The sequence below is a fragment of the Enterobacter cloacae complex sp. S1 genome, assembly GCF_014930525.1.
GTDB classification, from domain to species: domain Bacteria; phylum Pseudomonadota; class Gammaproteobacteria; order Enterobacterales; family Enterobacteriaceae; genus Enterobacter; species Enterobacter hormaechei_C.
Genome location: NZ_JADBRE010000003.1, coordinates 1 through 56226, shown reverse-complemented (window position 1 = coordinate 56226; position 56226 = coordinate 1). Strand labels below are relative to the sequence as shown.

The following is a 56226-nucleotide window of genomic DNA, read 5'->3' as shown; positions in this document are numbered from 1 at the left end:
CTGGCAACAGAGATGATGGGCGAGCAGGATGGTTATCTTGCAGAGTCCATCAACAAGGATATCGAAGAGTGTAACGCCATCATCGAGCAGTTTATCGACTACCTGCGCACCGGGCAGGAGATGCCGATGGAGATGGCGGATCTGAACGCGGTTCTGGGCGAAGTGGTTGCCGCCGAAAGCGGCTACGAACGTGAAATTGCGACCGACCTTCAGGCAGGTGAGATTCAGGTACGTATGCATCCGCTCTCCATTAAACGCGCGGTGGCGAATATGGTGGTTAACGCGGCGCGCTACGGCAACGGCTGGATCAAAGTCAGCAGTGGTACGGAACTCAACCGCGCCTGGTTCCAGGTGGAAGACGATGGTCCGGGCATCAAGCCTGAGCAGCGTAAGCACCTGTTCCAGCCGTTCGTGCGCGGCGACAGCGCGCGCAGCACCAGCGGAACCGGCTTAGGCCTGGCGATTGTGCAGCGTATTGTTGATAACCATAACGGACTGCTGGAAATTGGCACCAGCGAGCGGGGCGGTTTGAGCATTCGTGCGTGGTTACCGGTGCCGGTTTTACGGGGGCAGGTGAAAGAGAGTTAAAAAAGGGGGGGCCTGATGCCCTCACCCCGGCCCTCTCCCACGGGGAGAGGGAGAAAACATTAAAAAAGGCAACTTTCGTTGCCTTTTTGCTTTTACCTTGGTCCCGCACTCACCAGCGCAGCACCCGCCGGGGTGTCGGTATACTTCTCGAAGTTTTCGATAAACAGTTTCGCCAGCGATTCAGCCTTCTCACGCCACTGTTCCGGTGAACCGTAGGTGTTACGCGGATCCAGGATACGCGTATCCACGCCCGGCAGCGCTGTTGGGATCGCCAGATCGAACATCGGCAGCGTAAAGGTCTCAGCGTTATCCAGCGAACCATCCAGAATCGCGTCGATGATGGCGCGTGTATCTTTGATGGAGATACGTTTGCCCGTACCGTTCCAGCCGGTGTTCACCAGGTACGCCTGGGCGCCGGATGCCTGCATGCGTTTCACCAGCACTTCCGCGTACTGCGTTGGGTGCAGCGACAGGAACGCCGCGCCGAAGCAGGCGGAGAAGGTTGGGGTTGGCTCGGTCACACCGCGCTCGGTACCCGCCAGTTTAGCGGTAAAGCCGGAGAGGAAATGGTACTGCGTCTGGCTGGCGGTCAGGCGGGAAACCGGTGGCAGCACGCCGAACGCATCCGCGGTCAGGAAAATCACCTTCGTGGCATGACCCGCCTTCGATACCGGCTTGACGATGTTCTCGATGTGGTAGATCGGGTAAGAGACGCGGGTGTTTTCCGTTTTCGAGGCATCGTCGAAGTCGATAGAACCATCGGCACGCACGGTGACGTTTTCCAGCAGCGCATCGCGGCGAATCGCGTGGTAGATATCCGGCTCTGCCTCTTCCGACAGGCGAATGGTCTTCGCGTAGCAGCCGCCTTCAAAGTTAAACACGCCGTCATCATCCCAGCCGTGTTCATCGTCGCCAATCAGACGACGTTTTGGATCGGTGGACAGCGTTGTTTTACCGGTGCCGGAAAGGCCGAAGAACACTGCTACATCGCCTTTTTCCCCGACGTTCGCCGAGCAGTGCATGGAGGCGATACCGCGCAGCGGCAGCAGGTAGTTCATGACTGAGAACATCCCTTTCTTCATTTCGCCGCCGTACCAGGTACCGCCGATCAACTGGATACGCTCGGTCAGGTTGAAGGCGATGAAGTTTTCGGAGTTCAGACCCTGCTCTTTCCACTGCGGGTTGGTGCATTTCGCGCCGTTCATCACGATAAAGTCAGGGGTGAAGTCTTGCAGTTCTTCATCGGTCGGACGAATGAACATGTTCTTCACGAAATGCGCCTGCCAGGCCACTTCAGTAATGAACCGTACGGAGAGACGGGTGTCGGCGTTAGCGCCGCAGAACGCATCAATAATAAACAGACGCTTGCCGGAAAGCTGATGGGTGACAAGTCCTTTCAGATGCTGCCAGGTTTCCGGGGAGAGCGGTTTGTTATCGTTCTTCCCTTTGCCCTTATCAGCCCACCACAGCGTATCGCGGGTGGTGTCGTCTCGGACGATATACTTATCTTTAGGCGAACGACCGGTAAAAATACCCGTATCGACGGCGATAGCACCCAGGTTCGTCAACACACCGCGCTCGTATCCTTCCAGTGCCGGATTGAGCTCTTCCTGATACAGCGTATCGTAATCGGGGTTGTAGACCACTTCCTGGACGTCGTGAATACCATAAGCCTTGAGATCTTGCGGGGTTAAACCATTAACACGCATATCACTGCTCCTTAGCCAATATGTACTGCCTGAAATTGTAGGGTTTTTCTGGGGATGTTAACCGCGACGGGGCTCATAGATTTACGTATCTGGTCAAAACCCTTACTAACGGAAAACGCTGCGACTCCAGTCACAGGGCGGGCAGATTATCGCAGGAATCGCTTTTTGGATGGGGAAAATGTTCTTAAAAGGTTAATCTCTGGTGAATTTATCCAGAAGAATGTGAATGTAATCGCATACATGTAAGAAAATTACGTAAGGGTTACATTGGGAAAACGATTCAGCTTGGGTGGCGTTTTTTACCCCTCACCCAAAGGGGTGAGGGTGTTCAAGTTCCCTCTCCCCGTTGGGGAGAGGGTTAGGGTGAGGGGAAAGAGGTTTAGTGAACCTGCGGGTCCGCCGGAGAGGCGTTATTGCGGATCTCCGCGATATCCATGGAATTGAACACGTAGTGCGTACCGCAGTAATCACAGTGCATATCGATCTCACCGTCTTCCGCCATGATGCTGTCGATCTCTTCATCCGGCAGCGTTTTCAGGGCGCCAGCACAACGCTCGCGAGAGCAGGTGCACTTAAATTCCACATCCTGCGGATCGTAAACCGTCACTTCTTCTTCGTGGTACAGACGCCACAGCACGTCGGTCGCCGACAGGGTGAACAGCTCTTCCGCTTTGATGGTTTCCGTCAACGTTGCCAGATGCTCGAAATCATTGGTCTGCGCATCCTGCGCAGGCAGAACCTGAAGCAGCATACCACCGGCAGCAGGCTGACCATCCACTTCACCGGTGCGGATGAACAGGCGGGTTGGCAGCTGTTCGGAACGCATGAAGTAATCTTCCAGGCAGGCGGCAAGCGTGTCGCCTTCCAGACCGACAACGCCCTGATAGCGCTCACCCTCTTCAGGCGAGATCGTGATAACCAGGTAGCCATTTCCGACCAGCGTTTTCAGATCCGCATTTTCAGGGATATCGCCCTGAACGCGCGCCACGCCGCGCATCTGCTGCTGGTTATTGCCGTTGATCACCGCCAGCGACATCGGGCCATCACCCTGCAACTGAACGGTAATATCGCCAGCGAACTTCAGCGTGGCGGTCAGCAGGCTGGTGGCAACCAGCAGTTCGCCCAACAGGGTTTTCACCGGCAGCGGGTAGTTGTGGTTTTCCAGAATCTGTTTCCAGGTTTCGGATACGGTGACCAGCTCGCCGCGCACGGCGAATTGTTCAAACAGATAGCGGTGTAATTGGTCGTGTTGGGCCATTTTCATCTCTCGTGCAGGTGAGGGTTACTCGCTCTCACCGTGTTTAAATTTCATCAGATCGCGGCGCTCTTTTTTATCCGGTCGCCGGTCCGGGTGAGGCATGGTCAGCGCATTCATCTTGCGCGCCAGCGCGGTTTTCTCGCGCTTCTCTATGCTTTCGGCCGTCTCTTCATACAGCAAAACGGCTTCGGTTGCGGGCCGCCGCTGCTCGGTAATGGCTTTCACCACCACCGTTTTCTCATCGTTGCCCTGGCGAAGCGTTAGCGTGGCATTCAGTTCAACCAGCTTGCTCGGTTTGCTGCGCTGACCGTTGTAATGCACCTTTCCGCCATCAACCATTTCACGGGCAAGGGCGCGCGTTTTGTAAAAACGGGCGGCCCACAGCCATTTATCCAGTCTTACCCCATCAGCGGGTTTTTCTTTCATGGCGTCTCCTTCACGGTGAGTGAGGGGATCATCCGGCGATAGTCGTTCAGCCCCGGATGTCGCAGATAGCTTTTTTCAGCCAGGCCGGAATCCGGATTAGTCACGCCCAGACAATAGCGAATGCCAAAAGCGGCCGCAGAATCCAGAATCGGCTCGCTGTCGTCAATAAACAGCGTGCGTTCCGGCTGTAAACCGGTCTCTTCCACCACGGCATGCCACAACCGCTGATCCTCTTTCGGATAACCAAATGTGTGGGTGGAAAGCAATAAATCAAGGTGTGAAGCAAGACCGGTATGTTCCAGCTTCACGGCCAGGTTATGGGGATGCGCATTCGTCAGCAAAATGCGGCGCTTACCGCAGGCTTTCAGCGCATCCAGGAACGGGACCGTATCGTCGCGCAGTACAGCGCGTGCGCCCTGGGCGGTGGTCATGGCACAAATATCCAAACCGAGTCGCTCGCTCCAGTAGTCAAGACAGTACCAGTTTAGCGTATGCTGCACCGCGCTATATTGCGAACGAATGAATTCCTGCGCTTCCGCCGGGGAGATCCCCTGCTGTTCACCGTATGTTTCCGGGACCAGCTTTTGCCAGAAATAGTTATCAAAGGCGAGATCAAGCAGCGTGCCGTCCATATCAAGCAGGACGGTATCGACCGCCTGCCAGTCGATATTAAGATGCATAAGGGGGAACTCCAGCCAGAAGAAACGTGCGCGACAGGGTAGCACAACTTGTCGCGCAGGGACGTTATCCGATCAGGCTCTCGGAAGAGGAGATCAGTTTCGGGTTAAGGCAATTTTCGTAGTAGGCCTGGATTTCTGCCAGCCGCGTGCGGGAACGCTGATAGCGGCGTACGGCCTGATAACCGTTCCAGACAATGCACGCCAGCATTGCAATCAGCAGCAGGGATGTCCCTATATAGCGCCACAGGCCAGCGCTATCCGGCATACGGTGCAGGCCAATATGACGCGTGCCGTTGGCGTCGGTAAAGAGGGTGGTGACGATCCCTTCCGCGCTGAATGGCGTCTGCATCAGCATCTGCGCCAGACGCTGGAATTCGCTCCACTGCTCCTGGGCAGGATAGTCATACAGCGAAACCTGCGGATAGGGTTGATCCACCAGGTCGCTGCCTTCATCGCTGGCAATCACAAAACCGCCGGGCGCCGGGCTGTTAAGCGCCTGGGCGGCACGGGTGGTTTCACGCATCACGAAGGGGGCGGTAGAGGTCGCCACCAGGTTATCCAGCGACTCGGCGCTGACCGGACGCAGAAGCACGTTCACACCGTCCAGGCGTCCCGCTTCGGCGCGTTTCACCAGCGCGTCCCAGTCTTTGCTGTTGCCGAGGTTGACCAGCGCGTTCTTGAGCCGGATACAGTCATCCTGGGCGGAACAGAGATCCTCTGTTTTCAGGACGATTTCGCCAAAGTCATCCAGCAGTACCATGCCCGACTTCTGAATAGCCGAACGCAGGGCAGGGCTGACGCGAGAATCGTCATCCGGTTTGGGATGGAGCTGGCGATTAATCGTCTGGGTGAGCGCAGTGGCCTTATTGACCACATCCGATTCCGGCAGCGGCAGCGGAGAGGCGTCATTCCAGATGATCTGAGAGCAGTCGAACGGCGCGAACGGCGAGTTCTGGCGCGTGTTCCAGGCGCCCGGCGTGTGGATATTACACATCCCGGTGCCTTTGAGGCGCAACGTATCCCCCACGCGTACACCCGCTTCTTCGAGCTGCTGTACGCTGGTGGCTTCCACAGTTTGCGCCCCTTTGATCCACGACAGGGTAAATTTAATCGGCATATCCAGCGGCACGAAGAGCAGCAGCATGACGAAGATTAACGCGGCGCCACCGGCAATCACCGCGCTGCGGAGCCAGTGCTGAAGCGGGAAGTTTTTCACTTCGTCGTGCAGGGATAAGTAGCGCCCCTGGCGTACAACGTGGCGGTCGAGATAGATATCAATATCCGTTTTGTGGCCAAGGTCCTGCGCAATCCACGGCTGCCAGTGGCGCGGATAGATAAGATCGATGATCCCGAGCGAGATATTGTTGATATGTTCCTGATCGTTCTCACCGAACAGTCCCCAGCGTTTTGGGGTTCCGCGCAGGCAGTGAATTTCGCGTAATGACGTTTTTGCCGGCGGAGCAAATATACCCCACAGCCCGGCGGCCAGAAGCAGTACTGCGCCACCCGCGAGCCACGGAACAAACACGTCCGGCGTCAGCAGGCAGATGAAAAAGAGCAGGAACGAGGCGACAATCAACACCGCTTCGCGAATGCCATCCGGGCGGCTCAGGACGTACTCTTCATGCGTCTCCTGGCGGATGTTCAGTAGTTCAATCTGCTCTGTCTCTTCACCGCGAATAGAGGCCTGCGTTCCGCTTGCGCGTTCCAGCGCAAAGCGTGGCGCTTCCTGAACATATTCGCTCAGAGTATGACCATTGAGGGAGATAACCAGCGGCAGCGTATCGGTATGGATGAGCTCGACGCTGTTTTCGTCGTTAATATACTGCTCCCAGAAGGGAGGCAGGTGCACTTCAACAGAGTCGAGATAGTAACGCCACTTGTTGGGATCGTCGGTTGTAATACCGTAGCGGGTAATGGAGCGCGTTACGCACAGAACGGTGTCACTTTGGGCGTTCAGGTTGAGCGATACGGGGGCGGCGCTGGCACCGGTAGGGCCAGGCGAAAGCCGGGATCGGTTCAGCGTGTCGAGATACTGCTCAACGGTGCTGCGTTCCTCTGGCGAAAGCTTGCGCGTGTTTGCCCCGGCAAACGCGTTCAAAAAGGGCAGCCGATAACGGCGATGTACGCGGCGCCTGAATACCCACACCGCAATCGACGCGCAGGCCAGCACAGCAGCGAGAAAAATCAAAATGGTGCTCATGCTTTCCCCATCTTACTTATCTTCTTACAGGTGTTGTCAGTCGCACCTTTTGTACAATGAATGAGATTCTGTGGTCGGCTATCGGCAAGTATGGAGTCTAACTTGAGCATGTTGACGCGCATCCCAGTGACCGGTAATGATAACAAAGCCTGTTCCGGCGCGATATCAGCAAATTCCTGGAAACATTTCAACCTCTTGACATTTGTTTTGAAATGAGAATCACCTACAGTTACGTTGCATAAATGTAAATAAAGAGCAATTGACATTGCCGAAACCGTGCGGCGTATCGCACAATAAAGCCAGTTCACCCAGCAAAGACCCGTCAAGATGACCAAACCCTTACAAAAGCCCACCATTCTGAATGTTGAAACCGTCGCGAAATCGCGTCTGTTTAATGTCGAAAGCGTGGATCTGGAGTTCAGCAACGGTGTGCGTCGTGTTTATGAGCGTATGCGCCCCTCCTCGCGTGAAGCGGTGATGATTGTGCCCATCGTCGACGAGCACCTGATCCTCATTCGTGAATACGCCGTGGGCACAGAATCCTACGAGCTGGGTTTCTCCAAAGGACTGATCGATCCGGGCGAAACGGTGTTTGAAGCGGCAAACCGGGAGCTGAAAGAAGAGGTCGGTTTTGGCGCGAAAGAGCTGACGTTCCTGAAAAAGCTGAGCATGGCGCCGTCCTATTTCTCCAGCAAAATGAACATCGTTGTCGCGGAAGATCTCTATCCTGAATCGCTGGAAGGAGACGAGCCGGAACCGCTACCGCAGGTTCGCTGGCCGCTGGCTCATCTGATGGATTTGCTGGAAGATCCTGACTTTAACGAGGCGCGCAACGTGAGCGCACTGTTCCTGGTGCGGGAGTGGCTGAAGGGACAGGGGCGTTTGTAGCGCCACCATTAAAAACGGCAACCGAAGGTTGCCGTTTTGCATTGACGTTGTAGGCCGGGTCAGGCGTAGTCGCCACCCGGCTTTTTTATTGGCGTCAGAACAGCTCGTGCGTTTCGCCGTTATCAATCAATTCCGTACCCACCTCATGCACTGCCTGCGTGGTTGGCTGAGTGCCCTCGATGAAATACTCGGCACGGCTGTTACCGCCATTCGCGAGCTGTCCGGTACTGCGGTCGATATTCACCGTCACCACGCCCGGTGGAGGCGTTAGCGGCTGCTCTGGTACGCCCTCGAGAACGGCCTTCATGTATGCATCCCAGGCAGGTTGCGCACTCTTCGCGCCGCCTTCGTAACCGGAAATCTGATCTTTAATCGCGCCAGAGGCGGTCGTGCGCCCCAGATCGCGGCGGTGATCGTCAAAACCAATCCAGACGGAGGTGACAACCCCCGGGCCATAACCTGAGAACCAGGCATCTTTTGAACTGTTGGTTGTCCCGGTTTTGCCGCCGATGTCGTGGCGCTGCAAATCGCGGCCCGCTCGCCAGCCGGTGCCTTGCCAGCCCGGTTCACCAAAGATGTTGGTGTTCAGTGCGCTCTTAATCAGGAACGACAGCGGCGTGCTGATCACGTGCGGGGCATACTCCTGCGCGCCACTCTGGGCGACCAGCGCCTGATTGGCCTGTTCCAGCTGGGGCTGCGGCACCGCCAGATTCTGACGTTCCTGAGAGATCGCCACATCTTCCATATCCTTGTTTTCCAGGACATTGGATTTTGGCGTGTCGCCGTAAATCACCGGAATATCGCATTCAGGGCAGGCAATTTTCGGTTTCGCTTCAAACAGTACGCCGCCCTGATCGTTCTCTATTTTGCTGATGAAATACGGATCGACCAGGAAGCCGCCGTTCGCCATCACCGAGTAGCCTCGCGCGACCTGGAGCGGCGTAAAGGACGCGGAGCCGAGCGCCAGAGATTCAGTATGAACGATGTTTTGCGCCGGGAAGCCGAAGCGTTGCAGATACTCTGCCGCGTAATCAACGCCCATCGCACGCATCGCGCGAACCATGACCACGTTCTTCGACTGGCCAAGGCCCTGACGCAGACGGATAGGGCCAGCGTATTGCGCCGGAGAGTTCTTCGGCTGCCAGTCAGAGCCCGCACCGGCATCCCAGCGGGAAATTGGCACGTCGTTGAGAATGCTGGCGAGAGTCAGCCCCTTATCCATCGCCGCGGTATACAGGAACGGTTTGATGTTCGAACCAACCTGACGCAGCGCCTGGGTCGCGCGGTTAAATTTGCTCTGGTTGAAATCGAACCCGCCAACCAGCGCCATCACGGCACCGTTCTGCGGATTGATGGAGACCAGCGCAGAGTTTACGTCCGGCACCTGCGCCAGCCACCAGGCATCGCCTACCTGGCGCACCCAGATTTGTTGTCCGGTTTGTACGACATCGGTCACTTTACGTGGCGTAGGTCCCTGAAGGGTGTCAGAACGGTACGGACGCGCCCAGCGGATACCTTCCATGCGCAGCGAAACGGATGTGCCATCGGCCATCATCGCCACTGCTTCCTGTGGATCGGCCTGGGTGACTACCGCCGGACGCAGCGGGCCATAGGTCGGCAGCGCTTTCAGGGAATCAGTGATTTTTTTACTGTCCCATGCGCCTTCACCCACTTTCCACAGCACGTTGGACGGGCCGCGATAGCCGTGACGCATATCGTAATCCATCACGTTATTACGCACCGCCCGCTGGGCAGCCTGCTGCACCTTGCGGGTCACGGTGGTATAGACGCGATAACCATCTTCATACGCTTTATCACCGTAGCGACTCACCATCTCCTGGCGAACCATTTCAGTAAGATACGGTGCAGAGAAGGCGATTTCCGGCGCATGGTAATTGGCGTCAATAACGTCGCTGCGCGCCTTATCGTACTCAGACTGGCTGATATAGCCTTCGCTCAACATACGCGACAGCACCACGTTACGGCGCGCGGTGGCGCGGTCCAGCGAGTAGAGCGGGTTAAACGTGGATGGCGCTTTTGGCAGGCCGGCAATGGTCGCCATTTCGCTCAGCGTGAGCTGATCGATCGGCTTACCAAAATAGACCTGAGCCGCAGCCCCTACGCCATAGGCGCGGTAGCCCAGATAGATCTTGTTGAGGTAAAGCTCAAGGATCTCGTCTTTGCTCAGCAGTTGCTCAATGCGGATCGCGAGGAACACCTCTTTGATCTTACGCATCAGCGTCTTTTCCGGGCTGAGGAAGAAGTTACGCGCCAGCTGCTGGGTAATGGTACTTGCCCCCTGAGAGGCATGACCGGAGAACAGCGCCACGCTTGCCGCACGGAAAATACCGACCGGATCGACACCGTGGTGCTCGTAAAAACGGCTGTCCTCGGTGGCGATAAAAGCCTTCACCATCACGGGTGGAATTTGATTTAAGGTCAGAGGGATACGACGTTTCTCGCCGTATTGCGCCATCAGTTCACCATCGGCGCTATAGACCTGCATAGGGATCTGAAGCCGCACATCACGAAGCGTGGCGACATCAGGGAGTTGCGGCTCGACATATTTGTACAAACCAATAATCGAGCCTGCTCCCAGCAGAATGCAACAGACTGCAAGGATCAATAAATACTTTACGAACTTCACCGGAGATTTCCCATTTGGTTTAGCCTGGGCAGTTTCTAAACAATCGCGCGGTAGTATAAAGGCAAGCCTGATTCATTGATATAGCCGTCACTCCGACGGGCGATAAGGAGATCGTGAAGCATGGCTTTTAAAACGTGGCAAACAGGCGTTCATATTCAACAGGATAAGGTGGTTGCGGTAGCGCTGACCAGAGAGCGGGCCGGTTGGCGTTTACGGCGCTGGTGGGCGGTACCGCTGTCGGACGGCGTTATCGGGGAAGGCAAAATACTTAAGCCAGAACAGCTGGTTAACGCATTACGTGGCTGGCGGAAAACATTGCCGCACTCGCATCGAGTATTTCTCTCATTTCCGGCGACGCGCGTTCTGCAACGCGCGTTGCCCCGTCCATCCGTTACCTTGCGTGACAGCGAACAGCTCACCTGGGTAGGCGCCGCATTAGCGCGTGAGCTGGAGATGCCCGCCGATACGCTCTGCTTTGACTACGCGCAGGATACGTTCAGCAACACTTTTCAGGTTACCGCAGCGCAAAACAGAGAGGTCGATACCCTGTTGACGCTGGCGAACGCGCTGCGTTTGCGTCTGGCAGCAATTGCCCCGGATGCCGGCGCGCTGGCTAATCTTCTCTCTGCTGTTGCCCCCGCCCGGTGCGTCGCCTGGAGAGATCAACACCAGTGGCTATGGGCGATGCGTCACCAGTGGGGGCGGCGCTACACCACAGAAGCGGCGACGGTGAATGAACTGGCGGCGCTGCTTGCGCTTTCTCCTTCTGATATCGCCGTGTTTGATGCTGCGCGCGATCCCTGGGAAGCGGTGACGCTGTGCCAGCCGCCGTTGCCGGAATGCGGTGCTGATTACACCGTCGCCCTGGCGCTGGCCATGAGCGAGGCGCCGTAATGAGCATGCCCAATCTTTTACCCTGGCGTCGACAGCAACGTAATCAGCGCCTGCGTTTCTGGGGGCTGCTCTTTGCCGCCTCATTGCTGGTGATGCTGGCGGGAGGCGTAAGCCTGCGGGCGACGCAGTCTCTCGCGTTACAGGCGTTGCAGAGCGAACTGGCGGGGACACGTGCGGTGCAGAAAGTATTGAGAGCCCGTCAGCCGCAGTCAGCGGGGCAGAAAACCCCCTCGCCGCCGTCTGATCCGGCATGGCAACCTGCGCTGGAGTCCCTTGCCAGCGCAATGCCCCGGCAGGCGTGGCTGACGGCGCTGCGTTATCAGCCACCCTCGCTGACCCTGACCGGCTATACCACCTCACTGCCAGCGCTCTCCGCCATGACCGATGCCCTGAAAAGGGTGACGGGATTTAACCCCGGACCGGCAGGCGAACTGCAACAGGATAGCCAGGGGCGATGGATGTTCTCTTTTCAACTGCATAGCCGGAGGTAGCCGGTGGGTATCTGGTATCAACGCTGGACTGATGCACGTCCTTCCCGGCGCGTCCTTTGCTGGTTGATCGCGTCGGGGCTTGTTGCGTGGGCAATTTGGGGACTGCTGCTCAGGCCCGCAGCTCTGCGCTACACCGATATTCAGGCGCAGGCCATCAGTGCGAAGCGAATCAACGCCTCGCTGTGGCCAGAGGCCGGACGGCGAGTAGTGGTTACGCAAGTGACGCTCTCGCGGCCCTTTTCTCCCCTGGCTTTTCAACGTGAGGACGCAAGGCTGGTGTACTGGAAGCCGCAGCAGAGTGGGGGAGAGCTGGCGCTGGATGCCTCCTGGGGCGCGGTCCCGGCGCTCTTTTCCCGGCTGGCGCTTGAGAACGCGCGGGTGAGGGCGTTTTCCATCACCCCACAAGGCAAACAGTTACGCCTCAGCCTGCAACTGGAGATCGGTCATGCGCAGTAAAGCCCGTTTGCTGATCCTGCTTTCTCCACTTTTCCTGACCGGGATGCGGGATCCCTTCTCTGTACCGGAAGAGCGTTGCGCAGCCGGGCAGCTCAGCCAGTGGCGGTATCAGGGGGTAGTCAGCGGCAGCAGGGATATCGGCCTTATACAGGACGGGCAGAAACGCTGGCACCGGGTAAAAACGCAGATGCGGTTACCGACAGGCTGGCGGGTGAGCGCGATAGATAAACAACAACTGACCGTTGATGTCGGCGACATGTGCGAGCCGAAGCGATGGACATGGCAACGAGAAGGAACGAAAAAAAGTGAAGATAAGGATAGGGCTGTTACTGGCGGCAATCAGCCAGCCTCTGTGGGCCGCGACGCCAAAACCGGTCACCCTGCTGGTGGATGATGTCCCGGTGGTGCAGATATTACAGGCGTTGGTAGCGCAGGAGGATCGCAATCTGGTGGTGTCGCCGGATGTCAGCGGTTCGCTTTCGCTGAATTTAAAGCGGGTGCCCTGGAGACAGGCGCTTCAGACAGTAGTGAACAGCACCGGGCTGGTATTGCGGGAAGAGGGCGGCATTTTTTATGTGCATACGGCGGCCTGGCAACGGGAGCAACAGACGCGTAAAGAGCAGGAGCGGGCCCAGCGTCTGCTTGACGCCCCGCTGCACTCTCACAGCATTCCGTTTGCTTATGCGGATGCAGCCGAATTGCAAAAAGCGGCAGAAAAGCTCTTAAGCCCGAAAGGCAGTCTCTCCGTCGACAAGCGCACCAACCGTTTCCTGGTCAGGGATAACCAGACGGTGGTGGATATGCTCCAGCGCTGGGCTGTGCAGATGGATCTGCCCGTCGAGCAGGTGGAACTGGCGGCGCAGATTGTGACCATCAGTGAAAAAAGCCTGCGTGAACTGGGGGTGAAATGGAACCTCGCTGACGCAACGGAGGCCGGTAAGGTGGGTCAGGTCACGACGCTGGGGGCGGACCTGTCGGTGGCCAGTGCAACCACCCACGCAGGGTTTAACATCGGGCGCATCAACGGCAGGATGCTGGATCTTGAGTTGTCGGCGCTTGAGCAAAAGCAGCAGGTGGATATCATCGCCAGCCCGCGGCTGCTGGCATCGCACATGCAGCCGGCCAGCATCAAGCAGGGCAGCGAAATTCCGTATCAGGTTTCCAGCGGCGAGAGCGGGGCGACATCTGTTGAATTTAAAGAGGCGGTATTAGGCATGGAGGTCACGCCGGTGGTCCTGCCGGGCGGCCGCGTGCGCCTGAAATTGCATATCAGTGAAAATATGCCTGGCCAGGTGCTGCAACAGGCAGACGGCGAAACGCTGGCGATCGATAAGCAGGAGATCGAAACGCAGGTTGAGGTAAAAAGTGGGGAAACGCTCGCGCTGGGCGGGATCTTTTCGCAAAAGAATAAAACCGGACGCGACAGCGTGCCCGTGCTGGGCAACATTCCGTGGCTGGGTCAGCTGTTCCGCCATGATGGAAAAGATAACGAACGGCGCGAGTTAGTGGTGTTTATCACGCCACGTCTGGTCAGTATTCAGTAATGGGTAACGATCCCCGCAATGATTTTGCATTCAGTTTGTTGCAGATGTTTGACGTGGGGCATGAATTAGCATACAAGGAGTACCGATTTGAGTTGGACTTACGTCTTATTTCCTTATGCGCCGGGAACGGTGATTTAATCAGTTGCCAAACAAGCCGGAGTATTGAGATAATTTTTCGTCTGACTCTCGCTCTATTGCAAATGAGGTTTCAGTTCATGTCCTGCTACGCCGGGTGTCTGCGCAGCGGGGATTACCATTAACGAATAGTCTTAGTAGTACCGAAAAAATGGCAGAGAAACGCAATATCTTTCTGGTTGGGCCTATGGGTGCCGGCAAAAGCACTATTGGGCGTCAGTTAGCTCAACAACTCAATATGGAATTTTACGATTCTGATCAAGAGATTGAGAAACGAACCGGAGCGGATGTGGGCTGGGTCTTCGACGTAGAAGGCGAAGAAGGTTTCCGTGACCGAGAAGAAAAAGTGATCAACGAACTCACGGAAAAACAGGGCATTGTGCTGGCAACTGGCGGCGGCTCTGTAAAATCTCGCGAAACCCGCAACCGTCTCTCCGCCCGTGGCGTAGTGGTCTATCTTGAGACGACCATCGAAAAACAGCTGGCACGCACGCAGCGTGATAAAAAGCGCCCGTTGTTGCAGGTTGAAACACCGCCACGTGAAGTTCTGGAAGCTTTGGCCGATGAACGCAATCCTCTGTACGAAGAGATTGCTGATGTGACCATTCGTACTGACGATCAAAGCGCTAAAGTGGTTGCAAACCAGATTATTCATATGCTGGAAAGCAACTGATTCTGGCTTTATATACACTCGCCTGCGGGTAAAAGCATTTAAGGTGGATGTCGCGTCATGGAGAGGATTACAGTTACTCTCGGGGAACGTAGTTACCCTATCACCATCGCGGCTGGTTTGTTTAACGACCCAGCTTCCTTCTTACCACTGAAAGCGGGTGATCAGGCGATGCTGGTCACCAACGAGACGCTGGCTCCGCTTTATCTCGACCGTGTACGTCACCTGCTTGAGCAGGCGGGCGTGAAGGTCGACAGTGTGATTCTGCCCGATGGCGAGCAGTACAAAAGCCTGACGGTACTGGATACCGTCTTTACCGCACTTCTGCAAAAACCGCACGGTCGTGATACAACACTGCTTGCCCTGGGCGGCGGCGTTGTGGGCGATCTGACCGGTTTTGCAGCCGCCAGCTATCAGCGCGGCGTGCGCTTTATTCAAATTCCAACCACGTTGCTCTCACAGGTCGATTCTTCTGTGGGCGGTAAAACGGCGGTTAACCATCCGCTCGGCAAAAACATGATTGGCGCGTTCTACCAGCCTGCCTCGGTGGTGGTGGATCTCGACTGTCTGAAAACCTTGCCAGCGCGCGAACTGGCGTCCGGCCTTGCAGAAGTGATCAAATACGGCATTATTCTTGACGGGGAGTTCTTCACCTGGCTGGAAGAGAATATGGATGCGCTGCTGCGCCTCGACGGGCAGGCAATGGCCTACTGTATTCGCCGTTGTTGTGAGCTGAAAGCAGAAGTCGTTGCCGCAGATGAGCGTGAAACCGGCTTACGTGCTTTACTGAATCTGGGGCATACGTTTGGTCATGCGATCGAAGCCGAAATGGGCTACGGTAACTGGCTTCACGGTGAAGCTGTCGCTGCCGGAATGGTTATGGCGGCGCGGGTCTCTGAACGTCTGGGGCAGTTCAGGCCGGAAGAGACAGCACGTATCATCGCGTTGCTTAAACGTGCTGGCTTGCCGGTGAGTGGTCCGCAGGAAATGTCTGCGCAGGCGTACCTTCCCCACATGATGCGCGATAAAAAAGTATTGGCAGGTGAGATGCGTCTGGTACTCCCGCTTGCAATAGGGAAAAGTGAAGTGCGCGGCGGAGTGCCGCACGAAGTCGTACTTGGCGCTATTGCTGATTGTCAGCAGGCGTAACAACTAGAAAGGTCAGACCGCTGTAACAGGTGGTCGTTTTAGCTTCAGGTAAATGCAGAGTCGTTGGCAGAAGCCTTTGAGTGGGGTGTTAAATGGATGAATTCAAACCAGAAGACGAGCTGAAACCCGATCCCAGCGATCGTCGTACTGGTCGTTCTCGTCAATCTTCAGAACGTGATAACGAGCCGCAGATCAATTTTGACGATGTCGAACTGGATGCAGACGATCGTCGCCCTTCGCGTAGCCGTAACGCGCGAAATGAGCGAGAAGACGAGGAGTATGAATCCGAAGAAGAGTTAATGGATGAACAGCCTGTTGAACGTCGTCCGCGCAAACGTAAAAAAGCGGTAGCGGCAAAACCGGCCTCCCGTCAGTACATCATGATGGGCCTTGGCGTTCTGGTGCTGGTCTTGCTGATTGTCGGCATTGGGTCCGCGCTAAAAGCACCTTCTACCAATTCTACCGAGCAGACGGCGTCTGCCGAGAAGAGCATCGACCTGTCTGGTAACGATGCGAGCAACCAGGCGAATGGCGCTCAGCCTGCGCCGGGCACCACTTCCGCAGAGCAGACCGCAGGTAACACCAGCGCTGGCCAGGATATCTCTCTGCCGCCTGTCTCTGCGACCCCGACTCAGGGCCAGGCGCCTGCGACGCCTGAAGGTCAGCAGCGTGTTGAAGTTCAGGGCGATCTGAACAATGCGCTGATGCAGCCGCAGAATCAGGAGCAGGTTAACGCTGCCGTGGTGAACTCCACGCTGCCAACTGAACCAGCCACCGTTGCGCCAGTTCATGGCAGCAATGCCCAGCAGCAAACGGCGACAACGGAAACCAAACCGCGCCAGACGCAGACTGCGCCACGCCAGGAGCGTAAGCAGGCTGTGATTGAGCCGAAGCGTGAGACGAAACCGCAAACCGTGGCAAAAGCGCCAGAAACGAAAGCGCCAGCGCAGACCAAACCTGCAGTGACCCAGCCGGTTAAAGCGCCAACGCCTGCGGCAACCACTGCACCGAAAGCAACGGCGACCACAACCGCGCCTGCTGCAACAACACCTTCTGCAACAACACCTGCGGCTCCCGCAGCCAAAACGGGCGCTGCATCAGGTAAAACGACGGGCAACGTGGGTTCTTTGCAGTCGGCCTCTTCCAGCAACTACACCCTTCAGCTGAGCAGTTCGTCTAACTATGACAACCTCAACGCCTGGGCGAAGAAATCGAATCTGAAAAACTACGTGGTTTATCAGACGACCCGTAACGGTCAACCGTGGTATGTGCTGGTGAGTGGTATTTATGCTTCCAAAGATGAAGCAAAACGTGCCGTTTCCACGCTGCCAGCCGACGTGCAGGCGAAAAACCCGTGGGCGAAGCCGATTCATCAGGTGCAGGCCGATCTGAAGTAATGTTTAAAGCGCAGGATGCTGTCGGAGCTTTCTCCACAGCCGGAGAAGGTGTAATCAGTTAGTCAGCATGAAAAAAAATCGCGCTTTTCTGAAATGGGCAGGGGGGAAATACCCCCTGCTCGACGATATTAAAAAGCACCTGCCGAAAGGCGAGTGTCTTATCGAGCCCTTCGTGGGTGCTGGATCGGTGTTCCTGAATACCGATTTTTCTCGTTATATCCTGGCGGATATCAACAGCGACCTTATCAGCCTCTATAACATCGTCAAACTGCGTACCGATGAGTATGTGGAAGAGGCGCGGAAGCTGTTTACGCCAGAGAACAACAACCCGGACGTCTACTATCAGTTCCGCGCTGAGTTTAATCAAAGCCAGGATCCGTTCCGTCGCGCGCTGTTGTTTCTTTATCTCAATCGCCATGGCTACAACGGCCTGTGCCGGTATAATCTGCGTGGCGAGTTTAACGTGCCGTTTGGCCGCTATAAGCGTCCCTACTTCCCACAGGACGAACTGTATCACTTTGCTGAAAAAGCGCAGAATGCCGAGTTCTACTGTCTCTCCTATGAAGAGTGCATGGATCTGGCGGGCGTAAACTCGGTGGTCTACTGCGACCCGCCTTACGCGCCGCTGTCTGCCACGGCAAATTTCACCGCCTACCACACCAATAGCTTCAGCCCGGCCGAGCAGGCTCGTCTGGCTGAGATGGCGGAAAAGCTGGTCAGCAAAAGAATTCCGGTGTTAATTTCGAATCACGACACGCCTGATACGCGCGAATGGTACAAAGCTGCGAAGCATTTTCAGGTAAAAGTGCGGCGTAGCATTAGCAGCAACGGCGGCACACGTAAAAAGGTGGACGAACTTCTGGCGCTTTATCGACCCTGAGCCTTTGCCCGCCGGTAAACACATTTCAAGGAGATGCGGATGAAACAGTTTTTGATTGCCCCCTCAATTCTGTCGGCCGATTTTGCCCGCCTGGGTGAAGACACTGCCAAAGCTCTCGCGGCTGGCGCGGATGTCGTCCATTTCGACGTTATGGATAACCACTACGTTCCCAACCTGACCATCGGTCCGATGGTGCTTAAAGCGCTGCGTAACTACGGGATCACCGCGCCCATTGACGTGCATCTGATGGTGAAACCGGTTGACCGCATCGTGCCTGATTTCGCTGCGGCGGGTGCCAGTATCATCACTTTCCACCCGGAAGCCTCCGAACACGTTGACCGCACGCTACAGCTGATCAAAGAGAACGGCTGTAAGGCGGGACTGGTCTTTAACCCGGCGACCCCGCTGAGCTATCTCGACTACGTGATGGACAAGCTGGACGTGATCCTGCTGATGTCCGTTAACCCGGGCTTTGGTGGTCAGTCATTTATCCCTCAGACCCTCGACAAACTGCGTGAAGTGCGCCGCCGTATCGATGAGTCTGGCTATGATATTCGTCTGGAAGTGGACGGCGGCGTGAAGGTCAATAACATTGGTGAGATTGCGGCGGCAGGGGCGGATATGTTCGTCGCAGGCTCCGCCATCTTCGATCAACCGGATTACAAAAAAGTCATTGATGAAATGCGCCGTGAACTGGCGAAGGTAAGTCATGGATAAATTGCAGGCTATTCGGGGTGTAGCATTTGACCTCGACGGCACGCTGGTCGACAGCGCGCCAGGATTAACCCGCGCCGTCGATCAGGCGCTGTATGCCCTTGAACTCCCTGTTGCAGGCGAAGAGCGCGTCGTGACGTGGATTGGTAACGGTGCAGACGTGCTGATGGAGCGCGCGCTGACCTGGGCTCGTCAGGAGCGTGCCTCTCAGCGTTCCGCGCAAGGTAAACCGAGTGTTGACCACGCGGATATTCCCCAGGATGAGCAGCAGCGTATTCTGCGCAAACTGTTCGACCGTTTCTATGAAGAGACCGTCGAAGAGGGCAGCTTCCTGTTCCCGGATGTCGCTGAAACGCTGAGCGCGCTACATGCCAAAGGCATCCCGCTGGGACTGGTGACTAACAAGCCGACACCGTTCGTTGCGCCTCTGCTGGAAGCGCTGGATATCGCGAAATACTTCTCCGTAATTGTGGGCGGCGATGACGTGCAGAATAAAAAGCCGCATCCGGAACCGCTATTGCTGGTGGCAGGAAAATTATCCTTAGCGCCTGCGGAGCTGCTCTTTGTCGGGGATTCCCGCAATGATATTCTGGCTGCCAGAGCGGCAGGCTGCCCGTCGGTTGGGTTGACCTACGGCTACAACTACGGTGAAGCCATTACGCTGAGTGAGCCGGACGTTGTGTTCGACCACTTCAAAGATTTGTTGCCCGCACTCGGGCTCTCGCACAGTGAACATCAGGAATTGAATAATGACTAAGCCCATCGTTTTTAGTGGCGCACAGCCTTCAGGTGAACTGACCATTGGTAACTACATGGGTGCGTTACGTCAGTGGGTGAGCATGCAGGATGACTACCACTGCATTTACTGCATCGTGGATTTGCATGCTATCACCGCGCGTCAGGATCCCGAGAAGCTGCGCAAAGCCACGCTGGACACCCTGGCGCTGTATCTGGCCTGCGGTATCGATCCAGAGAAGAGCACCATTTTCGTTCAGTCTCACGTGCCAGAGCACGCGCAGCTGGGCTGGGCGCTGAACTGCTACACCTATTTCGGCGAGCTGAGCCGCATGACCCAGTTCAAGGATAAGTCTGCCCGCTACTCTGAAAACATCAACGCCGGTCTGTTTGACTATCCGGTGCTGATGGCGGCCGACATTCTGCTGTACCAGACCAACCAGGTGCCGGTGGGTGAAGACCAGAAGCAGCACCTGGAGCTGAGCCGCGATATTGCCCAGCGCTTCAATGCGCTTTACGGTGACGTGTTCAAAGTGCCTGAGCCGTTTATTCCGAAATCCGGCGCGCGCGTGATGTCGCTGCTGGAGCCGACCAAAAAGATGTCCAAGTCTGACGATAACCGCAACAACGTTATCGGCCTGCTGGAAGATCCGAAATCGGTGGTGAAAAAGCTCAAGCGTGCGGTGACCGACTCCGACGAGCCGCCAGTGGTGCGCTACGACGTGCAGAACAAAGCGGGCGTGTCTAACCTGCTGGACATTCTCTCCGGTGTGACCGGACAGAGCATCCCTGAGCTGGAAAAACACTTTGAAGGCAAGATGTACGGCCACCTGAAAGGCGAAGTGGCAGACGCCGTTTCCGGCATGCTGACCGAGTTGCAGGAGCGCTATCACCGTTACCGTAACGACGAAGCCTTCCTGCAAAAAGTGATGAAAGAGGGCGCGGAAAAAGCCAGCGCGCGCGCCTCCGAAACCCTGAAAGCGGTGTACGACGCGATTGGGTTTGTGGCGAAACCTTAAGCCGCTTTGCCGGGTGGCGCTTACGCTTACCCGGCCTACGGGACCGTGCAGGTCGGGTAAGGCGGAGCCGCCACCCGACAAAACTGACGAAACAAAAAAACCGGGACTTCCCCGGTTTTTTTACGCCTGAAAAACGCTTACTGCTGTGCCGCCGGGCCGCAACCGCCGATGATCTTCGAAATGGAGATCGCCGGGTGAAGCAGGTAATCGTAGCTGCAATTATTTTTAGTATTTTGAACGTGACCGGTGCAGGCCGTCAGAGTTGATAACAGGCCGACCAGAACGGCAGCTTTTGCCAGTTTGAACATACGCATTCCTTGTCAAAAAATCGAAAATTGGATGTAACACGAGGGAATAAATGGAAAAGTTCCATTATGCGGGCGGTATGTTATCGACTGAGGTAAGAAGGGAGTAGTCCGCTTAAAGACTACTCCCGGGAGAGATTATGCGTTAGTGGCTGGAGAACCAGTTCAGTTTTTCGCGCAGGGCTACCACGCGACCCACCACGATCAGCGCCGGGCTTTCAACCTGCTGCGCCAGCTCGCCCAGCTGCGTCAGCACGCCATCGACCACGCGCTGCGTAATGGCGGTGCCGTTTTCCACCAGCGCGACCGGCATATCTGCTTCCATGCCGTGCTCCAGCAGTTTCGCCTGAATAGTGGCTGCCTGATTTAGCCCCATATAGAACACCAGCGTCTGCTTTTCAGCGGCCAGATTATGCCAGTCCAGTTCGCTGCCGGTTTTCAGGTGGCCCGTCACCAGGCGTACGCTCTGGGCATAGTCGCGATGGGTTAACGGAATGCCGGAATAGGCAGAACAGCCGGACGCCGCCGTAATGCCCGGCACCACGGAGAACGGAATACCCGCGTTGCACAGGGTTTCCAGCTCTTCGCCGCCGCGACCAAAGATAAACGGATCGCCACCCTTCAGGCGCACCACGCGCTTTCCTTTTTGCGCTTCCCGCAGCAGGATCTGGTTGATCTCCTCCTGCGGTACGCAGTGATAACCTGCCCGTTTGCCGACGAACACGCGGTCAGCATCCCGGCGCACCAGATTCATGATGTCATCAGAGACCAGACGGTCATACACCACGATGTCCGCCTGCTGGATCTGCTGGAGACCCTTCAGCGTCAGCAAGCCCGCATCGCCGGGACCAGCGCCCACCAGCACCACTTCACCGCGATGGTCCAGCGGCTCGCTCAGGAGCTGTTCGGTCGTCTCTTCAACGGCTTTGGTGTCCTGATTGGCAAGGGACTGCGCCAGCCTGTCGTTGACAAAGAACTTCTCCCAGAAGCGACGGCGTTCGCCCACGGTTGCGAAGGTTTGCTTCACGCGGGAGCGCAGCTCCCCGGCGTATTGGGCAATCTGACCAAGATGCTGCGGCAGCACGGCTTCCAGTTTTTCCCGCAGCAGACGGGCAAGAACGGGCGAGCGCCCGCCGGACGACACCGCAATCATCAGCGGTGAACGGTCAATAATCGACGGCATGATAAAGCTCGCCTCTTTCGGCGCATCCACAACGTTACAGAAGATGCGGCGCGCTTCGCAGGCGTCGCTGACGCGCTGGTTAACGTCATCGTTATCCGTTGCGGCGATGGTCAGCCAGCAGGTATCCAGCAGGGATTCATCAAATTCGCCCTGCACCTGGGTGAGCATCCCTTCCTGCGCCCAGACGTCAAACTGTGGGGCAAAAGTGAGGGCGTTGACGGTCAGCCGGGCACCCGCCTCTAACAGCAGGCGTGCCTTGCGTTCAGCCACATCGCCGCCGCCCACGAGCAGGCAGTCGCGGTTGCGTAATTGACAAAAAATCGGCAGGTGATCCACGACGTTACCTCACAGCATTCATGGCGGGGGAAGAATTGACGTCAGGATAACAGCAGGAATCGTACAGAACATACGGTTTTTCCTGCCGTTACCCATAAGGGGTCATAAGCCTTTCCTATTGAAAAGGCGAGAGGTTACGCTTTCAGCTGCACCTCGCCGTCCTTCACGCGGACGTCGTAGTGTTTGACCGAGAAGCTTTCATCTTCCATGCAGAGTCCGTCGGTTAAGCGGAAGCGCTGCTTTTTCAGTGGGCTGGCAACCCACAGCTCGCCCTGGTGCTCCGCAATCAGACCGCGGGAGAGCACGCTGGCCTCGAAGAACGGGTCGATATTGCTGATGGCATAGACCTGTTCATCGTGGCGAGGGCGGAAAATCGCCACCTGCTCGTTGCCCAGCAGGGCACAGACGCCGGTTGCTGGCAGAATGTCGTTAATATTGCAGATGTTAACCCACTGGCTCATGCGTTTTCCTCCACCAGCATCACCGGAATACGTTCATACGGGGTCGCTGGACGGTGCTGTTCGCGCTCCGGCACCACCTGCACGTTCGGGTCGCGCTGGGTGCTGTTGATAAAGTGTTTGAAGCGCGTCTGCGCCGCTGGCGTGTTCACGGTTTCGGTCCACTCGCAGATCACCGCCTCGCGCAGGCGGGTCATCTCGGATTCCAGCTGTTCGTTCAGGCCCAGCTTATCGTCGATGATGACCGACTTCAGGTAGTCGATGCCGCCTTCGAGATTATCCAGCCAGGACGCGGTACGGGTCAGCTTATCGGCGGTACGAATGTAGAACATCATGAAGCGGTCGAGGTATTTGATCAGCGTATCGCGATCGAGATCGGCGGCCAGCAGATCCGCGTGGCGAGGTTTCATCCCGCCGTTACCGCACACGTACAGGTTCCAGCCTTTCTCGGTGGCAATGATACCCACGTCTTTACCCTGTGCTTCTGCACATTCACGGGTACACCCTGAGACGCCGAACTTCATTTTGTGCGGCGTACGGATGCCTTTGTAGCGGTTTTCCAGCTCTACGCCGAAGCCCACGCTGTCGCCCACGCCGTAGCGGCACCAGGTGCTGCCCACGCAGGTTTTCGCCATGCGCAGCGCCTTGGCGTACGCGTGACCGGTTTCAAAGCCCGCTTCAATCAGCTGACGCCAGATTTCCGGCAGGTCATCTTTCTGCGCACCGAACAGGCCGATACGCTGGGAGCCGGTGATTTTGGTGTACAGGTTAAACTCACGGGCGATACGGCCCACGGCGACCAGCCCTTCCGGGGTAATCTCCCCTCCGGCAGAACGCGGGATCACCGAGTAAGTCCCGTCTTTCTGAATATTGGCCAGGAAGTTATCGTTGGTGTCCTGAAGCGGAGTGTGTTCTGGTTTGAGCACATATTCGTTCCAGCATGACGCCAGCAGGGAACCGACGGTAGGCTTACATACTTCACAGCCATAGCCCTGGCCGTGTTTCTCCAGCAGTTCGTCGAAGGACTTAATGCCTTCCACGCGGATCAGGTGATACAGCTCCTGGCGAGAGTAAGCGAAGTGCTCGCACAGGTTGTTGTTCACTTCAATGCCCTGTTTTGCCAGCTCGGCGTTCAGCACCTGAGTGACCAGAGGAATACAGCCGCCGCAGCCGGTCCCGGCTTTGGTTTCCGCCTTCAGCGCCGCAACAGTGTGGCAGCCTTTGTTAATGGCGGAGATCAGCATGCCTTTAGTCACGTCGAAGCAGGAACAGATTTGCGCGCTGTCCGGCAGTTTATCCACGCCGATGGACGGCTTACCGCTGGAGGCGTGCGCCGGGAGGATTAGCGCGTCCGGGTTCTCCGGCAGCTCAATGGCGTTCAGCACCAGCTGGAGCAGGTTACCGAAGTCGCTGGTATCACCCACCAGCACCGCCCCGAGCAGGGTTTTGTTGTCCTGGCTGACGATGAGACGTTTGTAGACTTCTTTGCTTTCGTCCAGATAAACATAGCTGCGGGAGTTCGGGGTGCGGCCATGCGCATCACCAATACCGCCCACGTCCACGCCCAGCAGTTTCAGCTTGGCGCTCATGTCTGCGCCGGTGAAGGCGTTTTCGCTGCCGAGGATATGGTCAACGGCGACCTGCGCCATTTTGTACCCTGGTGCAACCAGACCGTATACGCGGTTATTCCAGCTGGCGCATTCGCCGATGGCGTAGATATCCGGATCGGAGGTCTGGCAGGTATCGTTGATCATGATCCCGCCGCGCTGCGCAACGGCCAGACCGCACTGGGTGGCCAGCTTGTCGCGCGGGCGAATACCGGTGGAGAAGACGATGAAATCCACTTCCAGCTCGCTGCCGTCGGCAAAGCGCATGGTTTTACGCGCTTCGGTGCCTTCCTGCACGATCTCTTTGGTGTTCTTGCTGGTGTGAACCTTCACGCCCATGCTTTCGATTTTACGGCGTAGCTGGTCGCCACCCATATGGTCCAGTTGTTCCGCCATCAGCATCGGGGCAAATTCGATGACGTGGGTTTCAACGCCGAGGTTTTTCAGTGCGCCTGCCGCTTCCAGACCCAGCAGACCACCGCCGACAACCGCGCCGCGTTTGCTTCGACGTGCGCAGGATTCAATGGCGTTGAGGTCTTCAATGGTACGGTAAACGAAGCAATCCTGGGTTTCCGACCCTTTAATAGGCGGGATCCACGGATACGAGCCCGTCGCCATGATCAGCTTATCGTAAAAAACTGTACGTCCGGCGCTGGAGTGGATCACTTTCTCCTGACGGTTGATGGTGATAGCGCGTTCGCCCACCAGCACTTTTACGCCATGCTTCTCGTAGAACCCTTCACGCACCAGAGAGAGCTCTTCGGCGGTATGGTGAGAGAAGTAGGAAGACAAGTGCACACGGTCGTACGCCTTGCGGGGTTCTTCACAGAACACGGTAATATCGAACTGCTCAGCATCGGCTTTATCGAGAAGATCCTCAATAAAGCGGTGGCCGACCATGCCGTTACCGATGATAGCGAGTCTGACTTTGCTCATTTTTGCCTCGATTTCTTTTCTATTACTGCCTACCTTAACGATTCAGCAGGGGCACTTATTGATGCAAATCAAATACGCCTTCACCTACCCCTTAGTGGGTATATCTATGATTTGTCAGGATTTTTATAAGTGACGGATATTGTTTGATTTTTGTGCTTGCTTATTTTTTGCACAAATGTAGTGGTGTTTTTTACCCATTGGCGGGCAGGGCGGGTGAGCAGGGAAAAACCCCTTTGCAGTACGCAAAGGGGTTACGGCGATTAGTGGGTAGCTGTTGCCGGGTTGTGTTGACGGTGACGGGTCACAAAGCCCAGCACGAAGCACATGATGAACACCATGGCGTACAGACCGTTAGCGGTATGCAGCGCCGCCAGCGGGCCGCTGTGCGCAACAATCGGGCCCGTGACCACGAAGGTCAGCATGGTGCCGATGGTGCCGCAGGTCAGCACGAAGTTCACCAGCTTTGGCGAGGCCACTTTGGTCTGAAGAGAGCCAAGGGTGATGATCGAGGTGTAAATCGCACTGGAGAAGAAGCCCAGGGTCAGGATGAACCACGGCATATGCTCCGGGGAACCGTTGATGAACAGATACATCAGCACGGTCGCCAGACCCGCCAGAACGGTCAGGATCCGTTGCAGGTCGAAGAAGCGCAGGATAAAGCTAAACGCCCACATGCCGAACATGTAAGACATCCAGAAATCGCTTACCAGTTTACCCGCGTCGTTCAGGCTCATGCCCAGACCTTTCGCGTATTCAGGAACCCAGGAGATAAAGCCCAGCTGGCCGAGGATGTAACACAGCGCGGCGATGGAGAGGAACAGTACGCCGATACCCCATTTTTCTTTCGCAACCGGCTCGGACGTAGTCTGCGCTTTTTTGCCCAGCACCGGGAACTCGCAGCCGAAGGTGAGAACAAAGATCGCGACATAAACCAGACCAATGCAGGCGTACACCCAGTACCACTCAATGCTGCGCGCCAGAAGATACGCGGCGACCATCGGGAAAATCATCCCGGCCATGCTGAAGAAGGAGTCGGTGAACAGCAGACGCGCGCCGCGCTGGCGGCCTTCATACATATGCGTAATCAGGAATGTACCGATCGACATGGTGATCCCGCTCACCAGACCCAGCACGAACATGGCGGCAGAGAAGAGGGCGATGCTGTGGCTCAGCATCAGGCCCGCCACGGCGGCAATCATCAGCACGAAGCCGAAACGCAGCTGCGTTTTCAGCGGCACGATTTCCATCAGCCAGGCATTAAGGAAAATAGAGATCAGGATCCCCGCGTTCAGGAAGGTGAAGGTGTTACTCATGCTGGAAACGGGCAGCTGGAAGTAGTCTGCGATATTTCCCATCACCATCCCGGTGACGATCACCAACGCGCCGGTCAGGGCGTAAGAGAAGAAGCTGATCCATGTGAGCTTGATGCGATTGCTGTTAGTCATGTCTGGCCTGTTAAAAGTAAAGAAAAACGCAATGACTGCGTTTGAGCGGGCAGATTTTAGTCGCGAAAGTGATCTAATTAAATCTTTTCAGAAAATTTTGAGCACAATTGCAGGTTTTAACGTGATGCGGATCACATTACGTTGTGGGGTGAACAATCGTTTGCGCGGTAATAATTGTTTCAATTTGGTAAAATTAGGTAAAAGACTGGTCTGGGTTCATACTGCTCTTTAGAATCAAGCCATTCGCTTTTTATACTGCGCTTTGTTAAGGAATTCTCATGCTCAAATCAACACTGGCGGCTGTCGCAGCTGTGTTTGCTCTTTCTGCCGTTTCCCCTGCTGCGCTGGCAGCCAAAGGAGACCCCCACGTCCTGCTGACTACCTCTGCGGGGAATATTGAGCTGGAGCTGGATAGCCAGAAAGCCCCTGTTTCGGTGAAAAACTTCCTCGACTACGTGAACAGTGGTTTTTATAACAACACCACGTTCCACCGCGTGATCCCGGGCTTTATGATTCAGGGTGGCGGTTTTAACGAGCAGATGCAGCAGAAACAGCCCAACCCGCCCATCAAAAATGAAGCAGACAACGGCCTGCTGAACAAGCGCGGCACCATCTCCATGGCGCGTACGGCGGACAAAGACAGCGCCACCAGCCAGTTCTTCCTCAACGTGGCTGATAACGCCTTCCTGGACCACGGTCAGCGCGACTTTGGCTACGCGGTGTTTGGCAAAGTGGTGAAAGGCATGGACGTTGCGGATAAGATCTCTCAGGTTCAGACTCACGATGTCGGTCCATACCAGAATGTGCCGACTAAGCCTGTCGTCATTCTCTCCGCGAAAGTGTTGCCATAATCGTTCTTCCACACGGGCATATCCTGCCCGTGTCTTTCCGCCCTCCCTGCGAAAGCGCGTTTTGCTGCTTATACTTGTGGCAAACGGACTATTCAGGGAGGCGTAGTGAAAAAACTCACCGACAAGCAAAAATCCCGTCTCTGGGAGCAACAACGTAAGGTCAATTTTCAGGCCAGCTGCCTCCTTGAAAAAGGCAAGGGTCCCGCTGAACCCGATATCGAGACGCTGGAACTGGGGCCTTCCGCTCCGGGTTTACCCCATCTGTGTCTTATTCACCGCCATTTATTCCGCAACGAAATGAAAGGCGCGGGCGAGCTGCGCACCGCCGATATTTCTAAGGGCGACATTCCTTTTTGCCATTTCGAGTACATCGAGAAAGTGGGTAATGAGCTGATGGCTTCGCTGGAAAGTGATAAATATCTGGTGGGCCTTCAGAAAGCAGAGTTTACAGACAGAATCAGTCATTACTACTGTGAAATCAACATGCTACATCCGTTTATGAGCGGTAATGGCGTGGCCCAGCGGATCTTCTTTGAACAACTGGCTATTCATGCGGGCTATGTGCTGAACTGGCAGGGGATCGACCCGAACGACTGGGCAGCCGCCAATCAGAGCGGGGCAATGGGGGATTTGACCGCCCTGAACGCCATCTTTGCCAAAGTTGTGAGCGAAGCGCGGGAATCTGCGTAAAATAGGGCGGCCATTTTTTCAGGAGCCGCCATGATTCTGCTGATTGATAACTACGATTCCTTTACCTGGAACCTTTACCAGTATTTTTGTGAGCTGGGGGCAGAGGTGGTTGTCCGCCGTAACGATGAGATCGCGCTGGCTGACATTGACGCGCTGGCGCCCCAGAAAATCGTGATTTCGCCGGGGCCGTGTACCCCGTCGGAATCCGGCATCTCGCTGGAGGTCATCCGCCACTATGCGGGCAAACTGCCGATTCTGGGCGTCTGCCTGGGTCACCAGGCCATTGCGCAGGTCTTTGGCGCCACCATTGTCCGTGCCGCGAAAGTCATGCACGGCAAAACCTCTCCGGTCACGCACACCGGTACCGGCGTATTCCTGGGGCTAAACAATCCGTTAACCGTGACGCGCTACCATTCTCTGATCATTGATCCGCCGACCCTGCCGGCCTGCTTTGAGGTCACCGCCTGGAGCGAGACGCAGGAGATCATGGGCATTCGTCACCGTGAGTACGATCTGGAAGGCGTGCAGTTCCACCCGGAAAGCATTCTCAGCGAACAGGGGCACGCGCTGCTGGCCAATTTCCTTAATCGCTGAATATCTGTTGCCTTGTTGTGATTTTTTATGCATATTTTATGATTATATTTTCAAAAGCACTGTGACATAAAAATGGATGGTCATGACATGGCAACTGAACAACCAGCAATTACCCGCGCGACATTTGATGAAGTGATCCTGCCGATTTATGCACCGGCTGAGTTTATCCCGGTGAAAGGGAGAGGCAGCCGCGTCTGGGATCAGCAGGGCAACGAGTATGTTGATTTCGCAGGCGGTATTGCGGTGACGGCGCTGGGCCATTGCCATCCTGCGCTGGTGGACGCGCTGAAAACGCAGGGCGAAACGCTGTGGCACACCAGCAACGTGTTCACCAACGAACCGGCGCTGCGTCTGGGGCGTAAGATCATCGATGCCACCTTCGCCGAACGCGTGCTGTTTATGAACTCCGGCACCGAAGCCAACGAAACCGCCTTTAAGCTGGCGCGCTACTACGCAACCACGCGTCATAGCCCGTACAAAACCAAAATCATCGCCTTCCATAACGCCTTCCACGGTCGCTCCTTCTTTACCGTTTCCGTTGGCGGCCAGCCGAAGTATTCCGACGGCTTTGGTCCGAAACCTGCGGATATCATCCACGTGCCGTTTAACGATCTGCACGCCGTTAAAGCGGTGATGGACGATCACACCTGTGCCGTGGTGGTCGAGCCCATTCAGGGGGAAGGCGGCGTCACGGCGGCCACCCCGGAATTTCTGCAAGGGCTGCGCGAGCTGTGCGACGAGCACCAGGCGCTGCTGGTGTTTGATGAAGTGCAGTGTGGGATGGGGCGTACCGGAGACCTGTTTGCTTATATGCACTACGGCGTAACGCCGGATATTCTGACCAGCGCGAAAGCGCTCGGCGGCGGTTTCCCGGTCAGTGCGGTGCTCACCACCCAGGATATCGCTTCCGCATTTCATGTGGGCTCACACGGCTCCACCTACGGCGGTAATCCGCTGGCGTGCGCCGTGGCGGGTGCGGCGTTCGACATCATTAATACGCCGGACGTCCTGAATGGCGTGAATGCGAAACGCGACTTGTTTGTGAAACATCTTCAGCAGATTGACGAACATTTTGATGTCTTCAGCGAGATCCGCGGCATGGGGCTGCTGATCGGCGCCGAACTGAAGCCGCAGTACAAAGGCCGCGCGCGCGATTTCCTGCACGCCGCCGCGCACGAAGGCGTCATGGTGCTCAACGCCGGGCCGGACGTGATGCGCTTTGCGCCATCGCTGGTGGTGGAAGACAAAGACATCGAAGACGGATTAACCCGTTTTGCCGCGGCGGTCGCGAAGATCGTCAGCGGCTAATACGCGGTTCGTTTTAACCGACGCGTTAACCAAATCCCGTGATGCGGGCGCTGACGCCATGCCACCGACGAAATGGTGTGCATGGTGTTCAGGTGCCCGAGAACGCGCTGTAAATGCTGCTCAAGGGTGCTCATCGGCCCGTGGGTCAGCGTCTCCGGCGCTTCCAGAATGTTCGAATCCCCTGACTCGCCCGGCGCGTCATACTCCAGACGCTGCTGACAGCGCTGCAACGCAATTTCACACGACTGCAAATAGCGCTGCGCCAGATCCGGCGTCAGCATCGTGTGCTCCCGCGCCAGCGTGGTCATGGCATTGATGTGCTCGACGATAAACTGGCTGTGCGTGACCCACAGCTTCATATCAGCCAGATAGTGCGCGTTAAAGCCCGGCTCCTGCATGGCCTGGTTAAGGGAGTTGAACAGGGCGTTATGCGCCTGGTTGACCTTCATGCGCTCGTAGGCCAGCGGAGAGGGCTGCGGGTCATCGCTCAGAATAAGACGAATGGCCTGCTGATCGGCTTCGAGCGCGTCGTGGGCGTTCTGCCTGAGCAACCCGCTTTGCCACTGCGGCCACAGCCAGACCATGCCGCCAAAGGCGATCAGGCAGCCAATTAGCGTATCGACCAGCCGGGCAATAATAAACTGTTCCCCGTTAAGCGTGAGCAGTTGCAGGGTATACACCGCCGTCACCGTAAAGCCCACCATCGCCCAGCCGTAGTTTTTGCGGATGATCAGGTAGCTCACCAGCGTGATTGCCAGCATACCGGCCAGGGTATAGCCTTCCGGCACGTGGAAGTGCAGCGTCACGCCCGCGATAATCAGCCCCGCCATCGTACCGCCCGCCCGGTGCAGAATGCGCACCCGCGTGGCGCCATAGCCGTTCTGGGTGACAAACAGCACGGTCATTAAGATCCAGTAGGGTTTCGGCAGGTGCAGGGCCATTCCCATCAGGCTGGCGATGCTCAGCATCACACTGATCCGCGCGGCATTGCGCAGGGCGGAAGATTTCAGTGAAAGATAGCTTTTGAGCGCGGGCAGCAGCGGCAGCCGTTTTTGCTTATCGGCCATCAGGTCCCGGGCATAAAGCGGGCGCTGGGTGCGCAACACCCGGGCGATGCGGCTGAAATGCCAGGCAGCAAATTGCCCGACCGGGTTATCCGCGTGCTGACGCGCAATCTTTTCCAGCGCGCCGAGCTGTTTGTCCATGTTAAAGCGCGTCGGGTAGCGGTGATAGAGGATATCGTCAGCCAGCACACGCAGGCGCGCCGCGACGGTCTGCGCGTTCCAGCGGATCACCGCTTCCGCATGGCTGCGCTCCACCAGCTTTTGCACCTCTTCCGGATTATGAAGGCTGACGGAGATATGCTCCTGCAAATCCAGCCCGACCTGGAAGGTTCGCAGCAGCCGCTTGTATTCATGATTTTTGTTGGCGGCAAGCATGTGCAACTGCTGATAGCACTGGCTGATCAGATCCACCACTTTTTGCTGGCGCGCCAGCAGCGGCGGCAGGGATTTTTCCGGGTCGGTATGTTGAGTGAGCAGGGTGTATTTTGCTTCGCAGTATTCAGCAAGCTGCACGTAGAGCAGGCTCAGGGATTCGCGCAGCGGCTGTTCCCGCCACAGCCAGAACCAGAACCAGTTAAACAGCCCGTACCACAGCGTGCCGAGGGCGTAGATCAGCAATGGCTCCCACACCGGCATATTGCCCGCAAGGCTTAAGGTGAAGATGGCGGCAATCAGCGACGCGGGAAGCAGGCGGGCGTGCAGCGAGCTGATTTCGGCGGTGACGCCAAGCGTCATCGCCAGTACGGTCAGGATCAGCGGCAGAGGAATGTCGCGGGCCAGTAAGAGTTGTACGGCAAGGCTACAGCCGGCAAACAGGCAGCCGCCAATAATCAGACGTTTAAAAAAGCGTTTATGCGGCGTATCCAGACCGGCAATGTTGCAGCAGGCGGGCACGAGGGAAAACAGCAGGCCTTGCTGAAGATGTCCGAGGATCAGGCCCACGGCCACGGGAAGACACAACACCAGCGTTTGTCGCAGTGCGTAGTTAACTTCCGGGTGATATATCAGCCTGCGCCACATGAGGAGTCGAGACAAAAACGGCGTGCCACCCTGCGGCGGCACGCCGTTTGACCGAAATTAACGGGTTCCGTAGACCACGATAGTTTTACCGTGGGCAGAGATCAGGTTCTGGTCTTCCAGCATCTTCAGGATACGGCCCACTGTTTCACGGGAGCAGCCGACGATCTGACCGATTTCCTGACGGGTAATTTTAATTTGCATACCGTCAGGGTGGGTCATGGCGTCTGGCTGTTTCGCCAGGTTCAACAGCGTCTGCGCGATACGACCGGTCACGTCCAGGAAGGCGAGGTTACCCACCTTCTCAGAGGTCACTTGCAGACGGCGTGCCATCTGGGAAGAAAGACGCATCAGGATGTCAGGGTTGACCTGAATCAGCTGACGGAATTTCTTGTAAGAAATTTCAGCCACTTCACATGCTGTTTTTGCACGAACCCAGGCGCTACGTTCCTGGCCTTCTTCAAACAGGCCCAGTTCACCGATAAAATCGCCCTGGTTCAGATAAGAAAGGATCATCTCTTTCCCTTCTTCATCTTTGATCAGCACGGCCACCGAGCCTTTAACGATGTAATACAACGTTTCCGCTTTTTCACCCTGGTGAATCAGCGTGCTCTTTGATGGGTACTTATGAATGTGGCAATGAGACAAGAACCATTCGAGAGTCGGGTCTGTTTGCGGTTTGCCAAGCACCATGCGCTGTTATCCTCTGTTATAAGCTGTCACCAGAGTCATAAGATGCATCCGGACTCTGGGGTTGCAATCGAATTCTTACCCATACCTGGGAAGTCGGCTGTCGTAACGTTTCGCAGCCAGTAAAGTTTGATGTCCTCTGCATACATGTGTAACGTCAATGTATTACTGTAGCATCCAGAGTGTTTTAGCATAGCTTTCGCCGCGTGTCTCCTGGTGTCTCGCTTCAGCATGACGCAGGTCGCCTTCCGTTGCGAGAAATGTAACGTACACGTAATCTGTCATAAAAAATGCAACGTTGGAGTGAGTGAATATGCAAGCGCGTGTGAAATGGGTTGAAGGGTTAACGTTCCTGGGCGAGTCTGCTTCCGGGCACCAGGTTTTGATGGATGGCAACTCCGGCGATAAAGCGCCAAGCCCGATGGAAATGGTGCTGATGGCGGCAGGCGGATGCAGTGCGATCGACGTGGTGTCGATCCTGCAAAAAGGCCGTCATGACGTGACCGATTGTGAAGTGAAGCTGACGTCGGAACGTCGCGAGGAGGCGCCCCGCCTGTTCACGCATATTAATCTGCACTTTATCGTCACTGGCAAAGAACTGAAGGATGCGGCGGTCTCGCGTGCGGTTGACCTGTCTGCGGAGAAATACTGCTCTGTGGCGTTAATGCTGGAGAAAGCGGTAAAAATCACCCATTCGTATGAAGTGATCGCGGCTTAATTTTTGGCGGGTGGCGCTTCGCTGACCCGCCTACAAAAGCTACAACTGCACGAACGTAGGCCGGATAAGCGAAGCGCCATCCGGCAACAGGCGTCACGCGATCTGCTTTCCTTCCATCAGTCGCTGCACCAGCGGTGTCATGATCAGCTCCATTGCCAGCCCCATTTTTCCCCCGGGCACCACTAACGTATTCATGTGCGAAATAAACGAACCCTGTAGCATCGCCAGCAGCCAGGGGTAATCAATGCCTTCCAGGTTGCGGAAGTGGATCACCACAAAGCTCTCGTCCAGGGAAGGGATGCTTTTTGCCGCGAACGGGTTGGAGGTGTCCACGGTGGGGACGCGCTGGAAGTTAATGTGGGTTCGGGAGAACTGCGGCGTCAGGAAGTTGATGTAATCTTCCATGGAGCGCACCACCGAGTCCATGACCGCCTCTCGCGAATGGCCGCGCTCGCTCATGTCACGCGTCAGCTTCTGGATCCACTCAAGGTTAACAATCGGCACCACCCCCACCAGCAAATCCACGTGGCGCGCCACGTCGTGCTGAGGCGTCACCACGCCGCCGTGCAAACCTTCGTAAAACAGAACGTCAGTCGGTTCCGGCAGCGGCTGCCAGGGCGTGAACGTGCCGGGGACCTGGTTCCAGGGCACGGCTTCATCGTAGGTGTGGAGATACTTGCGGGACTGCCCGGTACCGCTTTGCCCGTATTCACGGAAGGTTTGCTCAAGCAGGCCGAAGTCATTCGCCTCCGGGCCGAAGTAGCTGATGTGTTTACCCAGATCGCGCGCTTTGCGGATGGCCATATCCATCTCCGGGCGCGTGTAGCGGTGAAAGCTGTCGCCTTCTACCTCTGCCGCCCGTAAGTTAAGCTGGGCGAAGATCTTGCGGAAGGCGAGGCTGGTGGTAGTGGTTCCCGCCCCACTCGAACCCGTAACGGCAATAACCGGATGTCTGGCAGACATAGCAACTCCCTGACTGGAAAAGTGTAAAGATCAGCCGTGAAACGCGTTGCGGGGCATGATATTGACCGTCTCATGCAGTTCGGACCATACCAGCACCACGTCGCCGCTTTTAAGCTGGCGCTTAACATCGTTGACCTTTTGTTCAAGCGAACGTTCATGTTCACCATAATCGGTGCCTTCGCGCAAGACAAAGCTTTCAATCAGATTATCGAGCGTGTCGGGAGAGAGATCCTGCCAGGGAATAATCATTTTTTACCGTCCAGATAAGCCGTTAACCAGTCGGGAATACGCGTCTCAAGCCACATTTTTGGCCGACGCAGCGTGCCGCCAACAAAGCCGACGTGTCCGCCGAATTGGGTGAGCTGATACTCCACGTTGGCCGGCAGATGATCGGGCGCCGGAATCGAGTGGTGATCCATAAACGGATCATCTTTGGCGTGGATAATCAGCGTGGGTTTCGTGATTTGGTTCAGTAAAGGCATGGCGCTGCACTGACGGTAATAGTCAATCGCATCGGCAAAGCCGTGAATTTTCGAGGTGATCAAATCATCAAACTCGCGCAGGCGCTTCACGCGTTTGAGCTGTTGCAGCGTCACAGGCAGCGTATCCGGATAAGCCTTCAGCTTGCGCGCGGCGTTGGCTTTCAGCAGGTTGAGCAGGTAGCGCTGGTAGACCCGCGAAAACCCCTTTTCCATATGATAACTGCACTGCTCCAGCATAAAGGGCGCAGAGACGATCACCGCCGCATCCAGCGGTACGGCGTCGCTCTCCTTCGCCAGCAGGCAGGCCAGCATATTGCCGCCCAGCGAATACCCCACCGCTGCCGTTGGCGCCTCGCCGAAATTGTCTCTTAGCCAGCGCAGGAACCAGGTGCCGTCCTCGGTTTCACCCGAGTGATAAATACGTTTCTGACGATTAGGCTCGCCGCTGCATCCGCGAAAATGCATCACTACCCCAAGCCAGCCGCGGGCTTTCGCCGCCTCAATGAGACCGTGTGCGTAAGGGCTGTGCAGGCTGCCTTCCAGACCGTGAAACACCACCAGACGGGGTTTATGTCTGGCCCGATCCGGATCTTCGCTCCAGGCGAGATCCAAAAAGTCGCCATCCGGCAAATCCAGCCGTTGCCAGTGCGGGGTGAACTGTACCTTGCGGCGGATCAGGCGCGGCAGCATGGTTTGCAGGTGAGGGTTAGCCACACCGCGCATGGGCACGAACTCTGCGCTCTCTTCGGCTGCAATGTCGAAGTCTGAGGGAATGATTTGGGTCATAAGGGCGATGCTGATTCTTGTCAGAAATTAACTATACCTTCCGAATTGTACCCCGTTTAGCCCGTTTTTCCGAAACATGAACTGATCCCGATCACAAATATTTACCTTGATTATTACTCTCAGGCTAATGATTTGGCTCTACGCTTAATTGATGCCTTTCTCACCAGAGCGCACACTTTACTCAACGTTAAGCAAATCAGAATGATGTGCTGAATCAGGAGGTTAATAATGTTATCTGGGCAAACACCCACCCGGCAATGGAACACCCGACGCAGTGAGAAAGCGCGTCGTCTGGCGTCCGTACCGGTGCAGGGCAAGGTACTGCCAACCGGCGATCTTGTCGCCATGCTGGAAAAACTGATCGCACCAGGCGACAAAGTCGTTCTGGAAGGCAACAACCAGAAGCAGGCGGATTTCCTTTCCCGTTCACTGGCGGAAGTGAACCCGCAAATCGTGCACGATCTGCATATGATCATGCCGAGCGTGGGCCGCAGCGAACATCTGGACATCTTTGAGAAAGGCATCGCCCGCAAGCTGGACTTCTCCTTCTCCGGTACGCAAAGCCTGCGAATCTCCCAATTGCTGGAGGATGGTCAGCTCGAAATCGGGGCGATTCACACCTACATCGAACTCTACTCACGTTTATACGTCGACCTATCGCCAAACGTGGCGCTGATTGCCGGTTTTAAAGCGGACCGCAAAGGCAACCTCTATACCGGGGCGAGTACCGAAGATACTCCGGCGCTGGTGGAAGCCGCCGCGTTCCATGACGGCATCGTCATCGCGCAGGTGAACGAGCTGGTGGATGACGAGTGCGACCTGCCGCGTGTGGATATTCCGGGCTCGTGGATTGATTTTGTGGTGGTTGCCGACAAGCCGTTCTTTATCGAACCGCTCTTCACCCGCGACCCGCGCCTGATCAAACAGGAACATATCCTGATGGCGATGATGGCGATTAAAGGCATCTACGCTGAACACCAGGTGCAGTCCCTGAACCACGGGATTGGCTTTAACACCGCAGCGATCGAGCTGCTGCTGCCAACCTACGGCGAACAGCTCGGACTCAAAGGCAAAATCTGTAAACACTGGACCCTGAACCCGCATCCAACGCTGATCCCGGCCATCGAAAGCGGCTGGGTGGAGAGCGTCCACTGCTTCGGCGGCGAGCTGGGAATGGAAGAGTACATCCGCGCCCGCCCTGACGTGTTCTTTACCGGTGCCGATGGCTCCATGCGTTCTAACCGCGCCTTCTGCCAGCTGGCTGGTCAGTACGCGGTCGATATGTTTATCGGCTCCACGCTACAGGTTGATGGTTACGCTAACTCCTCAACCGTGACCCGCGGCCGTCTTTCCGGCTTCGGCGGCGCGCCAAACATGGGCCACGATCCGCACGGTCGTCGCCACGCCACACCGGCCTGGCTGAACATGATCACCGAGCCTGACCCGATGCAGCGCGGTAAAAAGCTGGTTGTGCAGATGGTGGAAACCTTCCAGGCGGGCGTGAAGCCAACCTTCGTGGAAAAACTCGACGCCGTTGAGGTCGCGAAAGCCTCCGGTATGCCGCTGGCGCCGGTCATGATTTACGGCGATGACGTCACCCACGTGCTGACGGAAGAGGGGATTGCTTACCTCTACCGGGCGAAAGATCTTGAAGAGCGTCGTGCCATGGTCGCCGCCGTGGCGGGTATCACCGATATCGGTCTGGGCGTTGACGCCAAACGCGTGGCGGAACTGCGCCAGAGCGGCAAGGTTGTGTATCCGGAAGATATGGGCATTCGCCGCACCGATGCCACCCGTTCGCTGCTGGCGGCCGGTAGCGTCGCGGACCTGGTGGAATGGTCCGGCGGTCTTTACAACCCACCTGCGAAATTCCGGAGCTGGTAATGAAACTTCTGCCCCAGATCCAGGTTGAAGGCGGTGCCGAATGGCTGGCGCGAACCGCCACGCAGTGTCTGATTGACGAAGCACGTTTAAGCCCGAAGCCCGGTCTGGTGGACAGCCGGGGGAACGGCGCGCACCACGATTTATCGCTTGCGCTGATGGAGCGCTCCGCTCACAGCCTGACCCCCACGTTTCAGGCGCTGGCGCAGCAGAGCTGGCAGCGTCCGGCGGATATTGCCCTCAGGCAAACCGTTGGCCGCCTGGGTCGCGAAGGTGAACGGCAGATGATGGCCGCTACCGACGGCGTGAACACGCACCGTGGCGCGATCTGGGCGCTGGGATTGCTGGTGAGCGCGGTGGCGATGCTGGGCGGCGATGCCCGGGCGCAAACCGTCGCGAACACCGCCGCTCAGCTGGCGAAGCTGCCGGATGACGCGGCGCCGAAAGTGTTCAGCAAGGGGTTACGCGTTACGCACCGCTACCGTGTGCCGGGCGCGCGTGAAGAGGCTCAGCAGGCGTTTCCGCACATCATGCAGCGCGCGCTGCCGCAGCTTCGCCTCAGCCGTCTCAACGGCAGCAGCGAAACGCAGGCCAGACTCGACGCGCTGATGGCGATCATGACCTCGCTCACCGACACCTGCGTGCTGTCGCGCGCCGGCATGGAGGGGCTGGACGCCATGCAGAACGGCGCCCGTGCGGTGCTGAACGCCGGAGGATGCGCAACCCTCGCCGGGCAGCAGGCGCTGGCGCGGTTAGACCGTCAGATGCTGGCGCTTAACGCCTCGCCGGGCGGAGCCGCAGACCTGCTTGCCGCCACGCTGTTTCTTGACCGCGCCGAAACGCCCTATTCAAAGCATTAAGAGGATGTTATGGAAAAAATCACATTGACCGTGCCCGCCAGCCGCGAAGTAAGCGGCAGGGCGCTGGCAGGGGTCGTCGGTTCCGGGGATATGGAGGTGCTTTTCACCGCCGAACCGGGCCAGACCTTAACCATTGATATCACCACCTCCGTCGACAACAGCCGCGGGCGCTGGGAGGCATTGTTCAACCGCCTGCAAACCGTCAGCAGCCTGCCCGCAGGTAAGCTGACCATCCACGACTTCGGCGCGACGCCGGGCGTGGCACGCATTCGTATCGAACAGGTTTTTGAAGGGGTGAACCATGCGTGATGACAGCAGCTTTATCGAATTAAAAGCGCGCCAGCGTGCGCAGGCGCTGCTCGACGACGGCAGCTACCGCGAACTGCTGGATCCGTTTGAAGGCATTATCTCTCCGTGGCTTGGGCCACAGGGGATTGTTCCTCAGGCCGATGACGGCATGGTGGTCACGAAAGGGACCATCAACGGCCAGCCTGCGGTGGTGGTGGCGATTGAAGGCACCTTCCAGGGCGGCAGCATGGGCGAAGTGTCCGGCGCCAAAATGGCGGCAGCGCTGGAGCTGGCGGCGGAAGATAACCGCAACGGCATTCCGACTCAGGCGGTGCTGTGCCTCGAAACCGGCGGCGTACGTTTGCAGGAAGCCAACCTCGGCCTGGCGGCGATTGCCGATATCCACGCCGCGATCGTTGACCTGCGTCGCTATACTCCGGTCGTCGGGATTGTCGCCGGGACCGTGGGCTGCTTCGGTGGGATGTCTATCGCCGCGGCGCTGTGCAGCTACCTGATTGTGACCCGCGAAGCGCGGCTCGGCCTCAACGGTCCGCAGGTTATCGAGCAGGAAGCGGGCATTGAAGAGTATGACTCCCGCGACCGTCCGTTTATCTGGAGCATGACCGGCGGCGAAGTACGCTTTGAAAGCGGGCTGGTGGACGCGCTGGTGGGCGACGGCGTGAACGCGGTGAAAGCCGCGATGAACGAAGCCATCGCCAAAGGCGTACCGGCGAAACATCGCACCGATAACTACGACGATTACCTGAACCGTCTGACGAATTTCGACACCCGCAAACAGGCCGATGCCGAACAGATTAAAGCGCTTTTTGCCCGGGAGGTGAAATGATGACTAACGCAATTAGCCGTGGCGAACTCTGGCTGGAAACTCTGGCCCCGAACGCGAAACGTCTGGAGGGGTTATGCCCGTCCGTGCAGGCCGCAGACGGCGAGCTAAACGGTGAAACGGTGCGTTTTGTCGCCGTGGTGCCGGACGCCAACAACCACTTCCCGCGCGCGGCGCAGGGTGAAGTCGGCCTGCTGGAAGGATGGACGCTGGCAAAAGTGGTCAGCGAAACCGTCGCCGCCGACGCAGATAAAGCCGTGAAGCGCCCGATTGTGGCGGTAATCGACGTCCCAAGCCAGGCCTATGGCCGTCGCGAAGAGGCGTTTGGTATCCACCAGGCGCTGGCCGGCGCCGCTGCCGCCTACGCTAATGCGCGGCTGGCGGGTCATCCGGTGATTGGTCTTATCGTCGGTAAGGCCATGTCCGGCGCGTTTCTGGCGCACGGCTACCAGGCTAACCGTCTGATTGCCTTCAACGATAAAGGCGTGCTGATCCATGCCATGGGCAAAGAGTCTGCGGCGCGCATTACGCTGCGTACCGTTGAGGCGCTGGAAAAACTGGCTGCAACCATTCCGCCAATGGCGTATGACATCAGCAACTACGCCACGCTGGGGCTGCTTTCCGACCTGCTGGATATCAGCAATCCGGATGCCCCTACCGAAAGCGATCTGACGCGGGTGAAAACCACCCTGCAACAGGCCATCAGCGACGCTCGTCAGGAGACCACGTTGAAAAACCGTCTGGGTGCTGACAACCGCCGCAGCTCGGCGCTCGTACGTGAACGTATGCGAGCCAGCTGGTAAGTAAAAAGAGACCTGCCAGATGCATCACCCCGTGGGCGCGCCCGTTGCGTCCACGCGGGAACCTGCATCCTGAAAATAATAAACATCGCGCCAGTGCTTAAACTTTTTTACTACAGGTGATTTATGACTTACGTAATTGTTCATGCTCTTGCACCGATTTTCGTCATCATGCTGCTGGGATTCTGGGCCGGTAAGGCAAAGATGGTCGATAACAAAAATGTTTCCCTGCTGAATATCTTCGTGATGGATTTTGCACTCCCGGCTGCGCTGTTCAGCGCCACCGTGCAAACCCCGTGGACCGGCATCGTGGCGCAGTCGCCGCTGATCCTGGTGCTCACCCTGGCGATGTGGATCACCTATGCGGTCATCTACTTCCTCGCGACGAAAGTGTTTAAAAAATCCCCGCAGGATGCGGCCGTGCTGACGCTTACCGTCGCCCTGCCAAACTACGCGGCGCTTGGCCTGCCGATTCTGGGCAGCGTGCTGGGCGAAGGCCCTTCAACCTCACTGTCCGTGGCGGTCTCCATCGCCTGTGGTTCAGTGTTGATGACCCCGTTCTGCCTGCTGATTCTGGAGCGTGAGAAAGCCCGCGCCGAAGGCAATAACTCGGGTTCAACGCTTTCCATGCTGCCGGTGCTTATGTGGCGTTCCATTAAAAAACCGATCGTGATGGGCCCGCTGCTGGGTGTGATCCTGTCCGCTATCGGCATCAAAATGCCGGAGCTGGTACTGGCGGCGATTAAACCGCTGGGACTGTCTGCGACCGCTGCGGCGCTGTTCCTGACCGGGGTGATCCTCTCCGCGCGTAAACTTCAGATCAACACCATGGTGATCACTTCCACTATCGCCAAGCTGCTGATCCAGCCAGCGATCGCCTGGGGTATCGTTTTAATCTTCGGTCTGCACGGCTCCGTGGCGATCACCGCCATCCTGATGATTGCGCTGTCCGCGGGCTTCTTTGGCGTGGTGTTCGGTAACCGCTTTGGCGTGCAGTCGCCGGATGCTGAAGCCGTGCTGCTGTTGAGCTCCGTACTGTGTATCCTGTCGCTGCCGCTGTTTATCTCGCTGACTTCAGGAATGTAATCATGACCACAACATTACGCCCACACGACCTCATCTGGCTTACCGCGCGCGACGCCCTGGAAGGGATTACCGAATCCTGGGTGGACGCGGCCTGGCATGCCGGACTACCGGTAGTGGTGCGGCGTGATGTTGATAATGAAGGCCGTATTCCCGTTGGCGTGCGCGGATTGCGCCGCGACCAGCGGGCGGCCGGATGGGTGAAGCCTGAGAACGTGTTGCGCGTGGTGTCGCCCGAAGATTTGAGCGTTGCCGCCGACCTGCTGCGTTCGCCGTTTATCACTCAGCCGCCGGTTCAGGTGGCGCTTCAGCTTGCGCAGCAGTCGTGGCCGTGGACGTGGGGGATAACCGGCAGTACGGGTTACGCGCTGGCGACCGGCATTCCGGTGATCCACGCCGACAGCGATCTCGATCTGCTCATCCGCGCCCCGCGTGCCGTTTCCCCTGAGGCGTTTACTGGCTGGCAGGCTCAGCTCAGCCGTGCGTTGTGCCGGGCGGATACGCAGGTGGACACGCCCGAGGGCGGATTCGCGCTGGCGGAATGGTTACGCGACGGCAAAACGCTGCTAAAAACGCAATGTGGACCGCGCCTGGTGGCGGATCCATGGCACAGGGAGGAGTAATGAAAATACTGTTTACCTTTCCGGGGCAGGGCACACAGCATGAAGGTATGCTGCAAAACCTGCCGGGAACGGAGCTGGAGCAGGCCCGTGCTGTGCTGGGGGCGGAAGTCGATACCCTGGACAGCGAAGGCTCGTTAACCCACACCCGCGCGGTTCAGCTTTCACTGCTGATTGCCGGTGTGGCCTGGGCGCGCGAGCTGGAACGTCGCGGCGTGTCGCCGGATATCGTCAGCGGGCTGTCCATTGGCGCTTATCCTGCGGCGGTTATCGCCAGCGCGCTGGACTTTACGGACGCGCTGAAGCTGGTGGCGTTGCGCGGCGATCTGATGGAGCAGGCATACCCGCACGGCTACGGCCTGACGGCGATTATGGGGTTGACCCTGCCCCAGGTGGAAAACCTGCTTCAGGGGACAGGAACCTATATTGCTAACCTGAACGCCGAAACGCAGATCGTGATTGCCGGAGCCGATGACGGCATGGCGCAGGTGGCGGAGCGCGCGCTGGCAAAAGGCGCGAGCAAGGCTAAGCGGCTGGCGGTGAGCGTACCGTCGCACTGTGAACTGCTGGCGGAACCGGCGCAGAAGCTGGTGGCAGCATTTAATTCGGTCACGCTTTCACGTCCGCGCTGTGCGTACCTGAGCGGCAGTACCGGACGCGTGCTCTGGCAGCCGGAGAAAATTGCCGACGATCTGGCGATGAATATGGCGCGAACCGTGCGCTGGCAGGAGGCGGTGATTTCCGCTAACGAGCGCGAAGCGCGGCTGGCGATTGAGATGCCGCCAGGGGGCATCCTGACCTGTCTGACGCGGCAGGCGGCGTGGGAAGGCGAATCCATTTCGCTGGAGCGCAGCGGGGTGGACGTGGCGGTGCATCTGGCGGGTCGGCTTCAGCGGTGACTTTTTGCCCGGTGGCGGCTGCGCCTTACCGGGCCTACTCCCGGATTGTAGGCCCGGTAAGCGTAGCGCCACCGGGCAATAACATCAGGCACTATCCTGCAAACTTCTGGCATACATCCGCCCTTCCGCGGCCAATGCCCGCAGGCTCGGATCCTGCTCGCGGTTGCGGGCAAAGACGATCGCAATCAGCTGCTGCATCTGGTACGGCTGCGCCAGCTTCAGTAGCTGTACCGAATTTTCATACACTTTCTTCATCCTGCCCGGCATCAGCGTAAACCCGACCCCCGCCTGCACCAGACTCAGCATCGAGAAGATATCGTTCACGCGCGTCACAATCTCCGGCTCGAAACCGGCGATATGAAACGCTTCCTGAAACCCGGCGTAAGTGGCGAACCCTTCCGCGAGGGCGACAAACTTCTGATCTTTATAATCACGCAGATCGGCGGGGCCGCTGGTATTCAGCGTGGCAGAGGCCGGTGCGGCAAGGAAAATATCGTCATGGAACAGAGGAAGCACTTCGAGGCTGTTACGGTCGATATCGCTTTCGGAAATTGAGATTAAAATCGCATCCAGCGATCCCTCATCCAGCATATGGAGCAGGGTTTCGTTCGAGCCCATCGTCAGATCCATCTCCAGATCCGGACGGCGCAGCTTCATGCCCATTATCAGGCGCGGCACGGTTTCCAGCGTCAGCGAGTAGAGCGTGCCGACGCGCAACCGTCCCTGGCCGATACCGGCGATCTTGCGCGACTCTTCCAGCCCGCGCTCCATCACCTGCATCACCTCCTGACAATACTCCAGCAGCGTCCACGCGGAGGGGAGGGCAATCAGGTTACGCCCTTTGTGAGCAAAGAGCGGGCAGCGGACGTTCTCTTCGAGGGTATGCAGCGCGCGGTGCACGCTGACACCGCTCAGGCCGAGCGTTTCGGCGGTACGTGCGATATTGCCCTTCTCCATGAACGTCATGAAGATGCTGAGCTTACGGAATGTAATCTCGCTCGTGGTATCGAAGCCCATAACCCTCCCGGCGTGTTAGTCGGCTTGCAGCATCGCTTCCAGCTGTTCCTGCGCGTCCAGCCATGCCATTTCGCACTCTTCGAGGCTGGATTTGGCTTTCGCCTGAGTTTGCAGACAGTCCGTCAGCTCCGCTTTGCGGCTCTGATCGTACAGTTCGCTGTCGCCCAGCTTCTCTTCGACGGCAGCAAGCGTGGCGTTGAGCTTTTCCATCTCTTTTTCGAGACGGGCAATCTCTTTACGCAGCGGCTGCGTCTGGGTGCGCAGTTCCGCTTCACGGCGCTTCTGATCTTTACGCGCCTGGGCGCTGTTGGCGTTGTCTTTCGCTGACTCTTCCGGCTGGTTTTCCTGCTTCTGCACGTCCGTCAGCCACTGCTGATAATCTTCCAGATCGCCGTCGAACGGCTCCACTTTGCCGCCGTGCACCAGGTAGAGATCGTCGGTGGTGGAGCGGATCAGGTGGCGGTCGTGCGATACGACAACCAGCGCCCCTTCGAACTCGATCAGCGCTTCGGTCAGCGCCTGACGCATGTCGAGATCGAGGTGGTTGGTCGGTTCATCAAGCAGCAGCAGGTTTGGACGCTGCCAGACGATCAGCGCCAGCACCAGACGGGCCTTTTCGCCGCCGGAGAAGCGCTCGGTGTTTTCAGTCACCTTATCGCCCTGGAAGCCAAAGCCGCCGAGGTAGTCGCGCAGCTTTTGCTCCATCTCCTGAGGCGCCAGGCGCGCCAGGTGCTGGATCGGCGATTCATCCGCGCGTAAAAATTCCAGCTGATGCTGGGCGAAGTAGCCTAGCTTGATGCCCTTCGCCAGCCCGATTTCGCCGCTGACCGGGTTAAGCTCGCCCGCCAGCAGTTTGATCAGCGTGGATTTACCGGCACCGTTGCGCCCCAGCAGACCAATACGTGAACCCGGCACCAGGTTGAGCTTGATGGAATCGAGAATAATGCGCTCGGCATAGCCCGCGCTGACCTTCTCCATCTTCAGCAGCGGGTTAGGCAGGCTTTCAGGCTCGCGGAAGCTGAAGTGGAACGGGTTATCCACGTGCGCCGGGGCGATCATCTCCATGCGTTCCAGCATCTTGATGCGGCTCTGCGCCTGCTTGGCTTTTGACGCCTTGGCCTTGAAGCGATCCACAAAGCTTTGCAGGTGCGCCACGCGCTGCTGCTGGCTTTCATACATCGCCTGCTGCTGGGCAAGGCGCGTCGCGCGCTGGCGCTCGAAAGAGCTGTAGTTGCCGGTGTATTCGAACATGCTTTGCTGTTCGATATGAATGATTTTATCCACTACCGGATCGAGGAAGTCGCGGTCGTGAGAGATCAGAATCAGAGTGCCCTGATAGCTCTTGAGCCACTTCTCCAGCCAAATAACCGCATCAAGATCGAGGTGGTTGGTTGGTTCATCGAGCAGCAAAAGGTCGGAGCGGCAGATCAGCGCCTGGGCCAGGTTAAGGCGCATGCGCCAGCCGCCCGAGAAATCGCTCACCGGGCGTTCAAGCTGTTCGTTGCTGAAACCCAGACCGTGCAGCAGGCTGGAGGCGCGGGAGCGAATGGTCCAGGCATCGATGGCGTCCAGCTTGCCGTGGACGGTGGCGATGGCGTGGCCGTCGTTACGTTCGTTGGCGGCGTTGAGCTCCGCTTCGAGCTTGCGGTATTCACGATCGCCGTCGATAACATAGTCGAGCGCGGGTTCGCTCAGTGCGGGCGTCTCCTGGTTCACCCAGGCGAGCTGCCAGTTGCCCGGGAAGGTAAAGTTACCGCCATCCGCGCTTATCTCGTTTTTCAGCAGCGCCAGCAGGGTGGATTTACCGCAGCCGTTTTTGCCGACCAGCCCCACTTTCTGGCTCGGGTTGATGGTAGCAGTCGCGTTATCCAGCAGGACGCGCACGCCGCGACGAATTTGTAACGAGGAGAAAACAATCATAGAAGCGCCGTATGTTCCGACTATGTTAATTTGTCATTATGATAATGTAAGGTGTGGGCCATTTTCCCCACCGGGCCGCCATGGTAGCCCAAAACGACAACAATACACAAAAACAGAACCGGGAGGGGAGTGATGTCTCAGACAGCGAAAGTGCTGCTGCTGTATGCCCATCCGGAATCACAGGACTCGGTGGCGAACCGGGTGCTGCTTGAGCCGGCCACACAGCTCAGTAACGTAACGGTGCACGATCTCTACGCGCACTATCCTGATTTTTTTATCGATATTCCTTACGAGCAGGAACTGCTGCGTCAGCACGACGTGATTGTGTTCCAGCATCCGCTTTATACCTACAGCTGTCCGGCGCTGCTCAAAGAGTGGCTGGACCGCGTGCTGAGCCGGGGCTTCTCCAGCGGGGTGGGGGGCAACCAGCTGGCGGGAAAGTACTGGCGGAGTGTCATTACCACCGGTGAGCCGGAAAGCGCTTACCGTCACGACGGGCTGAACCGTTACCCCATGAGCGACATTCTGCGGCCGTTTGAGCTGACGGCGGCGATGTGCCGTATGCACTGGATGAGCCCGATTATTATCTACTGGGCACGGCGGCAGGATCCGAAAGCACTGGCGAGCCATGCCAGGGCCTATGGCGAATGGCTGGCGTCACCGATTCCGGCGGGAGGACGCTAATGGACGGTTCGAATTTACTCCTTGCCGGGGTGCTGTTTTTGTTTGCCGCCGTCGTCGCGGTCCCGCTTGCCGCGCGTCTCGGCATTGGCGCGGTGCTGGGCTATTTGCTGGCGGGGATCGCCATTGGCCCCTGGGGGCTTGGGTTTATCAGCGATGTGGATGAAATTCTCCACTTCTCCGAGCTGGGCGTGGTCTTCCTGATGTTTATCATCGGGCTGGAGCTGAACCCCGCCAAGCTGTGGCAACTGCGGCAATCTATTTTTGGCGTCGGGGCGGCGCAGGTGTTACTCAGCGCGGCCATTCTCGCGGGACTGCTGATGTTGACGCAGTTTTCCTGGCAGGCCGCGGTGATTGGCGGGATCGGTCTTGCGATGTCGTCGACGGCGATGGCGCTTCAGCTGATGCGCGACAAAGGGATGAACCGCAACGAGGCGGGGCAACTGGGTTTTTCGGTGCTGCTGTTCCAGGATTTAGCGGTGATCCCGGCGCTGGCGCTGGTGCCGCTGCTGGCGGGCTCCGGAGACGATCATTTCGACTGGATGAAGATCTCCATGAAGGTGCTGGCCTTCGCGGGGATGCTGATCGGCGGACGGTTTTTACTGCGTCCGGTGTTCCGGTTTATTGCCGCATCCGGCGTGCGCGAGGTATTCACCGCCGCAACGCTGCTGCTGGTGCTTGGCTCAGCGCTGTTTATGGATGCGCTGGGGCTGTCGATGGCGCTCGGGACGTTTATCGCCGGGGTGCTGCTTGCGGAAAGCGAGTACCGCCACGAGCTGGAGACCGCCATCGATCCGTTTAAGGGGCTGCTGTTAGGGCTGTTCTTTATCTCGGTGGGTATGGCGCTTAATCTTGGCGTGCTCTATACCCATCTGCTGTGGGTTATTGCGAGTGTCGCCGTGCTGGTGGCGATCAAAACGTTGGTGCTGTATGTCCTCGCGAGGATTTACGGGCTGCGCAGCTCGGAAAGAATGCAGTTTTCCAGCGTGTTAAGCCAGGGTGGAGAATTTGCGTTTGTGCTGTTTTCCACGGCGTCGTCTCAGAAGCTGTTCAAAGATGACCAGATGGCGCTGCTGCTGGTGACGGTTACGCTGTCGATGATGACCACCCCGCTGCTGATGAAGCTGGTGGACAAACTGCTGTCGCGCCGCCTGAATCCCGCAGACGATGAAGACGAAGCGCCGTGGGTGGAAGATGATAAACCGCAGGTGATCGTCGTGGGCTTTGGTCGCTTCGGACAGGTGATTGGTCGCCTGTTGATGGCGAATAAAATGCGCATCACGGTGCTGGAGCGCGATATCAGCGCCGTCAACCTGATGCGCAAATATGGTTATAAGGTGTACTACGGCGATGCGACGCAGCTTGAGCTGTTGCGCTCGGCGGGGGCAGAGGCTGCGGAGTCCATCGTCATCACCTGCAACGATCCGGAAGACACGATGAAGCTGGTGGAGCTGTGCCAGCAGCATTTCCCGCATCTGCATATTCTGGCGCGTGCGCGTGGACGTGTGGAGGCTCACGAACTTTTGCAGGCGGGTGTGAAACACTTCTCCCGCGAAACCTTCTCCAGCGCGCTGGAGCTGGGACGCAAGGCGCTGGTTTCGCTGGGTATGCATCCTCACCAGGCGCAACGCGCCCAGATGCATTTCCGCCGGCTGGATATGCGAATGCTGCGTGAACTGATGCCCGTGCACAGCGACACGGCGCAGATCTCCCGCGTGCGGGAAGCGCGTCGCGAACTGGAGGAGATCTTCCAGCGTGAGATGCAACAGGAACGACGCCAGCTCGACGGCTGGGATGAATTTGAATAAAGGGTAACGAAAGATGGCTGTACGTAAACGCTTTATCGCGGGCGCAAAATGCCCATCCTGCCAGGCGCAAGATACGCTGGCCATGTGGCGTGAAAATAATATCGATATCGTTGAATGTGTTAAGTGCGGTCACCAGATGCGTGAGGCCGACAAAGAAGCCCGCGATCACGTTCGCAAAGAAGAGCAAGTGATCGGCATTTTTCATCCAGACTAGCGATATGCTCTGAGTTTTTTTAAGCTTAAGGGTACACGGGTGCAGATTTCCGCTACAATCTGCGCCAGCAATTTTCCCACGCTCAGGAGATATCATGAAAGTAGCAAAAGACCTGGTGGTCAGCCTGGCCTATCAGGTACGTACAGAAGACGGTGTGTTGGTTGATGAGTCTCCGGTGAGTGCGCCGCTGGACTACCTGCATGGTCACGGTTCCCTGATTTCCGGCCTGGAAACGGCGCTGGAAGGCCATGAAGTTGGTGACAAATTCGACGTTGCTGTAGGCGCGAACGACGCTTACGGTCAGTATGACGACAACCTGGTTCAGCGCGTTCCTAAAGACGTATTCATGGGCGTCGACGAGTTGCAGGTTGGCATGCGCTTCCTGGCGGAAACTGACCAGGGTCCGGTTCCGGTTGAAATCACTGAAGTGGAAGACGACCACGTTGTGGTTGACGGCAACCACATGCTGGCGGGTCAGAACCTGAAGTTCAACGTAGAAGTTGTTGCGATCCGTGAAGCGACCGAAGAAGAGCTGGCTCATGGCCACGTTCACGGTGCGCACGGTCACGACCATGACCACGATCACGGCCACGACGGCTGCTGCGGTGGTCACGGCCACGACCATGGTCATGACCACGGCCACGGTAAAGGTGGTTGCGGTAACGGCGGCTGCGGTTGCCACTGATTCCGTACTCCGGAAAATAAAAAAGCGGGATAATCCCGCTTTTTTTACGCCTCAATAATGAGGTGGTGGTGTCTCTTCTGACTGAGAGGCAATGTTTGACGGCTGCGTGGCCTTCAGCTTTTCCGTCAGCAGGCGCATGTGATCGCGCAGTTTTGCCATTTCAAGCTCATGGGCCGTCACGGTCTGGTTCAGTTCTTCGATGGTGATGTCCTGAAAAGCCAGGCGGCTTTCCAGCTCAGCCAGTCTCGCTTCGATCGTTGTATCCTTCATCATTCACCTCGTTTATCTCTCATTCGCCATAATGGACCAGCGGCGGCGAAGTTTAGCTGACTTTTTCCTTAAGTACAGTATCCATCTCCCTGACAAGAAACTTATTTAAACAAAAATAGTCTGAAAAGAAGCGACATTCGGGGGAGTCTGTCTGTAGATTTCTTCCGCAACGTTTTATAGTACGTCACTCATTTACGTTTAACACTGGGGTGAGAGACCTCAGGTCCTGGAGATATGGATGAAATCACTGTTTAAAGTTACGCTGCTGGCGACCACTATGGCTGTAGCGCTCAATGCGCCGCTGTCTTTCGCTGCTGATACTGCTGCGAAGCCTGCTGCGACTACAGACAGCAAAGCGGCATTCAAAAATGACGACCAGAAATCCGCCTACGCACTTGGCGCGTCTCTGGGTCGTTACATGGAAAACTCTCTGAAAGAACAAGAGAAACTGGGCATCAAACTGGACAAAAACCAGCTGATCGCAGGGGTTCAGGATGCGTTCGCAGACAAGAGCAAACTGTCTGACCAGGAAATCGAGCAGACTCTGCAAGCGTTTGAAGCGCGCGTGAAAGGCGCCGCTCAGACCAAGATGGAAGCAGACGCTAAAGATAACGAAGCGAAAGGCAAAGCCTACCGCGACAAGTTCGCTAAAGAGAAAGGCGTTAAAACGTCTTCTACTGGCCTGATCTATAAAGTTGAGAAAGAAGGTACCGGCGACGCGCCTAAAGACAGCGACACCGTTGTGGTGAACTACAAAGGTACGCTGATCGACGGTAAAGAGTTCGATAACTCTTATACCCGCGGTGAGCCTCTCTCCTTCCGTCTGGATGGTGTGATCCCGGGCTGGACTGAAGGCCTGAAGAACATCAAGAAAGGCGGTAAAATCAAGCTGGTCATCCCACCGGATCTGGCTTACGGCAAAACCGGCGTTCCGGGTATCCCGGCTAACTCCACGCTGGTATTTGATGTAGAACTGCTGGACATCAAACCGGCGCCGAAAGCGGATGCGAAAACAGACGCACCGGCTGACGACAAAGCCGCAGCAGCTAAGAAGTAATCCTGAAAGAAACCGCCGCCTTTACAGGCGGCGGTTTTTTTATTGCGGGGCAGATATAATTAACACTGGAAAGCGTTATACACGCTGTATTAATTTAGTTGTCCGTGTAGATAATGAGCCTGCCCTGAAAACCTAACGACAGGCTCCTGAAAAGGAGTGTTTTTTTCATGTCCAGGTCGCTTTTAACCAACGAAACCAGTGAACTTGATTTGCTGGATCAACGTCCATTTGACCAGACCGACTTCGATATTCTGAAATCCTATGAAGCGGTAGTGGACGGGTTAGCGATGCTCATTGGTTCCCACTGCGAAATCGTATTGCATTCCCTGCAAGATCTTAAGTGTTCCGCTATCCGCATTGCGAATGGCGAGCACACTGGCCGTAAAATTGGCTCGCCAATCACCGACCTTGCATTGCGTATGTTGCATGACATGACCGGCGCGGACAGCAGCGTCTCAAAATGCTATTTCACCCGCGCCAAAAGTGGCGTGCTGATGAAATCAGAAACGATCGCGATTCGAAATCGCGAACACCGGGTAATCGGTTTGCTGTGCATCAACATGAACCTTGATGTGCCATTCTCGCAAATCATGAGCACCTTCATCCCGCCCGAAACGCCGGACGTGGGCTCATCGGTGAACTTTGCTTCTTCGGTTGAGGATCTCGTGACCCAGACGCTGGAGTTCACCATTGAAGAGGTGAATGCCGATCGCAACGTATCCAACAACGCCAAGAATCGTCAGATCGTCCTGAACCTCTATGAGAAAGGGATTTTTGATATCAAAGATGCCATCAACCAGGTGGCCGATCGCCTGAATATCTCCAAACACACGGTTTACCTCTATATTCGCCAGTTCAAAAGCGGCGACTTCCTGGGACAAGACAAGTAATGCGTTTTGCGTTAATGGTGACGGGCCCGGCGTACGGTACCCAGCAGGCCAGCAGCGCGCTACAGTTTGCCCATGCGCTGCTTGATGCCGGTCATGAACTGGCAAGCGTCTTCTTTTATCGCGAAGGCGTATATAACGCGAACCAGTTTACGTCTCCGGCGAGCGATGAGTTTGACCTTGTGCGCGCCTGGCAAAAATTAAACGAAACGCAGGGCGTCGACCTGCATATCTGCGTCGCGGCGGCACTGCGTCGCGGCGTGACGGATGTGACCGAAGCTGAACGCCTTGGTCTGGCGGGGGCTAACCTGCAACCGGGCTTTTCGCTCAGCGGACTGGGTGCCCTGGCACAGGCGGCGTTGACCTGCGACAGAGTGGTGCAATTTTGATGAAGCGCGTAGCGTTTGTTTTTACTTCTGCACCGCATGGCAGCGCTTCAGGCCGGGAAGGGCTGGATGCATTGCTCGCGACATCGGCTTTAACCGAAGATATCGGCGTCTTCTTTTTAGGCGATGGCGTATTCCAGCTTCTGGCAGGCCAACAACCGCAGGCCATTCTTGCGCGCGACTACATTGCGACCTTTAAAGTTCTGCCGCTCTATGACATTGAAACCTTCTATGTGTGCGCCGACTCGCTGGCCGCGCGTGGGTTAAACGAGAAAACACCGTTCGTGCTGGACGTGACGATCCTGACATCTGCTGCGCTGCGCGAACAACTCTCTCACTACGATACCGTTCTGACTTTCTGAGGCTGTCATGCTCCATACCCTGAGCCGTTCACCGTGGCAATGCGATATCGACACGTTACTGAGCATGCTGCGCGAAGGTGATGATCTGCTGCTGATTCAGGATGGCGTGCTTGCGGCGCTTGAAGGCAGCCGTTTTGTTGAAATCCTCGCGAATGCCCCCATAACAGTCTCTGCGCTGAAAGAGGATCTGGATGCGCGGGGTCTTTCTGGTCAAATTTCAGCCAAAATTGACGTGGTTGGCTATACTGATTTCGTCAATCTTACTGTGACGCACGCCAGTCAAATGAACTGGTGATTTGAGATCGCTGTATATTTCTTGACACCTTTTCGACGTAGCCCTAAAATTTCGCGTCCTCATATTGTATGAGGTCGTTTTATTACGTGTTTACGAAGCAAAAGCTAAAACCAGGAGCTATTTAATGGCAACAGTTAACCAGCTGGTACGCAAACCACGTGCACGCAAAGTTGCAAAAAGCAACGTGCCTGCGCTGGAAGCCTGCCCGCAGAAACGTGGCGTATGTACTCGTGTATATACCACCACTCCTAAAAAACCAAACTCCGCACTGCGTAAAGTATGCCGTGTGCGTTTGACTAACGGTTTCGAAGTGACTTCCTACATCGGTGGTGAAGGTCACAACCTTCAGGAGCACTCCGTGATCCTGATCCGTGGCGGTCGTGTTAAAGACCTTCCGGGTGTTCGTTACCACACCGTTCGTGGTGCGCTGGACTGCTCAGGTGTTAAAGACCGTAAGCAGGCTCGCTCCAAGTACGGCGTGAAGCGTCCTAAGGCTTAATGGTTCTCCGTTAAGTAAGGCCAAACTGATTTATCTTAATGTCAAACTAAACTCGTAGAGTTTTGGACAATCCTGAATTAACAACGGAGTAATCCCATGCCACGTCGTCGCGTCATTGGTCAGCGTAAAATTCTTCCAGATCCGAAATTCGGATCAGAACTGCTGGCAAAATTTGTAAATATCCTGATGGTAGATGGTAAAAAATCTACCGCAGAAGCAATCGTATACAGCGCGCTGGAGACCCTGGCTCAGCGTTCTGGTAAAAATGAACTGGAAGCCTTCGAAGTCGCTCTCGACAACGTGCGCCCGACTGTAGAAGTTAAGTCTCGCCGCGTTGGTGGTTCTACTTATCAGGTTCCAGTTGAAGTTCGTCCGGTTCGTCGTAATGCTCTGGCAATGCGTTGGATCGTTGAAGCTGCTCGTAAACGCGGTGATAAATCCATGGCTCTGCGTCTGGCGAACGAACTTTCTGATGCTGCGGAAAACAAAGGTACCGCAGTTAAGAAACGTGAAGACGTTCACCGTATGGCAGAAGCCAACAAGGCGTTCGCACACTACCGTTGGTAATCCCTTCGGAGTCGTAGTCACCAGGCGGGCGCTTCAGAGAAGCCGCCCGCTCTGGGTAACTTAACTGAACGCCTAAAGATATAAACGAGGAATCAAATGGCTCGTACAACACCCATCGCACGCTACCGTAACATCGGTATCAGTGCGCACATCGACGCCGGTAAAACCACTACTACCGAACGTATTCTGTTCTACACCGGTGTAAACCATAAAATCGGTGAAGTTCATGACGGCGCAGCCACCATGGACTGGATGGAACAGGAGCAGGAGCGTGGTATTACTATCACCTCCGCAGCGACTACTGCATTCTGGTCAGGTATGGCTAAGCAGTACGAACCGCATCGCGTAAACATCATCGACACCCCAGGGCACGTTGACTTCACCATCGAAGTAGAACGTTCCATGCGTGTTCTTGACGGCGCGGTAATGGTTTATTGCGCAGTTGGTGGTGTTCAGCCACAGTCTGAAACCGTATGGCGTCAGGCAAACAAATATAAAGTTCCACGCATCGCGTTCGTTAACAAAATGGACCGTATGGGTGCTAACTTCCTGAAAGTTGTTGGCCAGATCAAAACCCGTCTGGGCGCGAACCCTGTTCCGCTTCAGCTGGCAATTGGTGCTGAAGAAGGTTTCACCGGCGTTATCGACCTGGTGAAAATGAAAGCCATCAACTGGAACGAAGCAGATGCGGGCGTTACCTTCGAATACGAAGATATCCCGGCAGAGATGCAGGACCTGGCTGACGAATGGCACCAGAACCTGATCGAATCCGCAGCAGAAGCTTCTGAAGAGCTGATGGAGAAATACCTGGGTGGTGAAGAACTGTCTGAGCAAGAGATCAAATCTGCTCTGCGTCAGCGCGTTCTGAACAACGAAATCATCCTGGTAACCTGTGGTTCTGCGTTCAAGAACAAAGGTGTTCAGGCGATGCTGGATGCGGTAGTTGACTACCTGCCATCCCCGGTTGACGTTCCTGCGATCAACGGCATCCTGGACGACGGTAAAGATACTCCGGCTGAGCGTCACGCAAGTGATGACGAGCCGTTCTCTGCACTGGCGTTCAAAATTGCTACCGACCCATTCGTGGGTAACCTGACCTTCTTCCGCGTTTACTCTGGTGTGGTTAACTCCGGTGACACCATCCTGAACTCCGTGAAAGCGGCGCGTGAACGTTTTGGCCGTATCGTACAGATGCACGCTAACAAACGTGAAGAGATCAAAGAAGTTCGTGCGGGCGACATCGCTGCTGCTATCGGTCTGAAAGACGTGACCACTGGTGACACCCTGTGTGACCCGGATCACCCGATCATTCTGGAGCGTATGGAATTCCCTGAGCCGGTAATCTCCATCGCAGTTGAACCAAAAACCAAAGCTGACCAGGAAAAAATGGGTCTGGCTCTGGGCCGTCTGGCGAAAGAAGACCCATCATTCCGCGTATGGACTGATGAAGAATCTAACCAGACTATCATCGCTGGTATGGGTGAACTGCACCTGGACATCATCGTTGACCGTATGAAGCGTGAATTCAACGTTGAAGCGAACGTGGGTAAACCTCAGGTTGCTTACCGCGAAGCGATTCGCGCGAAAGTTACCGATGTTGAAGGTAAACACGCTAAGCAGTCTGGTGGTCGCGGTCAGTACGGTCACGTTGTGATCGACATGTACCCACTGGAGCCGGGCTCTAACCCTAAAGGTTACGAGTTCATCAACGACATCAAAGGTGGTGTAATTCCTGGCGAATACATCCCTGCCGTTGATAAAGGCATCCAGGAGCAGCTGAAAGCTGGTCCTCTGGCTGGTTACCCGGTTGTAGACATGGGTGTTCGTCTGCACTTCGGTTCTTACCACGACGTTGACTCCTCTGAACTGGCGTTTAAACTGGCTGCGTCTATTGCCTTTAAAGAAGGCTTTAAGAAAGCAAAACCAGTTCTGCTTGAGCCGATCATGAAGGTTGAAGTAGAAACTCCTGAAGAGAACACCGGTGACGTTATCGGTGACTTGAGCCGTCGTCGCGGTATGCTGCGTGGTCAGGAATCCGAAGTAACTGGCGTTAAGATCCACGCTGAAGTTCCGCTGTCTGAAATGTTCGGATATGCAACTCAGCTGCGTTCTCTGACCAAAGGTCGTGCATCATACACTATGGAATTCCTGAAGTATGATGATGCGCCGAACAACGTTGCTCAGGCCGTTATCGAAGCCCGTGGTAAGTAATCCACAGGATTAAAACCTAAGTCCCGTGCTCTCTCCGAAGGGGAGAGCACTATAGTAAGGAATATAGCCGTGTCTAAAGAAAAATTTGAACGTACAAAACCGCACGTCAACGTTGGTACTATCGGCCACGTTGACCATGGTAAAACTACCCTGACTGCTGCAATCACTACCGTACT

General features: G+C 56.5%; 59 protein-coding genes (1 of these 59 only partly in view). 40 read left to right on the top strand and 19 right to left on the bottom strand.

Translation table 11 applies throughout. From position 1 onward, the window contains the following. Positions 1-588, top strand: the 3' portion of a protein-coding gene (envZ, locus tag IM290_RS02165) for a two-component system sensor histidine kinase EnvZ (protein WP_003861615.1). 759 nt of this gene lie to the left of the window's left edge; the window shows 588 of its 1347 coding nt (coding positions 760-1347); its start codon lies beyond the left edge, outside the window; its stop codon occupies positions 586-588. Between the two features lie 92 nt (positions 589-680). On the opposite strand, the gene pckA is transcribed toward envZ, so the two are convergent. The 5 genes from pckA to IM290_RS02140 all read right to left on the bottom strand — a co-directional run bounded on the left by pckA (position 681) and on the right by IM290_RS02140 (position 6864). Beyond that, complete coding sequence (gene pckA / locus IM290_RS02160; protein WP_015571439.1) at positions 681-2297, bottom strand: phosphoenolpyruvate carboxykinase (ATP); 1617 nt, start codon at positions 2295-2297, stop codon at positions 681-683. Between the two features lie 379 nt (positions 2298-2676). Continuing rightward, positions 2677-3555: an Hsp33 family molecular chaperone HslO gene (hslO, locus tag IM290_RS02155; RefSeq protein ID WP_023304550.1), complete on the bottom strand. Its 879-nt coding sequence runs from the start codon at positions 3553-3555 to the stop codon at positions 2677-2679. A gap of 24 nt (positions 3556-3579) precedes the next feature. After that, on the bottom strand, positions 3580-3981 hold the full coding sequence (hslR, locus tag IM290_RS02150) for a ribosome-associated heat shock protein Hsp15 (protein WP_017693863.1): 402 nt from the start codon (positions 3979-3981) through the stop codon (positions 3580-3582). After that, entirely contained in the window at positions 3978-4661 is a 684-nt protein-coding gene (yrfG, locus tag IM290_RS02145; protein WP_000550486.1) for a GMP/IMP nucleotidase, read from the bottom strand. Before yrfG ends, hslR begins: the two co-directional genes overlap by 4 nt. Positions 4662-4725: 64 nt before the next feature. Continuing rightward, positions 4726-6864, bottom strand: coding sequence for an intracellular growth attenuator family protein (locus tag IM290_RS02140; RefSeq protein WP_017384151.1), 2139 nt, complete (start codon positions 6862-6864; stop codon positions 4726-4728). A gap of 327 nt (positions 6865-7191) precedes the next feature. On the opposite strand from IM290_RS02140, the gene nudE reads away from it, so the two are divergent. Further along, on the top strand, positions 7192-7752 hold the full coding sequence (nudE, locus tag IM290_RS02135; RefSeq protein ID WP_003861622.1) for an ADP compounds hydrolase NudE: 561 nt from the start codon (positions 7192-7194) through the stop codon (positions 7750-7752). 94 nt (positions 7753-7846) lie between these two features. Here nudE and mrcA read toward each other — a convergent pair whose 3' ends face one another. Further along, entirely contained in the window at positions 7847-10399 is a 2553-nt protein-coding gene (gene mrcA / locus IM290_RS02130) for a peptidoglycan glycosyltransferase/peptidoglycan DD-transpeptidase MrcA (RefSeq protein ID WP_193041599.1), read from the bottom strand. A gap of 120 nt (positions 10400-10519) precedes the next feature. On the opposite strand from mrcA, the gene pilM reads away from it, so the two are divergent. The 12 genes from pilM (at position 10520) to trpS (ending at position 20483) form a co-directional block, all read left to right on the top strand. Beyond that, positions 10520-11293, top strand: a complete 774-nt coding sequence (pilM, locus tag IM290_RS02125; RefSeq protein WP_017384153.1) for a pilus assembly protein PilM — start codon at positions 10520-10522, stop codon at positions 11291-11293. Continuing rightward, entirely contained in the window at positions 11293-11784 is a 492-nt protein-coding gene (locus IM290_RS02120) for a PilN domain-containing protein (RefSeq protein WP_193041600.1), read from the top strand. The genes pilM and IM290_RS02120 overlap by 1 nt, the downstream gene beginning before the upstream one ends. Positions 11785-12060: 276 nt before the next feature. Beyond that, positions 12061-12240 (top strand): DNA utilization protein HofO, encoded by a 180-nt coding sequence (locus IM290_RS21565; protein ID WP_226875969.1) that lies wholly within the window; start codon positions 12061-12063, stop codon positions 12238-12240. Next, the gene (locus IM290_RS02110) at positions 12230-12634 is read left to right on the top strand and encodes a HofP DNA utilization family protein (RefSeq protein WP_193041602.1); all 405 of its coding nucleotides are present in this window, start codon (positions 12230-12232) and stop codon (positions 12632-12634) included. Before IM290_RS21565 ends, IM290_RS02110 begins: the two co-directional genes overlap by 11 nt. Continuing rightward, entirely contained in the window at positions 12546-13784 is a 1239-nt protein-coding gene (gene hofQ / locus IM290_RS02105) for a DNA uptake porin HofQ (RefSeq protein WP_193041603.1), read from the top strand. The genes IM290_RS02110 and hofQ overlap by 89 nt, the downstream gene beginning before the upstream one ends. Positions 13785-14070: 286 nt before the next feature. Continuing rightward, positions 14071-14592 (top strand): shikimate kinase AroK, encoded by a 522-nt coding sequence (aroK, locus tag IM290_RS02100; RefSeq protein WP_003861630.1) that lies wholly within the window; start codon positions 14071-14073, stop codon positions 14590-14592. A 57-nt stretch (positions 14593-14649) separates the two neighbouring features. Further along, on the top strand, positions 14650-15738 hold the full coding sequence (aroB, locus tag IM290_RS02095; RefSeq protein ID WP_193041604.1) for a 3-dehydroquinate synthase: 1089 nt from the start codon (positions 14650-14652) through the stop codon (positions 15736-15738). A gap of 92 nt (positions 15739-15830) precedes the next feature. Further along, positions 15831-17135: a cell division protein DamX gene (damX, locus tag IM290_RS02090; RefSeq protein ID WP_193041605.1), complete on the top strand. Its 1305-nt coding sequence runs from the start codon at positions 15831-15833 to the stop codon at positions 17133-17135. A gap of 67 nt (positions 17136-17202) precedes the next feature. Next, positions 17203-18015, top strand: a complete 813-nt coding sequence (gene dam, locus IM290_RS02085) for an adenine-specific DNA-methyltransferase (RefSeq protein ID WP_015571432.1) — start codon at positions 17203-17205, stop codon at positions 18013-18015. Between the two features lie 39 nt (positions 18016-18054). Then, complete coding sequence (gene rpe, locus IM290_RS02080; RefSeq protein WP_003861634.1) at positions 18055-18732, top strand: ribulose-phosphate 3-epimerase; 678 nt, start codon at positions 18055-18057, stop codon at positions 18730-18732. After that, the gene (gph, locus tag IM290_RS02075; RefSeq protein WP_017384158.1) at positions 18725-19486 is read left to right on the top strand and encodes a phosphoglycolate phosphatase; all 762 of its coding nucleotides are present in this window, start codon (positions 18725-18727) and stop codon (positions 19484-19486) included. Before rpe ends, gph begins: the two co-directional genes overlap by 8 nt. Then, a complete protein-coding gene (gene trpS, locus IM290_RS02070; RefSeq protein ID WP_015571430.1) occupies positions 19479-20483 on the top strand; it encodes a tryptophan--tRNA ligase in 1005 nt (334 codons plus the stop codon). The genes gph and trpS overlap by 8 nt, the downstream gene beginning before the upstream one ends. Positions 20484-20620: 137 nt before the next feature. Here trpS and IM290_RS02065 read toward each other — a convergent pair whose 3' ends face one another. From IM290_RS02065 to tsgA, 5 genes are all read right to left on the bottom strand, one after another. Next, complete coding sequence (locus IM290_RS02065) at positions 20621-20791, bottom strand: YhfL family protein (RefSeq protein WP_008503029.1); 171 nt, start codon at positions 20789-20791, stop codon at positions 20621-20623. Between the two features lie 142 nt (positions 20792-20933). Further along, positions 20934-22307: a siroheme synthase CysG gene (cysG, locus tag IM290_RS02060; protein ID WP_040118178.1), complete on the bottom strand. Its 1374-nt coding sequence runs from the start codon at positions 22305-22307 to the stop codon at positions 20934-20936. Positions 22308-22441: 134 nt separating this feature from the next. After that, positions 22442-22768 carry a nitrite reductase small subunit NirD gene (gene nirD, locus IM290_RS02055; protein ID WP_015571429.1) on the bottom strand — a complete coding sequence of 109 codons (327 nt, stop codon included), beginning with the start codon at positions 22766-22768 and terminating at the stop codon, positions 22442-22444. Further along, complete coding sequence (nirB, locus tag IM290_RS02050) at positions 22765-25308, bottom strand: nitrite reductase large subunit NirB (RefSeq protein ID WP_017384160.1); 2544 nt, start codon at positions 25306-25308, stop codon at positions 22765-22767. Before nirB ends, nirD begins: the two co-directional genes overlap by 4 nt. Before the next feature lie 260 nt (positions 25309-25568). Beyond that, positions 25569-26753 (bottom strand): MFS transporter TsgA, encoded by a 1185-nt coding sequence (gene tsgA / locus IM290_RS02045; RefSeq protein WP_193041606.1) that lies wholly within the window; start codon positions 26751-26753, stop codon positions 25569-25571. 278 nt (positions 26754-27031) lie between these two features. Between tsgA and ppiA the strand changes: the two genes are divergently transcribed. The 4 genes from ppiA (at position 27032) to IM290_RS02025 (ending at position 30196) form a co-directional block, all read left to right on the top strand. Beyond that, on the top strand, positions 27032-27604 hold the full coding sequence (ppiA, locus tag IM290_RS02040; RefSeq protein ID WP_003861649.1) for a peptidylprolyl isomerase A: 573 nt from the start codon (positions 27032-27034) through the stop codon (positions 27602-27604). 105 nt (positions 27605-27709) lie between these two features. Then, positions 27710-28294: a putative adenosine monophosphate-protein transferase Fic gene (locus tag IM290_RS02035; protein ID WP_023295530.1), complete on the top strand. Its 585-nt coding sequence runs from the start codon at positions 27710-27712 to the stop codon at positions 28292-28294. 30 nt (positions 28295-28324) lie between these two features. Next, positions 28325-28888: an aminodeoxychorismate synthase component 2 gene (gene pabA, locus IM290_RS02030; protein WP_023295529.1), complete on the top strand. Its 564-nt coding sequence runs from the start codon at positions 28325-28327 to the stop codon at positions 28886-28888. 87 nt (positions 28889-28975) lie between these two features. Continuing rightward, complete coding sequence (locus tag IM290_RS02025; RefSeq protein WP_193041607.1) at positions 28976-30196, top strand: aspartate aminotransferase family protein; 1221 nt, start codon at positions 28976-28978, stop codon at positions 30194-30196. Here IM290_RS02025 and IM290_RS02020 read toward each other — a convergent pair. Both IM290_RS02020 and crp read right to left on the bottom strand, forming a co-directional pair. Further along, a complete protein-coding gene (locus IM290_RS02020; protein WP_006812214.1) occupies positions 30193-32280 on the bottom strand; it encodes a YccS/YhfK family putative transporter in 2088 nt (695 codons plus the stop codon). The two genes, IM290_RS02025 and IM290_RS02020, sit on opposite strands and share 4 nt — an antisense overlap. A gap of 57 nt (positions 32281-32337) precedes the next feature. Further along, positions 32338-32970, bottom strand: a complete 633-nt coding sequence (gene crp / locus IM290_RS02015; RefSeq protein ID WP_000242758.1) for a cAMP-activated global transcriptional regulator CRP — start codon at positions 32968-32970, stop codon at positions 32338-32340. A gap of 310 nt (positions 32971-33280) precedes the next feature. Here crp and IM290_RS02010 point away from each other — a divergent pair, with 310 nt between their 5' ends. Further along, entirely contained in the window at positions 33281-33685 is a 405-nt protein-coding gene (locus IM290_RS02010; RefSeq protein ID WP_015571423.1) for an OsmC family protein, read from the top strand. A 93-nt stretch (positions 33686-33778) separates the two neighbouring features. Here IM290_RS02010 and IM290_RS02005 read toward each other — a convergent pair whose 3' ends face one another. From IM290_RS02005 to IM290_RS01995, 3 genes are read right to left on the bottom strand one after another with little or no spacing between them, the layout of a single operon-like run. Further along, on the bottom strand, positions 33779-34648 hold the full coding sequence (locus IM290_RS02005; protein ID WP_003861663.1) for a phosphoribulokinase: 870 nt from the start codon (positions 34646-34648) through the stop codon (positions 33779-33781). Positions 34649-34678: 30 nt separating this feature from the next. Then, positions 34679-34897 (bottom strand): YheU family protein, encoded by a 219-nt coding sequence (locus IM290_RS02000; RefSeq protein ID WP_014171926.1) that lies wholly within the window; start codon positions 34895-34897, stop codon positions 34679-34681. Then, positions 34894-35916 carry a hydrolase gene (locus IM290_RS01995; protein ID WP_045330091.1) on the bottom strand — a complete coding sequence of 341 codons (1023 nt, stop codon included), beginning with the start codon at positions 35914-35916 and terminating at the stop codon, positions 34894-34896. Before IM290_RS01995 ends, IM290_RS02000 begins: the two co-directional genes overlap by 4 nt. A 228-nt stretch (positions 35917-36144) precedes the next feature. Between IM290_RS01995 and mdcA the strand changes: the two genes are divergently transcribed. The 8 genes from mdcA to mdcH all read left to right on the top strand — a co-directional run bounded on the left by mdcA (position 36145) and on the right by mdcH (position 43191). Beyond that, positions 36145-37800, top strand: coding sequence for a malonate decarboxylase subunit alpha (gene mdcA / locus IM290_RS01990; protein WP_015571421.1), 1656 nt, complete (start codon positions 36145-36147; stop codon positions 37798-37800). Beyond that, on the top strand, positions 37800-38657 hold the full coding sequence (locus IM290_RS01985; RefSeq protein ID WP_017384166.1) for a triphosphoribosyl-dephospho-CoA synthase: 858 nt from the start codon (positions 37800-37802) through the stop codon (positions 38655-38657). Before mdcA ends, IM290_RS01985 begins: the two co-directional genes overlap by 1 nt. Before the next feature lie 9 nt (positions 38658-38666). Then, entirely contained in the window at positions 38667-38966 is a 300-nt protein-coding gene (gene mdcC, locus IM290_RS01980; protein WP_000411786.1) for a malonate decarboxylase acyl carrier protein, read from the top strand. Then, positions 38959-39792, top strand: coding sequence for a biotin-independent malonate decarboxylase subunit beta (locus IM290_RS01975; RefSeq protein ID WP_193041608.1), 834 nt, complete (start codon positions 38959-38961; stop codon positions 39790-39792). The genes mdcC and IM290_RS01975 overlap by 8 nt, the downstream gene beginning before the upstream one ends. Further along, complete coding sequence (gene mdcE, locus IM290_RS01970; RefSeq protein ID WP_193041618.1) at positions 39792-40592, top strand: biotin-independent malonate decarboxylase subunit gamma; 801 nt, start codon at positions 39792-39794, stop codon at positions 40590-40592. Before IM290_RS01975 ends, mdcE begins: the two co-directional genes overlap by 1 nt. Before the next feature lie 123 nt (positions 40593-40715). Then, positions 40716-41675 carry an AEC family transporter gene (locus tag IM290_RS01965; protein WP_000222846.1) on the top strand — a complete coding sequence of 320 codons (960 nt, stop codon included), beginning with the start codon at positions 40716-40718 and terminating at the stop codon, positions 41673-41675. 2 nt (positions 41676-41677) lie between these two features. After that, positions 41678-42295, top strand: coding sequence for a malonate decarboxylase holo-ACP synthase (locus tag IM290_RS01960; RefSeq protein ID WP_017693876.1), 618 nt, complete (start codon positions 41678-41680; stop codon positions 42293-42295). Next, positions 42295-43191, top strand: coding sequence for a malonate decarboxylase subunit epsilon (gene mdcH / locus IM290_RS01955; protein WP_193041609.1), 897 nt, complete (start codon positions 42295-42297; stop codon positions 43189-43191). Before IM290_RS01960 ends, mdcH begins: the two co-directional genes overlap by 1 nt. 84 nt (positions 43192-43275) lie before the next feature. On the opposite strand, the gene IM290_RS01950 is transcribed toward mdcH, so the two are convergent. Both IM290_RS01950 and IM290_RS01945 read right to left on the bottom strand, forming a co-directional pair. After that, positions 43276-44208: a LysR substrate-binding domain-containing protein gene (locus IM290_RS01950; protein ID WP_017384171.1), complete on the bottom strand. Its 933-nt coding sequence runs from the start codon at positions 44206-44208 to the stop codon at positions 43276-43278. 15 nt (positions 44209-44223) lie between these two features. Then, entirely contained in the window at positions 44224-46128 is a 1905-nt protein-coding gene (locus IM290_RS01945; RefSeq protein WP_193041610.1) for an ABC transporter ATP-binding protein, read from the bottom strand. Positions 46129-46260: 132 nt separating this feature from the next. Here IM290_RS01945 and kefG point away from each other — a divergent pair, with 132 nt between their 5' ends. The 4 genes from kefG (at position 46261) to slyD (ending at position 49516) form a co-directional block, all read left to right on the top strand. After that, complete coding sequence (kefG, locus tag IM290_RS01940) at positions 46261-46812, top strand: glutathione-regulated potassium-efflux system ancillary protein KefG (RefSeq protein WP_193041611.1); 552 nt, start codon at positions 46261-46263, stop codon at positions 46810-46812. Further along, a complete protein-coding gene (gene kefB, locus IM290_RS01935; protein ID WP_193041612.1) occupies positions 46812-48617 on the top strand; it encodes a glutathione-regulated potassium-efflux system protein KefB in 1806 nt (601 codons plus the stop codon). The genes kefG and kefB overlap by 1 nt, the downstream gene beginning before the upstream one ends. Before the next feature lie 13 nt (positions 48618-48630). Next, the gene (locus IM290_RS01930; RefSeq protein ID WP_003861689.1) at positions 48631-48831 is read left to right on the top strand and encodes a YheV family putative zinc ribbon protein; all 201 of its coding nucleotides are present in this window, start codon (positions 48631-48633) and stop codon (positions 48829-48831) included. A gap of 94 nt (positions 48832-48925) precedes the next feature. Next, entirely contained in the window at positions 48926-49516 is a 591-nt protein-coding gene (slyD, locus tag IM290_RS01925) for a peptidylprolyl isomerase (RefSeq protein WP_003861691.1), read from the top strand. 51 nt (positions 49517-49567) lie between these two features. Here the strand turns inward: slyD and IM290_RS01920 are convergent, their stop codons facing one another. Next, entirely contained in the window at positions 49568-49786 is a 219-nt protein-coding gene (locus tag IM290_RS01920; protein WP_003861693.1) for a protein SlyX, read from the bottom strand. Between the two features lie 238 nt (positions 49787-50024). Between IM290_RS01920 and fkpA the strand changes: the two genes are divergently transcribed. The 9 genes from fkpA to IM290_RS01875 form a co-directional block, all read left to right on the top strand. After that, positions 50025-50843 carry an FKBP-type peptidyl-prolyl cis-trans isomerase gene (gene fkpA / locus IM290_RS01915; RefSeq protein ID WP_003861695.1) on the top strand — a complete coding sequence of 273 codons (819 nt, stop codon included), beginning with the start codon at positions 50025-50027 and terminating at the stop codon, positions 50841-50843. Positions 50844-51010: 167 nt separating this feature from the next. Next, positions 51011-51733: a transcriptional regulator gene (locus IM290_RS01910; RefSeq protein ID WP_003861697.1), complete on the top strand. Its 723-nt coding sequence runs from the start codon at positions 51011-51013 to the stop codon at positions 51731-51733. After that, on the top strand, positions 51733-52119 hold the full coding sequence (tusD, locus tag IM290_RS01905; protein ID WP_015571410.1) for a sulfurtransferase complex subunit TusD: 387 nt from the start codon (positions 51733-51735) through the stop codon (positions 52117-52119). The genes IM290_RS01910 and tusD overlap by 1 nt, the downstream gene beginning before the upstream one ends. Next, positions 52119-52478, top strand: coding sequence for a sulfurtransferase complex subunit TusC (tusC, locus tag IM290_RS01900; protein WP_003861700.1), 360 nt, complete (start codon positions 52119-52121; stop codon positions 52476-52478). Before tusD ends, tusC begins: the two co-directional genes overlap by 1 nt. 7 nt (positions 52479-52485) lie before the next feature. After that, complete coding sequence (gene tusB / locus IM290_RS01895) at positions 52486-52773, top strand: sulfurtransferase complex subunit TusB (protein WP_015571409.1); 288 nt, start codon at positions 52486-52488, stop codon at positions 52771-52773. A 124-nt stretch (positions 52774-52897) separates the two neighbouring features. Further along, on the top strand, positions 52898-53272 hold the full coding sequence (rpsL, locus tag IM290_RS01890) for a 30S ribosomal protein S12 (RefSeq protein ID WP_000246815.1): 375 nt from the start codon (positions 52898-52900) through the stop codon (positions 53270-53272). Positions 53273-53368: 96 nt separating this feature from the next. Further along, positions 53369-53839, top strand: coding sequence for a 30S ribosomal protein S7 (rpsG, locus tag IM290_RS01885; RefSeq protein WP_003861706.1), 471 nt, complete (start codon positions 53369-53371; stop codon positions 53837-53839). A gap of 96 nt (positions 53840-53935) precedes the next feature. Continuing rightward, positions 53936-56050, top strand: a complete 2115-nt coding sequence (gene fusA, locus IM290_RS01880) for an elongation factor G (RefSeq protein ID WP_006812195.1) — start codon at positions 53936-53938, stop codon at positions 56048-56050. Positions 56051-56119: 69 nt separating this feature from the next. Then, the coding region (locus IM290_RS01875; RefSeq protein WP_001785379.1) for a GTP-binding protein at positions 56120-56226 on the top strand (107 nt) is incomplete at its 3' end.

Coding starts and splice junctions, on each gene's coding strand:
- IM290_RS01920 (WP_003861693.1), bottom strand. CDS start 49,786: ATGAAGGATACAACGATCGAAGCGAGACTGGCTGAGCTGGAAAGCCGC.
- IM290_RS02025 (WP_193041607.1), top strand. CDS start 28,976: ATGGCAACTGAACAACCAGCAATTACCCGCGCGACATTTGATGAAGTG.
- IM290_RS02020 (WP_006812214.1), bottom strand. CDS start 32,280: ATGTGGCGCAGGCTGATATATCACCCGGAAGTTAACTACGCACTGCGA.
- mdcC (WP_000411786.1), top strand. CDS start 38,667: ATGGAAAAAATCACATTGACCGTGCCCGCCAGCCGCGAAGTAAGCGGC.
- IM290_RS01975 (WP_193041608.1), top strand. CDS start 38,959: ATGCGTGATGACAGCAGCTTTATCGAATTAAAAGCGCGCCAGCGTGCG.
- rpe (WP_003861634.1), top strand. CDS start 18,055: ATGAAACAGTTTTTGATTGCCCCCTCAATTCTGTCGGCCGATTTTGCC.
- IM290_RS01930 (WP_003861689.1), top strand. CDS start 48,631: ATGGCTGTACGTAAACGCTTTATCGCGGGCGCAAAATGCCCATCCTGC.
- tsgA (WP_193041606.1), bottom strand. CDS start 26,753: ATGACTAACAGCAATCGCATCAAGCTCACATGGATCAGCTTCTTCTCT.
- nudE (WP_003861622.1), top strand. CDS start 7,192: ATGACCAAACCCTTACAAAAGCCCACCATTCTGAATGTTGAAACCGTC.
- IM290_RS01910 (WP_003861697.1), top strand. CDS start 51,011: ATGTCCAGGTCGCTTTTAACCAACGAAACCAGTGAACTTGATTTGCTG.
- mdcH (WP_193041609.1), top strand. CDS start 42,295: ATGAAAATACTGTTTACCTTTCCGGGGCAGGGCACACAGCATGAAGGT.
- aroB (WP_193041604.1), top strand. CDS start 14,650: ATGGAGAGGATTACAGTTACTCTCGGGGAACGTAGTTACCCTATCACC.
- nirD (WP_015571429.1), bottom strand. CDS start 22,768: ATGAGCCAGTGGGTTAACATCTGCAATATTAACGACATTCTGCCAGCA.
- IM290_RS02010 (WP_015571423.1), top strand. CDS start 33,281: ATGCAAGCGCGTGTGAAATGGGTTGAAGGGTTAACGTTCCTGGGCGAG.
- IM290_RS02005 (WP_003861663.1), bottom strand. CDS start 34,648: ATGTCTGCCAGACATCCGGTTATTGCCGTTACGGGTTCGAGTGGGGCG.
- gph (WP_017384158.1), top strand. CDS start 18,725: ATGGATAAATTGCAGGCTATTCGGGGTGTAGCATTTGACCTCGACGGC.
- trpS (WP_015571430.1), top strand. CDS start 19,479: ATGACTAAGCCCATCGTTTTTAGTGGCGCACAGCCTTCAGGTGAACTG.
- kefG (WP_193041611.1), top strand. CDS start 46,261: ATGTCTCAGACAGCGAAAGTGCTGCTGCTGTATGCCCATCCGGAATCA.
- mdcE (WP_193041618.1), top strand. CDS start 39,792: ATGACTAACGCAATTAGCCGTGGCGAACTCTGGCTGGAAACTCTGGCC.
- IM290_RS01960 (WP_017693876.1), top strand. CDS start 41,678: ATGACCACAACATTACGCCCACACGACCTCATCTGGCTTACCGCGCGC.
- hslR (WP_017693863.1), bottom strand. CDS start 3,981: ATGAAAGAAAAACCCGCTGATGGGGTAAGACTGGATAAATGGCTGTGG.
- aroK (WP_003861630.1), top strand. CDS start 14,071: ATGGCAGAGAAACGCAATATCTTTCTGGTTGGGCCTATGGGTGCCGGC.
- IM290_RS02110 (WP_193041602.1), top strand. CDS start 12,230: ATGCGCAGTAAAGCCCGTTTGCTGATCCTGCTTTCTCCACTTTTCCTG.
- yrfG (WP_000550486.1), bottom strand. CDS start 4,661: ATGCATCTTAATATCGACTGGCAGGCGGTCGATACCGTCCTGCTTGAT.
- ppiA (WP_003861649.1), top strand. CDS start 27,032: ATGCTCAAATCAACACTGGCGGCTGTCGCAGCTGTGTTTGCTCTTTCT.
- IM290_RS01965 (WP_000222846.1), top strand. CDS start 40,716: ATGACTTACGTAATTGTTCATGCTCTTGCACCGATTTTCGTCATCATG.
- IM290_RS01985 (WP_017384166.1), top strand. CDS start 37,800: ATGAAACTTCTGCCCCAGATCCAGGTTGAAGGCGGTGCCGAATGGCTG.
- dam (WP_015571432.1), top strand. CDS start 17,203: ATGAAAAAAAATCGCGCTTTTCTGAAATGGGCAGGGGGGAAATACCCC.
- IM290_RS01950 (WP_017384171.1), bottom strand. CDS start 44,208: ATGGGCTTCGATACCACGAGCGAGATTACATTCCGTAAGCTCAGCATC.
- tusD (WP_015571410.1), top strand. CDS start 51,733: ATGCGTTTTGCGTTAATGGTGACGGGCCCGGCGTACGGTACCCAGCAG.
- IM290_RS01945 (WP_193041610.1), bottom strand. CDS start 46,128: ATGATTGTTTTCTCCTCGTTACAAATTCGTCGCGGCGTGCGCGTCCTG.
- rpsL (WP_000246815.1), top strand. CDS start 52,898: ATGGCAACAGTTAACCAGCTGGTACGCAAACCACGTGCACGCAAAGTT.
- tusC (WP_003861700.1), top strand. CDS start 52,119: ATGAAGCGCGTAGCGTTTGTTTTTACTTCTGCACCGCATGGCAGCGCT.
- IM290_RS02140 (WP_017384151.1), bottom strand. CDS start 6,864: ATGAGCACCATTTTGATTTTTCTCGCTGCTGTGCTGGCCTGCGCGTCG.
- tusB (WP_015571409.1), top strand. CDS start 52,486: ATGCTCCATACCCTGAGCCGTTCACCGTGGCAATGCGATATCGACACG.
- damX (WP_193041605.1), top strand. CDS start 15,831: ATGGATGAATTCAAACCAGAAGACGAGCTGAAACCCGATCCCAGCGAT.
- crp (WP_000242758.1), bottom strand. CDS start 32,970: ATGGTGCTTGGCAAACCGCAAACAGACCCGACTCTCGAATGGTTCTTG.
- pckA (WP_015571439.1), bottom strand. CDS start 2,297: ATGCGTGTTAATGGTTTAACCCCGCAAGATCTCAAGGCTTATGGTATT.
- IM290_RS01995 (WP_045330091.1), bottom strand. CDS start 35,916: ATGACCCAAATCATTCCCTCAGACTTCGACATTGCAGCCGAAGAGAGC.
- IM290_RS02120 (WP_193041600.1), top strand. CDS start 11,293: ATGAGCATGCCCAATCTTTTACCCTGGCGTCGACAGCAACGTAATCAG.
- slyD (WP_003861691.1), top strand. CDS start 48,926: ATGAAAGTAGCAAAAGACCTGGTGGTCAGCCTGGCCTATCAGGTACGT.
- IM290_RS02065 (WP_008503029.1), bottom strand. CDS start 20,791: ATGTTCAAACTGGCAAAAGCTGCCGTTCTGGTCGGCCTGTTATCAACT.
- kefB (WP_193041612.1), top strand. CDS start 46,812: ATGGACGGTTCGAATTTACTCCTTGCCGGGGTGCTGTTTTTGTTTGCC.
- nirB (WP_017384160.1), bottom strand. CDS start 25,308: ATGAGCAAAGTCAGACTCGCTATCATCGGTAACGGCATGGTCGGCCAC.
- mdcA (WP_015571421.1), top strand. CDS start 36,145: ATGTTATCTGGGCAAACACCCACCCGGCAATGGAACACCCGACGCAGT.
- hslO (WP_023304550.1), bottom strand. CDS start 3,555: ATGGCCCAACACGACCAATTACACCGCTATCTGTTTGAACAATTCGCC.
- fkpA (WP_003861695.1), top strand. CDS start 50,025: ATGAAATCACTGTTTAAAGTTACGCTGCTGGCGACCACTATGGCTGTA.
- IM290_RS02000 (WP_014171926.1), bottom strand. CDS start 34,897: ATGATTATTCCCTGGCAGGATCTCTCTCCCGACACGCTCGATAATCTG.
- pabA (WP_023295529.1), top strand. CDS start 28,325: ATGATTCTGCTGATTGATAACTACGATTCCTTTACCTGGAACCTTTAC.
- rpsG (WP_003861706.1), top strand. CDS start 53,369: ATGCCACGTCGTCGCGTCATTGGTCAGCGTAAAATTCTTCCAGATCCG.
- fusA (WP_006812195.1), top strand. CDS start 53,936: ATGGCTCGTACAACACCCATCGCACGCTACCGTAACATCGGTATCAGT.
- pilM (WP_017384153.1), top strand. CDS start 10,520: ATGGCTTTTAAAACGTGGCAAACAGGCGTTCATATTCAACAGGATAAG.